This is a genomic window from Polynucleobacter sp. MWH-UH25E, assembly GCF_018687095.1.
Classification (GTDB): domain Bacteria; phylum Pseudomonadota; class Gammaproteobacteria; order Burkholderiales; family Burkholderiaceae; genus Polynucleobacter.
This window is the reverse complement of the sequence record NZ_CP061286.1, coordinates 288,358-346,028: the sequence shown is the minus strand read 5'-3', so window position 1 is coordinate 346,028 and position 57,671 is coordinate 288,358. Positions and strand designations below refer to the sequence as shown.

At 41.2% G+C, this 57,671-nt stretch carries 63 protein-coding genes (2 of these 63 only partly in view); 15 read left to right on the top strand and 48 right to left on the bottom strand.

The annotated features are described in order from the left end of the window. From ICV39_RS01850 to ICV39_RS01835, 4 genes are all read right to left on the bottom strand, one after another. Positions 1 to 360 carry the 5' end (the start) of a nucleotidyl transferase AbiEii/AbiGii toxin family protein gene (locus tag ICV39_RS01850; protein ID WP_215390215.1) on the bottom strand. 462 nt of this gene lie to the left of the window's left edge, so the window shows 360 of its 822 coding nt (coding positions 1-360); the start codon lies at positions 358 to 360; its stop codon lies beyond the left edge, outside the window. Continuing rightward, on the bottom strand, positions 353 to 835 hold the full coding sequence (locus ICV39_RS01845; protein WP_215390214.1) for a helix-turn-helix domain-containing protein: 483 nt from the start codon (positions 833 to 835) through the stop codon (positions 353 to 355). Before ICV39_RS01845 ends, ICV39_RS01850 begins: the two co-directional genes overlap by 8 nt. Positions 836 to 913: 78 nt before the next feature. After that, a complete protein-coding gene (locus tag ICV39_RS01840; protein ID WP_215390213.1) occupies positions 914 to 1,231 on the bottom strand; it encodes a hypothetical protein in 318 nt (105 codons plus the stop codon). A 196-nt stretch (positions 1,232 to 1,427) separates the two neighbouring features. After that, the gene (locus tag ICV39_RS01835; protein WP_215390212.1) at positions 1,428 to 2,717 is read right to left on the bottom strand and encodes a serine hydrolase; all 1,290 of its coding nucleotides are present in this window, start codon (positions 2,715 to 2,717) and stop codon (positions 1,428 to 1,430) included. A 250-nt stretch (positions 2,718 to 2,967) separates the two neighbouring features. Between ICV39_RS01835 and ICV39_RS01830 the strand changes: the two genes are divergently transcribed. The 3 genes from ICV39_RS01830 (at position 2,968) to cobA (ending at position 6,214) form a co-directional block, all read left to right on the top strand. Next, positions 2,968 to 4,713, top strand: coding sequence for a nitrite/sulfite reductase (locus ICV39_RS01830; RefSeq protein WP_215390211.1), 1,746 nt, complete (start codon positions 2,968 to 2,970; stop codon positions 4,711 to 4,713). Further along, positions 4,710 to 5,294 carry a DUF934 domain-containing protein gene (locus ICV39_RS01825; protein WP_251372703.1) on the top strand — a complete coding sequence of 195 codons (585 nt, stop codon included), beginning with the start codon at positions 4,710 to 4,712 and terminating at the stop codon, positions 5,292 to 5,294. The genes ICV39_RS01830 and ICV39_RS01825 overlap by 4 nt, the downstream gene beginning before the upstream one ends. 62 nt (positions 5,295 to 5,356) lie before the next feature. After that, positions 5,357 to 6,214 carry a uroporphyrinogen-III C-methyltransferase gene (cobA, locus tag ICV39_RS01820; protein ID WP_215390210.1) on the top strand — a complete coding sequence of 286 codons (858 nt, stop codon included), beginning with the start codon at positions 5,357 to 5,359 and terminating at the stop codon, positions 6,212 to 6,214. On the opposite strand, the gene ICV39_RS01815 is transcribed toward cobA, so the two are convergent. Then, positions 6,137 to 6,499 carry a sirohydrochlorin chelatase gene (locus ICV39_RS01815; RefSeq protein ID WP_215390209.1) on the bottom strand — a complete coding sequence of 121 codons (363 nt, stop codon included), beginning with the start codon at positions 6,497 to 6,499 and terminating at the stop codon, positions 6,137 to 6,139. The genes cobA and ICV39_RS01815 overlap by 78 nt on opposite strands. 122 nt (positions 6,500 to 6,621) lie before the next feature. On the opposite strand from ICV39_RS01815, the gene ICV39_RS01810 reads away from it, so the two are divergent. Both ICV39_RS01810 and ICV39_RS01805 read left to right on the top strand, forming a co-directional pair. Beyond that, positions 6,622 to 7,653 (top strand): calcium:proton antiporter, encoded by a 1,032-nt coding sequence (locus ICV39_RS01810; protein WP_215390208.1) that lies wholly within the window; start codon positions 6,622 to 6,624, stop codon positions 7,651 to 7,653. A gap of 207 nt (positions 7,654 to 7,860) precedes the next feature. Next, positions 7,861 to 8,940 carry a glycosyltransferase gene (locus ICV39_RS01805; RefSeq protein WP_215390207.1) on the top strand — a complete coding sequence of 360 codons (1,080 nt, stop codon included), beginning with the start codon at positions 7,861 to 7,863 and terminating at the stop codon, positions 8,938 to 8,940. 191 nt (positions 8,941 to 9,131) lie between these two features. Here the strand turns inward: ICV39_RS01805 and ICV39_RS01800 are convergent, their stop codons facing one another. From ICV39_RS01800 to ICV39_RS01790, 3 genes are all read right to left on the bottom strand, one after another. Continuing rightward, positions 9,132 to 9,284 (bottom strand): hypothetical protein, encoded by a 153-nt coding sequence (locus ICV39_RS01800; protein WP_215390206.1) that lies wholly within the window; start codon positions 9,282 to 9,284, stop codon positions 9,132 to 9,134. A gap of 147 nt (positions 9,285 to 9,431) precedes the next feature. Continuing rightward, a complete protein-coding gene (locus tag ICV39_RS01795; RefSeq protein WP_215390205.1) occupies positions 9,432 to 10,319 on the bottom strand; it encodes a hypothetical protein in 888 nt (295 codons plus the stop codon). 3 nt (positions 10,320 to 10,322) lie between these two features. Then, a complete protein-coding gene (locus tag ICV39_RS01790; protein WP_215390204.1) occupies positions 10,323 to 10,562 on the bottom strand; it encodes a helix-turn-helix transcriptional regulator in 240 nt (79 codons plus the stop codon). A gap of 72 nt (positions 10,563 to 10,634) precedes the next feature. On the opposite strand from ICV39_RS01790, the gene ICV39_RS01785 reads away from it, so the two are divergent. Then, on the top strand, positions 10,635 to 11,657 hold the full coding sequence (locus ICV39_RS01785) for a site-specific integrase (protein ID WP_215390203.1): 1,023 nt from the start codon (positions 10,635 to 10,637) through the stop codon (positions 11,655 to 11,657). A 17-nt stretch (positions 11,658 to 11,674) separates the two neighbouring features. Here the strand turns inward: ICV39_RS01785 and ICV39_RS01780 are convergent, their stop codons facing one another. From ICV39_RS01780 to ICV39_RS01730, 11 genes are all read right to left on the bottom strand, one after another. Continuing rightward, the gene (locus ICV39_RS01780) at positions 11,675 to 12,151 is read right to left on the bottom strand and encodes a WbuC family cupin fold metalloprotein (RefSeq protein WP_215390202.1); all 477 of its coding nucleotides are present in this window, start codon (positions 12,149 to 12,151) and stop codon (positions 11,675 to 11,677) included. A gap of 17 nt (positions 12,152 to 12,168) precedes the next feature. Next, on the bottom strand, positions 12,169 to 13,362 hold the full coding sequence (locus ICV39_RS01775; protein WP_215390201.1) for a glycosyltransferase family 4 protein: 1,194 nt from the start codon (positions 13,360 to 13,362) through the stop codon (positions 12,169 to 12,171). 7 nt (positions 13,363 to 13,369) lie between these two features. Further along, positions 13,370 to 14,494 carry a non-hydrolyzing UDP-N-acetylglucosamine 2-epimerase gene (wecB, locus tag ICV39_RS01770; protein ID WP_215390200.1) on the bottom strand — a complete coding sequence of 375 codons (1,125 nt, stop codon included), beginning with the start codon at positions 14,492 to 14,494 and terminating at the stop codon, positions 13,370 to 13,372. Continuing rightward, complete coding sequence (locus ICV39_RS01765; protein WP_215390199.1) at positions 14,487 to 15,497, bottom strand: polysaccharide biosynthesis protein; 1,011 nt, start codon at positions 15,495 to 15,497, stop codon at positions 14,487 to 14,489. Before ICV39_RS01765 ends, wecB begins: the two co-directional genes overlap by 8 nt. 13 nt (positions 15,498 to 15,510) lie before the next feature. Then, complete coding sequence (locus ICV39_RS01760) at positions 15,511 to 16,365, bottom strand: SDR family oxidoreductase (RefSeq protein WP_215390198.1); 855 nt, start codon at positions 16,363 to 16,365, stop codon at positions 15,511 to 15,513. Then, positions 16,362 to 17,294 (bottom strand): glycosyltransferase, encoded by a 933-nt coding sequence (locus ICV39_RS01755; RefSeq protein ID WP_215390197.1) that lies wholly within the window; start codon positions 17,292 to 17,294, stop codon positions 16,362 to 16,364. The genes ICV39_RS01760 and ICV39_RS01755 overlap by 4 nt, the downstream gene beginning before the upstream one ends. A 204-nt stretch (positions 17,295 to 17,498) precedes the next feature. Beyond that, positions 17,499 to 18,656 carry a glycosyltransferase gene (locus tag ICV39_RS01750; RefSeq protein ID WP_215390196.1) on the bottom strand — a complete coding sequence of 386 codons (1,158 nt, stop codon included), beginning with the start codon at positions 18,654 to 18,656 and terminating at the stop codon, positions 17,499 to 17,501. Between the two features lie 5 nt (positions 18,657 to 18,661). Then, on the bottom strand, positions 18,662 to 19,567 hold the full coding sequence (locus tag ICV39_RS01745) for a hypothetical protein (RefSeq protein ID WP_215390195.1): 906 nt from the start codon (positions 19,565 to 19,567) through the stop codon (positions 18,662 to 18,664). Positions 19,568 to 19,667: 100 nt separating this feature from the next. After that, positions 19,668 to 20,774 carry a glycosyltransferase family 9 protein gene (locus tag ICV39_RS01740; RefSeq protein ID WP_215390194.1) on the bottom strand — a complete coding sequence of 369 codons (1,107 nt, stop codon included), beginning with the start codon at positions 20,772 to 20,774 and terminating at the stop codon, positions 19,668 to 19,670. After that, positions 20,771 to 21,862 carry a hypothetical protein gene (locus ICV39_RS01735; protein WP_215390193.1) on the bottom strand — a complete coding sequence of 364 codons (1,092 nt, stop codon included), beginning with the start codon at positions 21,860 to 21,862 and terminating at the stop codon, positions 20,771 to 20,773. Before ICV39_RS01735 ends, ICV39_RS01740 begins: the two co-directional genes overlap by 4 nt. Then, entirely contained in the window at positions 21,855 to 22,511 is a 657-nt protein-coding gene (locus ICV39_RS01730) for a hypothetical protein (protein WP_215390192.1), read from the bottom strand. Before ICV39_RS01730 ends, ICV39_RS01735 begins: the two co-directional genes overlap by 8 nt. Before the next feature lie 154 nt (positions 22,512 to 22,665). Between ICV39_RS01730 and ICV39_RS01725 the strand changes: the two genes are divergently transcribed. Next, on the top strand, positions 22,666 to 23,985 hold the full coding sequence (locus ICV39_RS01725; protein ID WP_215390191.1) for a hypothetical protein: 1,320 nt from the start codon (positions 22,666 to 22,668) through the stop codon (positions 23,983 to 23,985). Between the two features lie 97 nt (positions 23,986 to 24,082). Here ICV39_RS01725 and ICV39_RS01720 read toward each other — a convergent pair whose 3' ends face one another. From ICV39_RS01720 to ICV39_RS01630, 19 genes are all read right to left on the bottom strand, one after another. Further along, entirely contained in the window at positions 24,083 to 24,934 is an 852-nt protein-coding gene (locus ICV39_RS01720; RefSeq protein ID WP_215390190.1) for a glycosyltransferase family 2 protein, read from the bottom strand. Next, the gene (locus ICV39_RS01715; protein WP_215390189.1) at positions 24,931 to 25,845 is read right to left on the bottom strand and encodes a class I SAM-dependent methyltransferase; all 915 of its coding nucleotides are present in this window, start codon (positions 25,843 to 25,845) and stop codon (positions 24,931 to 24,933) included. The genes ICV39_RS01720 and ICV39_RS01715 overlap by 4 nt, the downstream gene beginning before the upstream one ends. After that, positions 25,829 to 26,995, bottom strand: a complete 1,167-nt coding sequence (locus ICV39_RS01710; RefSeq protein WP_256437480.1) for a polysialyltransferase family glycosyltransferase — start codon at positions 26,993 to 26,995, stop codon at positions 25,829 to 25,831. Before ICV39_RS01710 ends, ICV39_RS01715 begins: the two co-directional genes overlap by 17 nt. Positions 26,996 to 27,090: 95 nt before the next feature. Beyond that, entirely contained in the window at positions 27,091 to 28,551 is a 1,461-nt protein-coding gene (locus ICV39_RS01705) for a lipopolysaccharide biosynthesis protein (protein WP_215390187.1), read from the bottom strand. Positions 28,552 to 28,579: 28 nt separating this feature from the next. Further along, positions 28,580 to 29,422, bottom strand: coding sequence for an SDR family oxidoreductase (locus tag ICV39_RS01700; protein ID WP_215390186.1), 843 nt, complete (start codon positions 29,420 to 29,422; stop codon positions 28,580 to 28,582). Between the two features lie 36 nt (positions 29,423 to 29,458). Further along, entirely contained in the window at positions 29,459 to 30,499 is a 1,041-nt protein-coding gene (locus tag ICV39_RS01695; protein ID WP_215390185.1) for a Gfo/Idh/MocA family protein, read from the bottom strand. After that, positions 30,496 to 31,329, bottom strand: a complete 834-nt coding sequence (locus tag ICV39_RS01690) for a sugar phosphate isomerase/epimerase (protein ID WP_215390184.1) — start codon at positions 31,327 to 31,329, stop codon at positions 30,496 to 30,498. Before ICV39_RS01690 ends, ICV39_RS01695 begins: the two co-directional genes overlap by 4 nt. An 8-nt stretch (positions 31,330 to 31,337) precedes the next feature. Next, positions 31,338 to 32,537: a DegT/DnrJ/EryC1/StrS aminotransferase family protein gene (locus ICV39_RS01685; RefSeq protein ID WP_215390183.1), complete on the bottom strand. Its 1,200-nt coding sequence runs from the start codon at positions 32,535 to 32,537 to the stop codon at positions 31,338 to 31,340. A gap of 30 nt (positions 32,538 to 32,567) precedes the next feature. After that, entirely contained in the window at positions 32,568 to 33,308 is a 741-nt protein-coding gene (locus ICV39_RS01680) for a cytidylyltransferase domain-containing protein (protein ID WP_215390182.1), read from the bottom strand. 22 nt (positions 33,309 to 33,330) lie between these two features. After that, positions 33,331 to 33,921 (bottom strand): SIS domain-containing protein, encoded by a 591-nt coding sequence (locus tag ICV39_RS01675; RefSeq protein ID WP_251372702.1) that lies wholly within the window; start codon positions 33,919 to 33,921, stop codon positions 33,331 to 33,333. Continuing rightward, entirely contained in the window at positions 33,918 to 35,810 is a 1,893-nt protein-coding gene (locus ICV39_RS01670; RefSeq protein WP_215390181.1) for an N-acetylneuraminate synthase family protein, read from the bottom strand. The genes ICV39_RS01675 and ICV39_RS01670 overlap by 4 nt, the downstream gene beginning before the upstream one ends. Further along, positions 35,807 to 37,189, bottom strand: coding sequence for a CBS domain-containing protein (locus ICV39_RS01665; RefSeq protein ID WP_215390180.1), 1,383 nt, complete (start codon positions 37,187 to 37,189; stop codon positions 35,807 to 35,809). Before ICV39_RS01665 ends, ICV39_RS01670 begins: the two co-directional genes overlap by 4 nt. Positions 37,190 to 37,192: 3 nt before the next feature. Next, entirely contained in the window at positions 37,193 to 37,885 is a 693-nt protein-coding gene (locus ICV39_RS01660) for a sugar phosphate nucleotidyltransferase (protein WP_215390179.1), read from the bottom strand. Positions 37,886 to 38,006: 121 nt separating this feature from the next. Next, entirely contained in the window at positions 38,007 to 38,885 is an 879-nt protein-coding gene (locus ICV39_RS01655) for a Wzz/FepE/Etk N-terminal domain-containing protein (protein WP_215390178.1), read from the bottom strand. 83 nt (positions 38,886 to 38,968) lie between these two features. Further along, on the bottom strand, positions 38,969 to 39,958 hold the full coding sequence (locus ICV39_RS01650) for a GDP-L-fucose synthase (RefSeq protein ID WP_256437479.1): 990 nt from the start codon (positions 39,956 to 39,958) through the stop codon (positions 38,969 to 38,971). Between the two features lie 19 nt (positions 39,959 to 39,977). Continuing rightward, positions 39,978 to 41,108, bottom strand: coding sequence for a GDP-mannose 4,6-dehydratase (gene gmd, locus ICV39_RS01645; RefSeq protein ID WP_215390177.1), 1,131 nt, complete (start codon positions 41,106 to 41,108; stop codon positions 39,978 to 39,980). A gap of 135 nt (positions 41,109 to 41,243) precedes the next feature. Then, on the bottom strand, positions 41,244 to 42,593 hold the full coding sequence (locus ICV39_RS01640) for an O-antigen ligase family protein (RefSeq protein ID WP_215390176.1): 1,350 nt from the start codon (positions 42,591 to 42,593) through the stop codon (positions 41,244 to 41,246). 183 nt (positions 42,594 to 42,776) lie between these two features. Further along, entirely contained in the window at positions 42,777 to 43,754 is a 978-nt protein-coding gene (locus ICV39_RS01635; protein WP_215390175.1) for a glycosyltransferase, read from the bottom strand. Next, positions 43,754 to 45,256: a mannose-1-phosphate guanylyltransferase/mannose-6-phosphate isomerase gene (locus ICV39_RS01630; RefSeq protein WP_215390174.1), complete on the bottom strand. Its 1,503-nt coding sequence runs from the start codon at positions 45,254 to 45,256 to the stop codon at positions 43,754 to 43,756. The genes ICV39_RS01635 and ICV39_RS01630 overlap by 1 nt, the downstream gene beginning before the upstream one ends. 177 nt (positions 45,257 to 45,433) lie before the next feature. Here ICV39_RS01630 and ICV39_RS01625 point away from each other — a divergent pair, with 177 nt between their 5' ends. After that, positions 45,434 to 45,580, top strand: a complete 147-nt coding sequence (locus ICV39_RS01625) for a hypothetical protein (protein ID WP_215390173.1) — start codon at positions 45,434 to 45,436, stop codon at positions 45,578 to 45,580. Between the two features lie 40 nt (positions 45,581 to 45,620). Here the strand turns inward: ICV39_RS01625 and ICV39_RS01620 are convergent, their stop codons facing one another. The 8 genes from ICV39_RS01620 to ICV39_RS01585 form a co-directional block, all read right to left on the bottom strand. Continuing rightward, on the bottom strand, positions 45,621 to 46,043 hold the full coding sequence (locus ICV39_RS01620) for an HPP family protein (protein ID WP_251372747.1): 423 nt from the start codon (positions 46,041 to 46,043) through the stop codon (positions 45,621 to 45,623). Between the two features lie 225 nt (positions 46,044 to 46,268). Continuing rightward, on the bottom strand, positions 46,269 to 46,577 hold the full coding sequence (locus ICV39_RS01615; protein ID WP_215390171.1) for a high-potential iron-sulfur protein: 309 nt from the start codon (positions 46,575 to 46,577) through the stop codon (positions 46,269 to 46,271). A gap of 203 nt (positions 46,578 to 46,780) precedes the next feature. Continuing rightward, a complete protein-coding gene (locus tag ICV39_RS01610) occupies positions 46,781 to 46,996 on the bottom strand; it encodes a hypothetical protein (protein WP_215390170.1) in 216 nt (71 codons plus the stop codon). Between the two features lie 4 nt (positions 46,997 to 47,000). After that, a complete protein-coding gene (folE, locus tag ICV39_RS01605; RefSeq protein ID WP_215390169.1) occupies positions 47,001 to 47,768 on the bottom strand; it encodes a GTP cyclohydrolase I in 768 nt (255 codons plus the stop codon). A 17-nt stretch (positions 47,769 to 47,785) separates the two neighbouring features. After that, positions 47,786 to 48,157, bottom strand: coding sequence for an MAPEG family protein (locus ICV39_RS01600; protein ID WP_215390168.1), 372 nt, complete (start codon positions 48,155 to 48,157; stop codon positions 47,786 to 47,788). Between the two features lie 48 nt (positions 48,158 to 48,205). Next, positions 48,206 to 48,838: a glycerol-3-phosphate 1-O-acyltransferase PlsY gene (plsY, locus tag ICV39_RS01595; protein ID WP_215390167.1), complete on the bottom strand. Its 633-nt coding sequence runs from the start codon at positions 48,836 to 48,838 to the stop codon at positions 48,206 to 48,208. A gap of 63 nt (positions 48,839 to 48,901) precedes the next feature. Beyond that, the gene (gene xerD, locus ICV39_RS01590; protein WP_215390166.1) at positions 48,902 to 49,837 is read right to left on the bottom strand and encodes a site-specific tyrosine recombinase XerD; all 936 of its coding nucleotides are present in this window, start codon (positions 49,835 to 49,837) and stop codon (positions 48,902 to 48,904) included. Next, entirely contained in the window at positions 49,830 to 50,315 is a 486-nt protein-coding gene (locus ICV39_RS01585) for a YajQ family cyclic di-GMP-binding protein (RefSeq protein ID WP_215390165.1), read from the bottom strand. Before ICV39_RS01585 ends, xerD begins: the two co-directional genes overlap by 8 nt. Positions 50,316 to 50,394: 79 nt before the next feature. Between ICV39_RS01585 and murB the strand changes: the two genes are divergently transcribed. Further along, entirely contained in the window at positions 50,395 to 51,432 is a 1,038-nt protein-coding gene (murB, locus tag ICV39_RS01580) for a UDP-N-acetylmuramate dehydrogenase (protein WP_215390164.1), read from the top strand. A 21-nt stretch (positions 51,433 to 51,453) separates the two neighbouring features. Here the strand turns inward: murB and ICV39_RS01575 are convergent, their stop codons facing one another. Both ICV39_RS01575 and xseA read right to left on the bottom strand, forming a co-directional pair. Further along, on the bottom strand, positions 51,454 to 52,503 hold the full coding sequence (locus ICV39_RS01575; RefSeq protein ID WP_215390163.1) for a GSU2403 family nucleotidyltransferase fold protein: 1,050 nt from the start codon (positions 52,501 to 52,503) through the stop codon (positions 51,454 to 51,456). 102 nt (positions 52,504 to 52,605) lie between these two features. Further along, on the bottom strand, positions 52,606 to 53,820 hold the full coding sequence (gene xseA, locus ICV39_RS01570; RefSeq protein WP_215390162.1) for an exodeoxyribonuclease VII large subunit: 1,215 nt from the start codon (positions 53,818 to 53,820) through the stop codon (positions 52,606 to 52,608). Positions 53,821 to 54,134: 314 nt separating this feature from the next. Between xseA and ICV39_RS01565 the strand changes: the two genes are divergently transcribed. The 6 genes from ICV39_RS01565 to adk form a co-directional block, all read left to right on the top strand. Then, complete coding sequence (locus tag ICV39_RS01565; protein WP_215390161.1) at positions 54,135 to 54,770, top strand: MotA/TolQ/ExbB proton channel family protein; 636 nt, start codon at positions 54,135 to 54,137, stop codon at positions 54,768 to 54,770. Beyond that, positions 54,767 to 55,213 carry a biopolymer transporter ExbD gene (locus tag ICV39_RS01560; RefSeq protein ID WP_215390160.1) on the top strand — a complete coding sequence of 149 codons (447 nt, stop codon included), beginning with the start codon at positions 54,767 to 54,769 and terminating at the stop codon, positions 55,211 to 55,213. Before ICV39_RS01565 ends, ICV39_RS01560 begins: the two co-directional genes overlap by 4 nt. A gap of 2 nt (positions 55,214 to 55,215) precedes the next feature. Continuing rightward, the gene (lpxK, locus tag ICV39_RS01555) at positions 55,216 to 56,301 is read left to right on the top strand and encodes a tetraacyldisaccharide 4'-kinase (RefSeq protein ID WP_215390159.1); all 1,086 of its coding nucleotides are present in this window, start codon (positions 55,216 to 55,218) and stop codon (positions 56,299 to 56,301) included. 36 nt (positions 56,302 to 56,337) lie between these two features. Further along, positions 56,338 to 56,517 (top strand): Trm112 family protein, encoded by a 180-nt coding sequence (locus tag ICV39_RS01550; RefSeq protein WP_215390158.1) that lies wholly within the window; start codon positions 56,338 to 56,340, stop codon positions 56,515 to 56,517. Between the two features lie 10 nt (positions 56,518 to 56,527). Beyond that, entirely contained in the window at positions 56,528 to 57,298 is a 771-nt protein-coding gene (kdsB, locus tag ICV39_RS01545; RefSeq protein WP_215390157.1) for a 3-deoxy-manno-octulosonate cytidylyltransferase, read from the top strand. A gap of 120 nt (positions 57,299 to 57,418) precedes the next feature. Beyond that, a protein-coding gene (gene adk / locus ICV39_RS01540) for an adenylate kinase (RefSeq protein ID WP_215390156.1) crosses the window boundary here: on the top strand, positions 57,419 to 57,671 show its 5' end (the start). It continues 413 nt past the right edge of the window; 253 of the gene's 666 nt are visible here — the first part of the coding sequence; its start codon is at positions 57,419 to 57,421; its stop codon lies off the right edge, out of view.

Here is a 57,671-nt window from a genome sequence, read left to right as displayed (position 1 = left end):
CTGCTCATCGAATACGATGCGACCCTCTAAGACAATTTCAAATTTGACACTCGTATCCCCTGATTGAATCGCCGTGCGAATACCATACTGATCAGCTTTGATCTCGCGCGCTAAAACCAACTTAGCACCCTCTTTGGCAATTGAATAAATACCCGTTGAATCAGTCAATAAATTTCGTAGTTCCCGATAATGCTCTTTATCAGATATCAGAAAATCAATATCAACAGATTCTCTGTATTCATCCTGCAAGAGTGCTATGGCAGTCCCGCCTCCAAAATAGCAATGATGTTCTCTCAATAGATCTCCATTCAATTGCTGGAGGATCCTTCCGATAGCTTGGTGATGTCTACGTCTAAACAAGGATTCGCTCCATTCCTCTTGTATCAATCAATCTTTGCATTAAGATCCTCTCGTGCTCCTCAAGATGTTTCAAATCTAAAAAGCGTTTATTTCGCTCATATATTGACTTCGCTTCAGCGTCAGTTAAATATTCATCATCCTTTAACTGCCAGGACAATGCCTTTAATTGAGGGTAGTCTTTAATGCGTATATGTGGCATTTCAGGATCAGGGAAATCAGTATCTGCAGCTTGTTCAACCCCAGGCAATAAAGTCAAATACAAACCCAATGCTTCGCATACTTGCAAATAAGCGCCAATACTTACTGTTGGCTCGCCCTTTTCAATACGATGCAGTGTCACCCTTGAAATACCAGCAACCTCTGCACAAACTTGAGCACGAACCTTCAAAATCTTTCTTCTAGCGGTAATTTGAGAGCCCAGGCGAGCCAATAATGGCTCGTCTTTGCTTAAAGGTAAGTTCTTTTTTACTGTCATAATGTTTCTTATTATATACAATTTAAATTATTTGTAAATTATAAGAAACATTATTACAAAAAGCTAGTAAAAAGCTCCTTACCACCAAGCCCAATTAGCATCATGCCTGTGTCTGCACTCAAAAACAGGGTCAAAACTTGGGTTATTAAGCCACTTTCTCATTTCCCGGTTATTTCTCGTACGCCTTTGCCGCTCAAATATCTTGCGATACCAGTGTGGTGCGCTACTTCCCATGGTGACTTCTTTATCCGAGTGAAAAATGGCAATTGCTTTTCTTCCGGCTGGCGAATGTTGATCATGACGAACGTTTGGCCTTCCGCTGAAAAATAACTCCCAGTCTTTTAAAACCCATACATATTCATATCTTTGATGTTTACGTCTAATAGTTCGTGACATCACAAATCCTTCTCATTTGTTAATTAGTTACATCACGGTAAGCTCCAGAAATAAATAAGTAAGGTAAAAAATTAGCGCAAGCATTGTTAGTGCTTGCGCTAATTTTAAAGAGGGAGGAAAACCACTCTTTTAAAGTGGCTTGATTTGATTTTTCTTTCTACGCACCACTCACTTGAGAGATGTTTATTTTCAGCGTTTACTTTTCCAATGCGCCATAAATCAAAGCATTCACTTGTTCACGATGCACCTTACGAATCTCTCCGGGTGCAGCCGCCATCATCACAACGACCATTTGCTCCTTAGGATCCACCCAGAAGATAGTGCCATTGGCTCCATTCCATGTGAAATCACCTACATTGCCATTGATTGCTGACAAGCCACGCTCTGTTCTCACGGCAACCCCAAGACCAAAGCCATAACCCACACGTCCAGGTTCGGTGCCGCCCACATTATTTTTAATGTCTTTGTTTAGATGATTGGATGTCATGAAAGCAACAGTCTGTGGGCCGAGCACTCTCTTGCCCTCAATGCTTCCGCCATTGAGAAGCATTTGTCCAAAACGAATGTAGTCGCCTGCAGTTGAGTATGCACATGAACCACCACAATCAAATTTCACCTTTTGTTCGTATATTTCTACTTTTTGTGGCTTGCCAGCCAAAGGATCCATCGGGAGAGGTTGCGCCAATCGCGCACGATCTTTTTCACTAACTTGAAAGCCTGTGTTGGGCATGCCAACTTTGCTCCAAACACGGTCTTGCAACACGCCACCCAGAGGTTTGCCAGCGATCTTTTCTTCAATAATGCCCAGCACATCGATACCGAAACCGTAGTCCCAAACCGTGCCGGGCTCATAGAGCAATGGTGTGCTCGCTAATTTATCGATAAATTCTGCAGAGTTGTATTGAGCGGCTGCGCCAACAGAGCTGGGTGGGAACATTTTATGTACTGGAGTAGCACCGCGCCCGCCATAAGTTAAGCCGTTGGTGTGACGCATTAGATCTTGAATGGTAATTGGGTTTTTAGCCGGCACAGTGGTGAGATTGCCATCAGCATCCACCTTGCCTACCTTCATCTCTTTAAATTGAGGCAACCAATTTGCAATCGGCGCATTAAGTGACAACTTGCCTTCTTCATAAAAGGTGAGCGCCCCAACCGATGCCATTACTTTTGTCATGGACGCTAAATTAAATATCGCATCCGTCGTCATAGGCTTGTTATTGACCTTATCGAGATATCCGTATGGCTTAAAAATGACTAATTTGCCATTTTTGGCTACTGCAAGCACAGCACCAGGCAATTGGTTATTGGCAATTTGATCTGCGAAAAATGCATCGATCTTTTTTAAGCCTTCTTGGCTAAAGCCCTGCCCTGGATTGCTACTTACAGGCAGAGGTGATTTTGAGTTGTCCGCAGCAAGTGAATCGGTAGCACCCACCAATCCCACTGCAAAAGCCAAAGCTAAGCAAATTGCCTTCAATCTGATCATGTTGTCTCCGTTTTTAATATTTACAGTCAGATCACTTTGTCTAAGTTATCTAAGCTATCTAACTTATCCTCATCTTACAGAGAGTTGACCAATGATTGAGGGATGACTAAATAGACTAAGCAATAACCTACTCTTTATTGAAACAGGCTATTAGGAACCTAGCGGGTCAAACTCTATATATCTATAAGTTATATAAAAGAGATTTTTGAGTATTTGAAGGAATATTGAAAATCCTCGACAATCATGCACTATGTATAAATATGACCATATTGATCAAACCCTTGTAAATCAGAGGGTTGCACAATTTCGAGACCAAGTTGCAAGACGCCTAAATGGCACTCTCGCTGAAGAAGAGTTTCGCCCATTACGTTTACAAAACGGCCTGTACCATCAGCGGCACGCTTACATGTTGCGCGTTGCCATCCCCTATGGCTTGTTTAATTCCAAGCAATTGCGCACGATGGCGCTTATCGCTGAGAAATACGATCGCGGCTACGGCCACTTCACTTCCCGTCAAAACATTCAGTACAACTGGGTCACACTAGAAGACACACCAGATATTTTGGCTGAGTTAGCCAAAGTAGAAATGCATGCCATTCAAACTTCAGGTAACTGCATACGCAACATTACAAGCGATGCATTTGCTGGTGTTGCTGCGGATGAATATGTAGACCCTCGTCCCGTTTGCGAATTACTCCGACAATGGTCAACATTACATCCTGAGTTTGCGCATTTGCCACGTAAGTTTAAGTTTGCGATCAACGGTGCTAAAGAAGATCGCACCATCTTGCTTTGCCATGATGTCGGCATTGAACTCAAGAAGAACAAAGATATCAACAATGGCGAACTAACAGCGGATATCTATGCCGGCGGCGGGATGGGTCGTACCCCCATTTTAGGCTCGCTCATCAAACAGAATCTGCCATGGCATCTCTTGCCAAGCTATCTGACTGCGCTACTGCGTGTCTACAACCGCTTTGGTAGACGAGACAACCTCTACAAGGCCCGTATCAAGATTTTGGTAAAGGCTCTAAGCCCCGAAGAGTTTGCTCGCCAAGTTGAAGGTGAGTGGCTACACATTAAAGATGGTGATGACAATTTCACGCAAGCGGAGTGGGATCGTGTAGCGAAGCACTTCACTAAACCTGCTTACAAGAGTCTTCCAGCCCTGACAAATGAGCAAGTACTAAACTTAGCAAACGAGTCCGACAAAGCAACTCAACAATCTTTTGCAAGATGGCTAGAGCGCAATGTAAAACCACATCAAGTTCCTGGCTATGCTAGCGTTATCCTGTCACTCAAGCCTCATGGCACAGTCGCCCCAGGTGATGCCACTACTGCACAAATGTTAGCGATAGCAGATTTAGCAGATCAATATAGCTTTGGTGAATTGCGTGCTACCCATGAGCAAAACTTAGTATTGGCCGATGTGGAGCAATCAAAGTTATTTGAACTCTGGCAAGAAGCTAAAAAACAAAAAGTAGCATTGCCTAATGTGGGCCTACTGACCGACATCATTGCCTGCCCAGGCGGCGACTTCTGCTCACTAGCCAATGCCAAATCATTACCAATCGCCAAAGCCATTCAGGAACGCTTTGACGATTTAGATTACTTATTTGATCTAGGCGATATTAGCCTCAATATTTCAGGTTGCATTAACTCGTGTGGTCACCACCATGTTGGCAATATCGGTGTTTTGGGAGTCGATAAGGATGGTGAAGAATGGTATCAAGTTACTCTGGGTGGTGAGCAAGGCAATGATGCTGCCATTGGCAAAGTCATTGGTCCTTCTTTCTATGCCGATGAAATCCCTGATGTGATGAGCAACATCATCAATACTTATGTTGCACAACGCACCGAGGGTGAATCTTTTATTCAGGCTTACCAACGATTAGGCGTAACACCTTTTAAAGAAGCGGCCTATAAGGATAAAAACGAGAAGGCGAAGAAAAAAGAATTGCCTGAAAATCAAGCGGCGGTAGGAGATGCATCATGAGCAACAATACAAGCTCTATCGATACACATGATCAAATTTTGCATTTTCCGAAAGATGAAAAGCCTTACTTGGCAGCTAATGAGTGGATCATTTGGGGTGGCAGTCAAGATGAAGGTGGTCTACCGGATATTGAACCAGGCCACTCCAGCCTTCGCAAAATACTAGTGCCATTTAGCTGGTGGATTGAACACCATCATGAAGCTGACATTCAAGCAAAGGCAGAAAATGGTCAGATTGCTGTCTGGTTTGCAGCTGATGATGACATTCTGAAACATGCTGACATCATTGAAGAAGGTAAAAAAGTTTGGCCTCTAGTGGCAGCTCACTTTCCTATTTTTAGAGATGGCAGAAGCTTTAGCACGGCAGCCCTTTTACGAGATCGCTTGCAGTGGGCAGGTGAAATCCGCGCAATTGGTGATGTGTTGATTGATCAGCTCTTACAAGGTGCTCGCGTTGGTTTTGATAGCTTTGCATTGCGTCCAGATCAAAACTTAGATGTCGCTCTCAAGCAGTTTGATTTGTTTTCAGTAACAACCCAAAATAGTTGGCGAGGTAAGAGAGCCTCACTGCAAGCTCATTGATATCGATATTGATAAAACAAAGACATAGTCATCAATATCAATACGAACACAAATAAAGCAATATGAATCAGCCACCAAGCAATCTCGGAAAAGTATATTTAGTGGGCGCCGGCCCCGGCGCTGCTGATCTCATTACCGTCCGCGGCGCTAACCTTTTAGCCAAAGCTAACATTGTGTTGCATGATGCTTTAGTCGACCCTGAGATGCTCAATCTTTGCCCACAAGCAGAAAAGGTAGCAGTAGGTAAGCGCTGTGAAAGGCTATCTTCAGCTCAAGCATTTATTAATAAGCGCCTAATTGATGCGGCTCAGAAACACCAAGTGGTTATTCGCCTTAAAGGTGGCGATCCTATGCTATTCGGTAGAGCCGATGAAGAGATCCAAGCATTAAGAGACGCTGGTATCGAAGTTGAAGTAGTGCCTGGCATTACCGCCGCTCTCGCAGGTGCAGCGAGCTTACAGCAGTCACTGACCCTGAGAGGCTTATCGAGAAGTGTTGCCTTCGTAACATTGGCACAAGCAGCTTCAGAAAGCTCAACGAACACTAGCAATAGTAGCCATCAAGAACCCCTGAAACCGATCAGCAATCCTAGCGCTGATACTATGGTGTATTACATGGGCCGCAAAGATGCCGCCCGAATCGCAAACCAACTGATAGCGCAAAATCCTCACTTCAACAAGACTACACCAGTGCATATACTTGAAGCAGTCAGCACTAAACGAGAGCGTTTGTGGAGTAGTACCTTAGGTGAGTTAGCGAATGGCAAAGCAGATCAATGGTTTGATAGCAGCTCACCAGCGCTGATTATGATTGGTGAAGCCTTAAGAGATAAAGACGATCAATCAGAGAGCTCGAGTCCCGAAATCAATGATGGCTTGAAGAACACCCAAGTCCTCACCAACAGCAGGCGTAGCGCTTAAAGCAATCGCTGGAAATTTTTTCTGGCAATCTTCGAGCAGCAGGGGGAAATCATTGCGCAAATGACCACCCTGTCCAAAAAAGACGGGGATAACCGTAATTTTGCTAGCGCCTTTACTTGCTAAGTTAGTTACAGCATCCTCAAGAGAGGGTTGCATCATTTCTAAAAAGGCTAACTCAGCCATCACATCTGGATAATCAGACTTCCATAAACCAAGCAAACGATCAAAAGGCTCGCGCCAACGAATATCACGCGCACCGTGGCCAAAGAGGATAATTGCTTTCATGAGATAAATTGTAGTTCGGTCATGCAATCATTGCATAATCTAGATGAAATCTTGATAAACATTGATTTAATAGCAATTAAAGTGTCTCAATAATATTTAGCTAATAGCCAGCGCACATAAATATGATCGATACCCTCCACCATTTAGCCAGCCAGACTTGGTTTATTGTCATTATGGCAATTGCATTAATCGGAGGCGTGCTCTCTGCCGTTCACCATGCAGAGGTGATTGCCCATAAAACGGGTGAGCCCTATGGCGCTCTAGTGCTAGCGATTAGCGTCACGATTATTGAAGTATCGTTGATCATTTCGATGATGCTCTCGGGTCATGATGGCTCGCAATTTATTGCACGTGATGCAGTCTTCGCCACTGTCATGATTGTGCTCAATGGGGTCATTGGTCTCTGCATATTCGTGGGTGGTCTACATCACCATGAAATGAATTTTCGTAATGAAGGCATGAACTCTGCTTTAGCGGTACTTACAGCATTAGCCACCTTTATTTTGGTCATGCCGATTGTGACTACGAGCACGCCGGGTCCAGACTTTACTAAGAGCCAGTTAGCCTTTGCGGGCATTGCCTCGTTTGTTTTGTATGCTGCCTTTCTGTTTTTTCAGACAGTTACCCATCGTGATTACTACTTACCTAAAGCCGCCAATCAAAAGAAAGATAACAATATTCACGCCGAGAAACCCAGCAACATCAAAACAGGCATCAGCGTAGTCTTACTTATTATTTCTTTGGTGGTAGTAGTTGGCCTTGCTGAATTACTCAGCCCAGCAATTGAAGCTGGAGTCAAGGCGGCTGGTGCGCCCAAGACGATTGTGGGCATAGCAATTGCGATGCTGGTGTTATTACCCGAAGGGTATGCGGCAGTCAGAGCAGCCAAAGCCAATCGCCTGCAAAGTAGCTTGAACTTAGCCCTAGGATCAGCGTTAGCGAGTATCGGACTTTCTATTCCAACGATTGCGGCGATAGCAATTTATTTCCAGCTTCCTCTAAGTCTAGGTATTAGTAGCCTGAATATGACCCTAATGTACCTAACCTTCTTTATTGGAGGTTTGACACTGGCAATTGGTAGAACCACCCTACTGCAAGGAGTAGTGCACCTCATTATCTTCTTTGAGTACTTGTTCTTAAGTTTGGTGCCCTAGTAAACTTCAATGGGGCTGGCAAATCTCGATAAGACTGAAAGAGGTATTGAGATTCTCAGTCTGTGAACTGTAAGTGCCAATTAACTCCCACAATAGCTCATCAAGGCTTAGAGACCCCAAGACTTTGAGGGCTTGATTGAGAATTAATTCATCAAAAAAAGTGATTTTTATACAATTTTTGATCTTAATAAATTCTATAATTGTTAAATGTCAAGCCTGATTCTCGCCTTCTTTACATCATTTATTGTGACTGTGCTGATTATTCGCACTCAAAAGCTTCATGAAAGCTTAAGTGGCGACTCAGATTTAAGTGGTCCACAAAAATTCCACTCACAGATTGTTCCTAGAGTGGGTGGTGTCGGCATTGCCCTAGCACTTGTAGTGGGCACTCTGTTTCATTCATCTGGAATATTCGAGACAAAGCAAGAATGGCTACTATTGGTATCGGCTATTCCGGTTTTTTTCATTGGTATCGTGGAAGATATCAGCAAAAAAGTCAGTGTGCGAATGCGCCTAATTTTTACTGCAATTGGCGCCCTCATTTTTATCCTACTACTGGATGCCAATATTAACCGCTTAGATATTATGGGCATTGACCATCTCATGGCAATGTCAGTCATTTCAATTCTCTTTACGGTCTTTGCCATTACTGGACTTGCTAATGCGTACAACATCATTGATGGCTTTAATGGTTTATCCAGTATGGTTGGCATGATTACCTTAGTGGGTCTTGGTTATATGGGCATGCAGATGAATGATCCCTTAATCACCTTCTTAAGCTTTACGATGATCAGTGCAATCTTGGGATTTTTTATCTGGAACTACCCTAGAGGCTTAATCTTCTTGGGCGATGGGGGCGCCTATCTCATTGGTTTTTGGGTGGCCTCAATCACCGTCCTCATAGTGAGCCGGCACCCTGAGATCTCGCCTTGGTTTGCCGTCATGATCAATGCTTATCCCATTTTAGAAACGCTCTTTACGATCTATCGCAGAAAGTTTCACCAAGGCAAGAGCCCAGGACACCCTGACGGCATTCATTTTCACTCTCTGATTTTTAGAAGAATTCTCAACTCAACGCAGATCCATAATGAGGCGGAATGGTTTAGCGCCAATGCTAAGACATCGCCCTATCTCTGGGTGCTGAGTACTCTGGCAGTGATTCCGGCAATTTTGTTTTGGAAATCGACCGCAATTTTGCTCGGATTTTTATTGATTTTTACTATAAGTTATATTTGGCTTTACAAGAGCATTGTCAACTTTAAAACACCCAAGTGGTTACACCTTTAGAAAGGGTCAAGCCAGGAAAATGTTCAAATTGAAGTGCTTGAATCTTATTTGAAGACCATCAGCACACGCAATATCTGCCATATAAAAAAGATCACTACTAAACAAGCGACAACTGCTAAGCTTAGTTCAATTCGAAATACTTTAGAGCGTTTGTGAACGTATTCAATTGATAACATGAACATCTCCCAGAGTTAGTTGAGAATGAAATGGCGATAGATCAAGCCTAATTGAAAAACATCAAGATAGCGGTAAGCATTTTCTGATCCAGCAGTAAGAATATCTGCAAATTGATATCCAATTAAAGAGCGATAGATGGCATTAGCGGGCGCTTCTGTGTCACTCATCCCAATAAAGTAACGAGATTTAGGGGATAGCCTCCCCTATAACAAATGAGAATGAGTCCGTTTTGTAAATTTCCCTCCAAGGAATAGCTTTCTTTATAAATCTAAATACGTCTTATTTAGATTTCGTGGTAAAAAATAAATCCTCTATCAACCTGCGGATTTTTTGCCTTCATCAGAATCAATTACATTATTCGTAGGCACATCGACCACCTGTATTTTGCGTTTCCATTCTTGATGTTTGCGTAACTCACTTAAGGCGCGATAAAAGTTCCGACGCAAATCATCAAATGCCCTACTAGGTTTTTCACTTTGCATCATCTCCATCAAGCGCTTATCTTTAACGGCTTGCAACTCTTGCTGAATTTGAATTTGGTTTTTACAAAGCAAAATTACCTCTTCAAGCTCCTTAGTGGCAACTTGCATAAAATAATTCCAAAAGAGCTCTGTTCTTCCTGCATCAGTTTTGTACTCATAATGAAGAACATTTTCTGAAGTTGGATTAATAAATCCAAAACTCTCAATCTGCTTAATCAATATTTTACTTAACAGTGGGTGCTCATTTTCTAGACTCTCTAAATCGTAAACCGTTGCACCTTTGCCGCGAAGATAATTAATATGGTCTTTAGCCAACCCTGCGGACTTTCTAAGATCATCTGTATAAATATGTATCTGATGCAAATTTGATTCAACTAGTGGGGATGATAAAAATTTAGTTTCATTCTTATCAAAATATCCCAATGGAGCATTAAGACGTGAAAGTGTAAATCGTAGCTCTAAGTTTTCAAGGCGAATCTTCTTCCAAGCCAAAACAGCAAGATCATGCACCATCGCAATCTCTGCCATATCTTCTGGACAAAAGTCTCTGACAAATTGATCCTCGATTTGACGAAACTGAGATTCATCTTCGCCCGGCAAAATTAGTGTGTTGGAATATGCCCCAGTCTTTAAAGCATTTTGTGATGCAATCTTTTTACCCTCATCACTTCTTGGCCCACCTGAGCGATTTGATTTGGTTGCAGATGAGGGCTTAGCCATGATTTAGCCCTTATCAAATAGTCGAACACCAGGACCCTCATCGGGGGTACCAATGAACTCGATGCCAGCGCTCTCAAGGGTACGCTTAACAGAATCAAGCGTCTTGATGTTGGCAGACGGCACACCTTCAAAGGACTCTAGACGCACAAGGGTTGTAAATCCAATTCCAGATAATTCAGCCAATTTCGCAGTTGTAAGCCCAAGCAAAGCACGCGCCGCCTTAATTTGACCACTTGTAATCAAGATTAAAATAACCTATAATGATATTAATTATTGTATTTAAGTAATATTTGATATCTTATTGGAGATAAAAAAATGCTTATTAATCAAGATTTTGCACAATCCGAGCCTAAAAGTCCAGCTAAAAGAAAGCTGGAGTTAGTGGGCAACGCCGATCAAAGAACAGATAAGATAAGTAACCCCTCAGACTTCAATAAATCTGTCAAACTTCTACAAGCAACTATCGTAAAAATTGAAGGTGCTTATGCACCGGCTACGATCAGAGCCTATCGCACTGACTTTAATGATTTCATTCATTTTTGCCATGACAGAAATGCAAATGGCTTACCTGCAGAGCCAAACTTGGTTGTTCAATATATTTGTGAGCTAACAAATAGCGGTAGATCTTCGGCGAGCATTAGACGAGCTCTTTGTGGGCTGTCTGCTATACATAAACTAAATCGCTTTGATGATCCGACCAAAGATCCTGATGTTGCTTTAGAGATGCGTAGAATGCATCGCAAGTTAGGTCGCTCTTCTAGTCAGGCCGGAAGCATCAATGCAGACACCCTAGAAAAAATGCTATTAGCTACAGATGACTCTATCAGAGGCATACGTGATAGAGCAATCTTATTAGTAGCCTATGACACCCTATGCAGGCGCAGCGAATTAGTATCGTTACAAATTAAGGACGTCAAATTCTCAATCAAAAATGGCGTTGAGAGCTCCTCCATTCTTTTGAGAAAAAGTAAAACTGATCAAGACTCTACAGGGAAATGGCTACACCTAGGTCAAAGAGCTCATTTAGCCATAGTGTCGTGGATGAACTATCTTTCTGAGAAGCAGGAATACCTTATCGTTGGAATTGATCGCGTAGGTCGAATTTCAGACAGAAACCTTGGTTCTGGTCAGGTCAATCGAATCTATAAAAGAATTGCCAGAAATGCTGGGCTTGATGAATTAGTTATTCAAGGAATCAGCGGCCACTCTATGAGAGTAGGTGCCGCACAAGATTTACTCAAGTCGGGAGCAAGCATGCCAATAATCATGCAGCGCGGAAGATGGTCAAAGACGGATACAGTTATGAGATATCTAGAGCACAGTTACTGCACGGTGTAAAAACTAAAACATCAAATTTATTTTGTAGTTACCAACTTCTTCAAGTTATTAAAATAATGCGCCGCCTCAGATGAATCCTCGGGCGGAGCCCATGGAGCCATTTCCTTTGCAGCACTTGCAATAAATGGGCCGGATTTAACCTCTAAAAGGATTGAATCCTCTACTAGAGCCAATACGGTATGCCAAACCACGGGCGTTAATTCGACTCCAACATTAGCTATACCTTGAGTAAGAAATTTTTCAGTACCAAATTTGGAGATTCGTTTAATTTCTCCGGCCTCATCGAAAACTATCAGGGCAAATAACCCCTTAACTGCTATCAAAGTTTCATCTTTTTGATCCTGCAAATGCCTATGGGGAGGAATGTAACTATCAACACCTATAGCATTAAATAATCTTTGGCAGGGCTCAGTGTAATCAAGGTGTAAATTAAAGTTTTTCCTGCCTCTAGGCGAATTGAAAGCGAATAAGGATAAATTATCCAAGAATTCCATAGAGAATTCTCTAGCACTCATGGCGCAAGAGCCTTCATTATTTGCTTAACCGCAACCTCAGTTGAAAAAAGTTCTTTTGCCAAATTTTTACAACGCAAACTCATTTCATCGTCAGTCATTATCTTATCAACCAAGGCCTCCGCAATATCTCTTAATTCGCCCACAGAGGATCCTGTATAGGTAGAGCCCACTTGCGTTTCATTGATTAACTCCACTAAATCATTTCCTCGATTAATTTTTGCAAGCACCGGCAATCCGGACTGCATATAAGACAGAAATTTTCCAGGTATATTATGTGTCTTGTGGCGCGGGTCTAGAATCACCAATCCAATACTGCATTGTCTATATAAAGCAGGAATCTCCGCAGAATCAATCTCATCAAAAAATAAAATGTTATTGAGACTGCGATTTAAAGCCTCCCGCTTTAAATTTCCATATTCACTACCTCTACCAACCATCAGAAAACCAATATCCCCTCTGTTGACTAGGGACTCAGCTAAATCAAGTACGACCCCCATGCCTTGGGCAACCCCCATATTTCCAGCATAAACAAATATTTTTCTGCCAGCCAAAAAAGTATTGCCAACAGATATGCTGCAAAGACTGGGTGTGGTCTCTGATAACCAGTTTTGCAACACCTCAATATTCTTTGAATTAAATTTAGGCCAGCTTTTAAAGTACTCAATATTTTTACTAGCCTGGACTCCAATAGTGTCTGCAATCTTGTATTGACTAGCCTCAATCCACTTGAAAAATCTATATGCAATGCCCTTTCCTATAAGGCCAAGGTCGAGAGCCCACTCTGGAAAAATATCACGAAGAATCAGGTAGCTTCCACATGAGGATTTCTTTTTAAGCCTTTTAACAAATGGCGCCCAAAAAATTGTAGGGGAGTACCAAATTACGCCATCTAATTTTTCACTAGAAAGTGGCGACATTAAATAACGCATCCACATGAAATATGGCATAAAAAATTCGGCCAACGTTCTTCTTATGTAAACCACATCCTTAGTTTTTGGTGATTTCAGTCTGAGCACCCGAACCCCATTCAACAGCTCCAACTTCCAAGCTTGATCTAAATCGGAATCCGGAACAATAACCAGAGAAGAAATTCCATATTTATTAAACTCAATGACCAGGTCCTTAAGCTGCGCTGCAGCGGATGTTCGTGCAGGGTAATAAGAATCGGTAATAACCGCAATACTTCTCATATACAAACTATTTTGACCAAACTGTTCTATTCACGTAATCAACATAACTCATCACTACACGAAGTAACTGCTTAGAAACAGGGCCGCCCTCATAGTCTGCAACTGTCGCCATTACTCTCCTAGCCTTGTCGTGCTGGGCAATAATTACTCTTATCGCATCCAATACCCTATCTTTTTTTAGACCACTCATAATCAATGTGCCTTCATCCATGCCCTCGGGACGCTCATGAGCATTCCGAATGGTAATGGCAGGAAGATTTAATAGGGATCCTTCTTCAGAAATTGTTCCACTATCAGACACTACGCAAAGAGCTTCCATTTGGAGTTTGATGTAGTCACAAAAACCAAATGGCTTCATAAACTGAATATGTTTATTTAGCCCACCTAACTCCATTGTGTCCAATCGCTTTTTTGTTCGAGGATGTGTGGAAAAAATAACCGGCATATTGTAAGTGTCGGCAATAGCATTGAGCGCCTCAACCATATCGCGCATATTTTCCTTGCTATCTATGTTCTCCTCCCTATGAGCACTAACAATGAAAAATTTATTCGACTCTAGTCCCATTTGCTTAATCACGTTAGAACTAGTGATTTTTGGCATATAAAAATCAAGAACCTCTTGCATGTGTGAACCAGTTTTAATAATTGTCTCGGCAGGAATTCCCTCGGCAATTAGATATCGACGCGCATGCTCCGTTAAGACTAAATTAATGTCACTTAAATGATCCAAAACTTTACGATTTAACTCCTCCGGAACACGCTGATCAAAACATCGATTCCCAGCCTCCATATGGAAAACAGGTATTTTTCTACGCTTAGCAGCAATGACGGCTAAGCATGAATTTGTATCCCCGTATAGCAAGACGGCGTCAGGTTTTACCACCTCCATTACCTCATCTGACTTCTCAATCACCCTAGCTATAGTTTGGGCCGCATTACTTCCAACTGCCTCTAGGAAATAATCTGGCTTACGTATACCCAAATCCTCAAAGAAAAGCTGATTTAACTCGTAGTCATAATTCTGGCCCGTGTGAACAAGCACATGATTAGTGTGCAAATCAAACTCAGCAATCGCTCGACTCATCTTAATTAACTCAGGCCGAGTACCAACGATAGTCATAACTTTAAGCATTTAATGCATCCTTAATATAATCCAACTTTAAAAGCGTATTTTTTATCTGGTCAATATTTAAGCGATCAGTATTATGGGACGTGTAATCTTCCTGGTGAGAAATTTCTTCCTCGCCCTCCGTAAAGTATTGGGCGTAATTCAAGTCCCTATTATCTGCCGGTATACGGTAATACCTCCCCATATCAAATGCCTTTGCCATTTCTTCACGCGAGATCAAAGATTCATACAACTTCTCGCCATGGCGAGTACCAATTATGCGAATATCTCCATTCTTTTTAAAAAGCTCCTGAATCGCTTGTGCTAAGTCAGCGACTGTAGAAGCCGGAGCCTTTTGCACAAAAATATCGCCCTGCTGACCATGCTCAAATGCATATAAAACTAAGTCTACAGAGTCCTCAAGCGACATTAAAAATCGTGTCATTTTTGGGTCGGTCACAGTAATAGGTTTGCCTTCCTTAATCTGGGTTACAAAAAGCGGAATGACCGACCCACGGGATGCCATCACATTTCCGTAGCGGGTGGCGCAAAAAATCGTTTCGCTTTTTGTCTGTAAGCGCGCCTTAGCGATCATAAGTTTTTCTGCCATCGCCTTTGAAATGCCCATCGAGTTTATTGGATAAACAGCCTTATCAGTACTCAAAACAACTAAACGGCTTACATTATTTGCCGTTGCAGCATTTAAAACATTTTCAGTGCCAATTACATTGGTTCGAACAGCCTCCATAGGATAAAACTCGCAAGATGGGACCTGCTTGAGTGCTGCAGCATGAAAAACAAAATCAACCCCTTTAAGGGCCTCATAAATACTTCCATAATCACGGATATCCCCAATGCAAAACTTAAGTTTTGGGTTATTAAAAGCAATACGCATGTCCTCTTGCTTCTTTTCATCGCGACTAAAAATACGAATCTCTCGTACTTCGGTGGACAAAAATCTTTTAAGTACAGTATTTCCAAAGGAGCCAGTACCGCCAGTAATTAAAAGCACTTTATTTTTAAACATACTTAGTCCTAAATTATTGATATGCGTGCATTAACTTAATTAATTCTGGCCATTCAGGGGGTTCATATCCAGTTGCCAATCTAAATCGGTCAGAATTTAAAGAACGGTCAATCCTAAATGAATCATCCCGAATAATTTCAATATCTTTTTGATAACATCTGGCAATCATGCCTAGCAACTCAAATTTGTTGATTGGCTTTGCCGCGACATGGTATAAACCAGTTAATTCATCATGCGGAATTACTACATCACGTATTATTTGTGCAAATACTACAGTGGGTAGCCCCGAGAAAATTGCCTTTGCAAAACCTTTGCAACTCTCGCCCTGAGATAGAAACCAGTCAAGCAATCCATACCTAGTCTGTATCTCATGTCCTATAGTAGAGGTACGGAGAGTGATTGTATTGGGATAATCCACTTCTCCCAAAGCTTTAGATCTTCCATATATATCCGAAGCATCAGCATGGTCGCCTTCACTGTAATCACCTCTTTCTCCAGAAAATACGCAATCGGTACTAATATGGATTAGACGTGCGCCAACCAGCTTACATAGGTGCGCTAAACGATGAGGAAATAAGGAATTAATAGGTAGCGAGACTAACGGATTCTCACTCCCATGCTTGTGCTTAGTGAGACCAATGCAATTGATAATTACATTGGGTTTAGTCTGCTCAAATAAGCCAATAAGATCATCCGAGCTCATAACATCGACATCATTTATTATTCGCCCTTGAATAGATTGACTAAAATAAGACTTCCAACCAATGTCGCGTATACTTCCAAAAACTTGGTTTTTAGCATCCTCTGAAAGAATCTTAAATACGGCGCTACCAATCATGCCGCTGGTGCCTAGTACCAATATTCTCATAAAGAATCTCCTGAGCGCATTAAAGCGAGAAACTGTGCTGCATCCAGCATTGTTAGCGAAGCGCGCTCTAACCCGATAAATCTCTTAACCGCCCTAGCAATTGAGACTGAAGAATTTGGATCAAAAACCTCTACGGGATCAAGAATATCGCGAACATAGTCTAATTCAGGCGCCAAAACTGGCAGACCAGCTTGCTTAGCCTCGATTAATGGAATCCCAAACGATTCAAATTTGGAGGGATAAATTAGAGCTTTAGATTTTTTATATAACGCAAGTACCTCCTTATGATCAAGGCTGCCAGCATTATTAATAATCAAATTCTCTTTATCACACAAACTAGCTATATGACTACACAGAGGGGTAAAGTTGCCCACATCTATGGTCAGGCATAAGGATGGAAATATTCCTTCTTTACCCAGCAAACTCCAGGCTTCAAGAAGATTTTGATGGTTTTTATGAGGCTCTCCAGAAGCAACATAGATGAAATCATATAGGCAATCCAAGCCTGCACAGCAATCGTGGGGATCAGGGGGAAACCCAAAAGCATTATCAACAAAAGGTAGTACGCGTATAGGAATCTTGCCAAATGTTTTTAACTCTAGATATTTTTTCATTGTTGGCGTTTGAACCAAGAACTCATCTACATTCTTTAGCCTGCAGGACAACCATAGCCGCTCAATTAAAAGTCGCACCCTACTTTTAAATGGGAGCTTATGTAGCGATACAGGATCTATTAAATATCTATTTTGCAAAAATACAACCACGCGCCCCTTTAACTTAAAAAGTGGAGGCAAATTTCCAAAACGCAAAACAAAATCACCTGGCAACACTTTCCTGGCCTGAAGAATCTCAAAAAATAACCGATGAAAAATAGTTGGATTGACTGTATTGATTTGAATATCCTTTCTAATACCCTCCGATAAAGTCATGCGCTGATCTATTGACAAATAAACTGGGATTTCCATGGATCTTAAGAGCGCATTAAGCAAGACTGATCCGCCGCCCTGGTGCACGTTAGCTGCATGGATATGAAATCTACCTTCCATAGCCTTAGGTTGCCGCCATGAAATCATAATTATGCGAAATAAAATACATTAAATTTTTCTATTTAAAGAATTGTATTAATTCTATTACTAAAGCTCATGAGTATTTAAGACTTGCAATAAATTACCAATAATATTATTCAGATTTTCTTGACCAAAATTATCATGGGCAATTTCTGCAACTCTATTTATTGTATTTTTTTTATTTTTATAGATATCAGCTGCACTATTGATCATAAAAACTAAATTACTATAACTGCCATCGTAAAATTGAATGGCTTCAACATAACTTTCATAACCGTGCATGGGCAATTTGGTGGATATGAGCAATCTTCCACTCCCCAATGCCTCAATTATCTTGAATGGGAATATGCCGTCATTCGCAACGTGTGGATTAATTATTACATCTACCTGTGCAATTGCGGCAATAAGATCCCACTCTGAAACTGCGCCCAGATATTTAAGTCGGTCAGGCATCTTTTTTGCCAATAACTTAAATACACCTTGTAACTCTCCAGTTCCAGTAACGATAAAGTTTGCATTAACATCCAAATCCTCTACTAACCTCAATATCTTATCTGCCCCTTTTTCAGAACTCAAACCTCCGAAATAACCAACAATAGTATTTTTGTTTTTAAAGGGTGGAAATTTATTGGGGAGAACAGAAACATGTGGCGAAACAATACCGGGAAGCATAACTGATTTAATATTATGGTTAGCTAGCTTGTCGGCTAATTTTCCATTAACAACAATACCATAATCTAGTTGTCTTATAGCAAGACGCCAGAAAATCCAATCTAAATATGGCTTAGGGTTAAATAATCTTCTGCGAGCAAAATGCCAGTCTTCAAATTCTAATATCGTTTTTACGCGATATTTTTTTCGTAAATAAGCAGCTACCCGCATTTCAAATGCATATCCGTTGTAACACCATACTACATTTGGAATCCCATGTATTGAAACAACATCGTCTATTATTTTTTTGCTATTAATTAAATTTACAAGTAACTTAAGGCGAGAATTATTTCTAGCGGAAGGGGTTATAATTTTTACAGCACCTACTCCATCAAAATCCACTATTTCTTGCATTAATTGATTATTATCATGACTATAGCCACTATTTAGAAGTACGACATTATCATCAAATGATTTTAGAATTTTTATAATCGTCCTTATTTTTTTTGCGCCAGCAAGAAAAGGACTATTTTCAGGCAAAGTCCCAGAATAAGGGGCCACTATTAAAATCATAATTATTAATTAAAACCTTGTCCAGTATTAATGACATCTTCAATAAAAAATAAGCCCTTTACTGAAAAATAGAGCATCAGAAAATATACTAGCAGGTTATTCATTTTTCTTTCTTTTACAAGGAAATAAATTGCTATTGTAAATGCAATCATATTAATCCTCGTGCCACCAATTATTATTACGATGGGTAAAAGCGGTAAAATTGCAATAGCCATCTGATAAGGCCTAGAGCTTATATAAAGTGGTATACCTATTAGAAGAATAAGTTTCAAAACTTCCAATGGATCACCAGAGCCTAGATATGCATTAATTTTTATTATTAAATAATCATATATATAAAATACAAGTCCTATAACTGTAATGACAATCAATAAATTCAATCTTGGACTTTTTAGCTCGAGGGATATTAATGATTTTCTTATATTTTTGCAAAAGTATAAGAAACTAAAACAGAATAGAATAATTATTGACTGGAAATGCGAGAGAGACGAAAAAAATAGAAGCAAGATTCGCAACTTACCCCCAGTTAATTCTGATAAAACTAAAAATAAATATGCAATTTTTAATCTTTCAGCAAAACTTATTAATACAACAATATAAAAGTTAGAAAGCAATAAAAAAATCATTGGCACAGCAACTCTATTCTTGCGCAAAAAAATGTAAAGGCCAATAATTAAAAGGGTATTTATTATTGACAAATACACATCTTTGGGAATACCGAGATACGCCCCCACCCATAAGATAATAGCACTTAGCGGTTCCGCACCCCCGGTGTGTGCAATTGAAATATCGATTGCACTAAACAAATTAGCATCGCTCAGAGCTTCATATAGTTTTCTATACCATATTTGATCGCCTTCAATGCAATACCCTAAAAAAATGTATGAAAGAAGAAACGCAACGGGCGCCAAAAATACTGGAATGAAGTAATTGATATATGCTGGTCGATACTTCAATTGATTTGCGCCTGAATCATTTTTTTCAATTTCAAGTCACAACAACCCATTAAAGCTAATCATGACGCTGAAGAAATGGAAGCTCATAACTTAGATACGATGTTTGCGTGCAGTATGCAGAGTCGTTGCAGGGCTTAACAAAGTATTTATGAGTACAAGGGCTGCACTGTAATCCGGCAGTTAATGGATATGTAGTATCTCTTAAGTCAACTCCAATAGGTGAGGTTGGCCCATAAAATGCAATCGCAGGAACCTTAAATAACTGCGCAACATGAAGAGCTTGGGAATCAAGTGTAACAACTAGGCCAGCGTTTTTTATCATATAAATAAATTCCTCATACCCAGTGAGTGCTATTTTAATTCCGCCAATCGATGCTGCTAAATTGTGAAAAAAACTATACTGAGGATCATTCTTGCTTGGAAAGATAATTGTTATTTTTTCATAGAATGAATTATGAATCCTACCAAAGAATAACTTCCAAAAGCTATTAGGCATGCGCCTTAACTCATCTACTTCACTACATGTTGGCGCGATAATGATGTCATTGGGGATATAGTTTTCAAACTTAGATTTGAATACTTCTTGGTGGCTATTAACAATAGTCAAAAAGTTTGTATTTCTTTTTGGATGGAAATGTACAATTTGAGATATTGAATCTTTGCGAGACAATACATAGGGAGATACCATGTATTCGTCATAGACTATTCTATCGATAACAGATCTATAAATATTTGTTATACCAACAACTCTTTTGGAGGGTACTGTTATTGATATTAATTTAGCAAAAGCAGATTCTGACTCCATATTGATAATGCAATCATATTGTCCCCGCCAATATAGCCTCAATAAATATAGCGTGGAAAATGCCAACCCTAAAAATCTATTTGTGTCAATGAAAACATTTCCAGCTGATGCAGAAAATATCTTTAATATCTCAGAATTACTTTTGGCCGTTAAAATATCGCATGACTCCCATGGAAGGACATCAATCCATGAAATAAGATTCCCACCACCCATGATCTTAATGAGAAGATATCTACCATTCGAGCTCGATATCCTTCTACCTTTAAACAGTAATTTAAATAGAAATACCAAGAAAATAACAGGGTAAATAATGCCCTTACTAAAACCATCTAACAATAACAAGATATTTTTATTCATAGCTCACATACCTTACGATGAGCTTTTACCAAATTAACTGCCTGCAAAACTATGTCATTTGAGATTGGTCCAGGCTTCGTTTGCACTACGGAAGCCATGCCAAGAATAAAAGTATTTGGTAAATGCTTTGCGATGTACTCATTTAGAGGTGTGCCATTAATTCTTAAATTAAAGTAATGTATGGATTTTCCAAACCCCCCCCCTCCAAGCTCCTTTAGCAAGACTCCATTAGTAATAGTAAATCTGGAAGTAACAATTTCGGACAAGTACACTTGGTCCAAAAAAAATCCAAACACATTTAGAAATCTTAACTTACGTGGTGCTTTTTGCAAGCCGATCGCATGAGATAGGGCTGCCGAAGGAAAATATCTAATTATTGTATTTTTATCGTCAACTTTCATGGGGCTCTTGTTACTGTATGCCCATCCTAAAACCCATTTCATTTTATACTCATCAAATTCAAGCCGATCGCCCTCAGACAAGATCTCAGAATTGTAGAGAATATCAATCAGCTGACACACTCCAGGCGCCAAGTATAAGATTGAGTCAGAATTTAAAACTATCTCCGAGTCTGAACTTATCGACCCCTCACAATCTATCAACTTTAGATGCCGATGGCCCTTTTCGACTTTGATACTCCTGAGATATGAATTTCGAACTGGCTCAAGAAATAAACTTGTATCAAGTATTCTCCCAAAACTGTCATGCAATTGTCTATATGATGACCTGTTGGAGCTTACTCCAATTTCCTTAGGAGTAAGTCGAGAAAAAAATAACCCAACCTGCGATAATTCTTCAACTATCGCCGGATCAAGCCGTGAAATATCTATAAACCCGCCCCATATAGAGGAATTACCCCCAATTATCAGACGATCATGAAGCCCAGTATTTTTAGCAAATTTTAAGAATCCAAATGATTTTGATTTCTTGGCGCATATTTTATTGATATCAAGGGCGTGACGCTGCTGCATGCCCGATGATAAAGTCGGGGTAGGAAAATGTATCGGCGTAATTATTGTTGCATTTGGAATTAGGGTCTTTAGAATAAACCCTGAAAATCCCCCACCAACAATAAATGCATCATCCATATATTAATCTTAGCAATCTATCAGCAAACCTTGGTCGCGGAAAATGAAGCATGTATGGACTTGGGCATAGTGGGAACCCTTCCAGTCCATGCATGCTGGACTTCTTTGCCATATCAATAATTTGCTCGGAGGAATGAAGTTTAATTCTTCCGAGCGTAGCTAGCCATCGAAAGATCATGCACTCAATAACCCCACCATTAATTGAGATGGCTCCATCATGAATTATTGTGTCTAAACTTATAATTCTCAGTTTTCCTGTCTCAGAAATTCTATAGAGCTCTTGGGCTAACTTTTTCTTCGCAAAAACATATCTTGACATTGTATTTTTTGCAATACTTTGTGCAGTATCAATGTAAATCAATTGAGATTTTTTTGAAAATTGAGAAGCAATTTTCACAGGATCTTCGACATTAACTCTAAAATAGGTCTTGTAATTATAAATGTATGATTTGTAGTCGTATCCACAAAACACAATAATATCGAAGGTTTTATGCGAATTTATAACATGGGCATATTCAGAAATACAATTTCGCCAAGATATGACTTGAATATTTGCATTCGGATATGCTCTCAAAAATATTTGATGAAATTTTACGCTGTTACCAACAAGTAAAATCGATAATACCTTGATTTCTTCGGTTATTTTCAAAGTTGTTTTAAGGTTTATTTTTGGGAGCTTAATTTATTAATAGAAATTCTATCACCTTATCCATACATTTCTATGGTGAGTAAATTAAAATTTCTCCTAATATTAGGGTGGCCTATTTAGATGCAACTGAAAAATAATTATAGAGGTGCTCAACATGGCTAGAGTTTTACAAACCAACAAATGGCTCGCATTTGCTCTTCTTGTTTTGGGATTTGGTTTTTTATTCACTGCTTTCTATCCAGGATTTATGTCTTCAGACTCGTTGCAGCAATACGACCAGTCGCATACTTTAGAATTTTCGGATGCGCTCCCACCCATCATGTCTTGGGCTTGGTCAAAACTTAATAGATTACGAGATGGCCCTGAAGTTCTCTTGTTTGCGCATCTGTCATTATTGTGGAGTGCACTATGGATTTATATGAAAAATTCTCGTGGCTACCGCTGGTCTAGCCTGTATCTAGCAGTAGGATTTCTTCCTTGGATTGCCTGTATTGCTGGCGTCTTATGGAAGGATGTGGGAATGGCATTTTGCCTGTTAATAGTAATGGCAACCCTTAGTGGACGCCACTTAACTGGAAAGAGTCTAATACTCACAATCCTCCTGCTGCTGTATGCATTTATGGTTAGGCACAATTCAATATTTGCGATTGCCCCGATAGTCTTCTTATTGGCATACAGACTTCATCCACTAGCATCAAAAATAAATCTGATTGCACTTAGCGCGGCTGCGATCATCCTATTATTTTTTTCTTCCAACTTGATCAATACTCATATTCTGCACGCAAAACCCATGCATCTTCAAAGGTATGTAATGACAGATGATCTATTTGCCATTTCATTAAATTCCAATAAAAGTTTAATCCCTTACCTAGATGATATAAATGAAATTAAGCGATGTTCAAGCGTAAATCTCATGGAAACCACATTAGTGGGAAGAGGGTTTTGCCTAAAATACTCATATCCCAATGACTACGATCTTCTATATCAGAAATCTAAGGAAGCGTGGATTCCCGCTGTCAGGGAAAACTTTTATGAATATTTAAAATTTCGAATATCAGTGTTTTTATATCTCCTGAGATCGCCCAACTTGCGCCCTTATTTTTTTTGGCAAAATGGGATTGAAAGCAATTCAATGGGCTTAATACAGAAAGACAATTTAGCTACTCAGATGCTAAAACGATATGTCTTTAGCGTTGCCGATATATTACCCTTTCTATTCAAGCCTTACTGGTGGCTTGCATCATCAATACTACTCCTTGTCGCCACATTTTTTCTTCAAGGAGACAGGATGGCATTAATACAAATACGCACCCTACTTCTTTCGTCAACACTTTACATCTTAGGCTATTTACCCATAACCACAGCAGCTGATTTCAGGTATGTTTATTGGAGTGCTCTTGCGACAAGTATTGCCGTAATTAATTACCTCTGCTCGGATCTCAAATTACGCAATCTCAATCAAATGAAGAAGTGATTCTTCTTGCCAGCCATCAAGGCATTAATGGCCGAGGTACGAGAGAAATTACTCGGCCCAAGAATAGCATGCACCATTACAACCATCTGATTTGATGTCAATACATGCCAACAATATTTTTTAATCCAAAGCCGTAACTCATAAATAATTTTGGATGTAAAAAATAAAATGCTACCCTTCCGAATCTCCACCCGTACTTACTCCTCAGATCTCTGATTTCCTCAGCGAAAGGGAGAACGGCAGCGAAGATTCCAAGTTTATCTGTGGGTCCATATTTTTTTACTATTGCATGAATTTCTTCCGCCCGCCTAACTCCGCCATTGCCCGTCTTATGATCCTTGTGAATTCGATATTTAGAAAAATTGATGGGCAAATAATGCAAAGGATAAAATGATGCCACACGCACGAACCAATCCCAGTCCATTGTAAAAAAGAGGTCTTCATCTAGGTAACCTAATTTACTATGAATTTCTCTTCTCCAAAAAGTTGATGGCTGTTGAATGGGGTCGCAATAACCTAACATCTTTCGATCTACTCTTCCTGGTTGACAATTAACTTCTTTTTTCGAACAGTCATCATGGAATACAACACCATTCCCATAAATAAATTGAGCATCTGAATTTTCTTGAAAGTAATGAGCAATTGTTTTGAGGGTATTTGGCATAAGAAGATCATCAGAATTTAACCAGCATACAATATCCCCCGTAGCCAGTCTGAGACCTTTATTAATCGCCTCAGACTGACCACCATCTCTTTCGGATACCCAGTGGTAAATATTATTTTGATATTTTTTGATGATATCTACTGAACCATCATCACTTCCACCATCTATGATGATGTACTCTAAATATGGATAATTTTGACTGAGTACCGATTGAATGGTTTCCTCAAGAAAGTCAGCCTGGTTATAGGATGGGGTAATAACACTAATAGTGAGATTTGCTTTCACACTACCGCCCTCTTCTTAAGAACCACCCTCAAATGATCGGATGAATTTATATACATCGGGTTCTTAACATTCGAGATCCCATTCTTAACAAAGCTCTTGCACATAGATTTGACCCTACTAAAACTGCTGGTCAGAGAATGTCCAAGGTTCTTTACCAGAATAGGATCATACCCATACCTATCGCAAATAAATTTAATTGAATCGCGTGTCAAGAACGAAAAATGCTCAATCCAGAAAAGATTCATATTGTTGTAATCAATCTTTTTATTAAAAGAGTACGCTCCATCCGGCGTCTCTATAAAAACATAACCGCCTTCTTTTTTTAGAAAAAAATTGATGGCACTAAATGCCTTATCTAAGTGAGGTAGGTGCTCAAAAACGTCAACAGCACTAAATAAATCAACCGAATTGGCCTCAAGGGGTAACTCAAAGTCAAATAAGGCTTTAATTATCTTGATGTCGTCTTTTTGAAAATTCATTTCAAATGATGGTTCTATTCCAATCAGCAATACAGACTGATTGAGAGCGCGAACAGCCTTTAATAACTCACCCTTGCAGGCGCCTATATCCACAAGCGTTCCATCTGTCGGCAATAGACGATTTAAAGTTTCCGCTTTTTTTTGCAACGCCCTAGACTCATTAAAACCATAATCAAGTATTTCATGCTGATATGAAGGCAATGCCTCAAGTTTTGGAATCAGCCCCCAATAAACCAATCCACAGTCAAGACAGCTGAATAACTCCCTGCTTGCAAAGGAGGGTGGAACCTCAAGACTATATTTGGGGTAGATTTTGGTATAGATATCAATACTATTTTGCAATCTTAATACCTTTCGGGCACCCCCTCCACACAATGGGCAAACTTTAATCCCCCTAAAGTCTGCCTCAGTTAGCTTAAATATTTTTTTCATGTGTCTCCGAATCCATCAATACAGTCTTTACATCCAATGATTCATTGGGTATACCGACAATTAATCCAGAAATCTTAAGTAGTCTTTTAAAACCCTTATCACGTTCAGTCAGCATGCTCTCATCATAATCATTGTAGATAAACACCTTAATTTCAGGCATCCAAGATCTTAAATAGAATAATGTGGAAGATACTGATCCTATAACACTATTTAACCCAAGAATAATGGGCAAGAACTCGGCTGGAGTATAGCAATTAAGCTCTTCTTTAATAAGGATACAGTTATAAGTAGAATTTAATATCTCCCAATCCCTTCGACCAATATTGCTAGGATGATTCTTAATTATTAATGTTGATCCAGGCTTAATCCCGAGAAATTTCATTTGTGCATTAATGAAATCACCCTGCCTTTCACTCCTAATTTCATCACTTGGCAAGTACAAATACGTATTCTCAGGGAATTCCCTAACAATAGAAGCAATTTTATTTAGCTCAGATGCAGAATCTGGATAAAGCGCTTGATAATCGGCCCAAAATTTATTTGCATAAACGCTAAACTGCCTGGAGAAATTATGCACAATAATTTTATCGGTTTGCGTAATGCTAGGCAGAGCATGACTGCATAGCCAAGTTGAATCACTAATAGATAAATTGGGATACCAAAAAATTCGATCCAAAAAACTAGAAAGCCTAATTTTCCAACTAACGCTTTGAGCTAGCAATACTGAGATATACTCTCCTAGTCCGTGCTCAATTACATTTATGCGAATATTTCTTTTTTTAAAAAATTGCCACAATCTAGAAGTGGTTGGCGCCCATAATACATAATCATATTCAATGCTTTCGAGCTCAAGTTGTGACTTGATCCGTCTTGAAATGCTTCTATAGTAAAGAATATTTTTAAAAAACTGATAGAGATTTCTTTTGGTTACAACCCTAAACTCAACATTCGCGCGAATTATTTTTTTAAATCTGGTATTTTGCGAAACAATTAGATCAACTATTTCATAGTACGCTGAAGAAACATGACTACCCTGCTCGATACAGAGGATAAATTGATTGTCTAACTTCTCTCGATATAAATAGTCGGAAATTAAACAACTAGAAAAAGCGGACATTGGCCCGTTGCAAAAAAAAATGTTTACTGTCATTGCCTACATTGCGGTTGATAAAAAATGTAGAAGTTATGGTTAGCTGCGAGAAAATAATTCCCCTATCTTCAACCAATGAATAAAATTTATACTAATCATTTCAATTCCTGGATAATTTTTTTAAAATAATTTTGATTGGACTTCTGGCCAAAAAATACGATAAAGAATGTAATCCCGCCAAGAATTATTAAAAATAAATTGGTAAATTTATTTTCAAATTTTGTAAAAAATAAAAAACAATATATTGTTATCAACATAATGGTAGAAGATAATATTATATTAAATAGTAAATTTTTACTTATAACAAAATCAATTTGATCTAGATTAATTTTTCTACATAGTAAATAATAACTTAGAACATATGTTATGAGGGTTGCCACCGCTGCGTAAACAACATTGTTAAGAATCCATAGCAAGATAACATTAAGAAAAATATTTAATATTGAACAAACCAAATTAACCTTAAATAATGTTCCCGTTCTTAGTCGTACTAGTAGGATGTTATTTTTAATGACTACAAGTCCATAGAAAATTGATGCTAGGGCTACTATCGGAATAACTTGCCACGTAGCCTCAGAAATATCTGAACTTGTATATATCTCCAATAAAGTCCTTCCCAAAACTATTGCACCAAATGTATATGGAATTGCTATTAATAGAAATAGTGATGCAGCACTTTCTGATAAGGTCTTAGCCTGAATTAAATCGCCTGAGTCCATATGTTTAGATATAAGAGGCGGTATAACAACACCAAAAACTTTTGGCACTATCATTATGAAAGATCCAAGCATGTATGCAGGTACGTAATACCCTACATCCTTTACAGACATCATAGCGGCTATGACATACCTATCCCCAACAGATAAAGTAAAGTCAACCAAAAAAACCATCACCAGCGGGAATCCTATAACCATCTCATTTTTTAAGTTTCTTGTTTTGGGGATATCAACCCTAAAGCCTATTTCTGACTTCATTTTGAAAAACATCCCTAAACCTACAAATAAACAAGCAATTGTTAGCGAAACTATGAGCGTATTTGGGCTTATCACACCAATCTGCCAATAAATACCAAGCGCTATAACCACGAAAATATAGGGCTGAGCAACTATAGCGGCATTAAAAAAACCGACTCGGTGCGTATAGCGAAAATAATCACTAGTTTGACCATATAGAGTGTAGGCAACTAAATAAACTGGAATGAGCCAACCGCAGAAACCAGCAAACTGTAATTGCATTGCCTCAATATTTATTTGAAAAAATAGTGCCGATCCCAAGCCTAGGAGTGCAACAGCTAGCATTTGAAAATTAAATTGCGGGTAAAAAAGCTTTGATCGCTCAATCAAGTCATTAGTGCTTGGTAAAAACCGTTTGGCTGTGACTCCAACACCCAGACTGGATATTCCAAATATAAGACCCATATATGACAGCAATAAGATATAAGCGCCATACACCGTTGGTCCTGAGGTCTTTATAAAAATTGGAGTTAAAGCAATACTCTGAACAAAAATAAATATTTGTCCAATTAAAGTCTGAATTGATTTTCGAGATGCGCTCAAAAATTATCCATATCTTTAAACATAGAATTTACCAAACACTTCTTCCACCATCCATAACGATATTCTGTCCGTTCATGTATTTTGAAGCATCAGAACATAAAAATTGAATTGCAGAACAATATTCATCCTTCTGAGCCATACGGCCTAAGGGGATCAAGGATGATAGTCGCCGTACGAAGACTTCGGATTGCCCATTAAATACCCCGCCAGGAGAAAGCGCATTGCAGCGTACATTTTGTTCGGCCCAGTATGTAGCCAAATAACGGGTCAAACCAATTAAGCCGGTCTTTATAACAGAATATGTAACTGGCTTTACAGGTTGCATATTCTCAGGAAGATCATCCTTGCGATAAAGGCGCTGATCCGGAGAGAACACCGACAGGTCTGAGGCAATATTTAATATCACACCACCCCGCCCATCTTCAGCCATGGCGCTACCAAAAATCTTGCTACATAAAAAAGCGCCATTTAACCCAACTGCTATCTCCAAATTCCACTGCTCAAGAGAAAAATTTTCTAGTCGCGAGGTTTCTAAAAGGGCAATACTCTCTTTTACCTTGGGATCAATTGCAGCATTATTGATTAATATATCAATACGCAAACCATCGCCCCACAAATTTTTTGCCACTGAAATTATCGCTTCAGGGCTAGTCACATCCATAACCTTTGTAATAATTTGCTTTCGTGAAAACTTTTTAAAAAGCAGTTGGGTTGTTTCTTCAAGATTTTCCCTGTTTACATCCGTGAGTATTACCCGTGCACCAACCTCAAGCAAAGCAGCTGCGTGTTCCGCCCCCAACAAACCAGCCGAACCAGTTATAAGCGCGGTTTTACCATTTAAGTTAAATTTTTTATAGTAAGGGTCATTCATATTTTATTTTTGCTCACATAGAACATAAATTCAAAGTTAGCTATTCATGTATTCACAAGGTTCAGGTTTGCCACTTTTCATTGATCGTTTGGCTGCATCAACAATTGCAAGCGAACCAAAAGCGTTACTAAGGGACTCTTTTGTGTCGCCAATTGTCCAAGAATTTAGAAAATATTTCGCCTGCTCCTCAAACATCTCCTCATTAGAAACTAATTGAATAGAATTAATTTCAGATTGGGCGCTAAAGGAAGATATATCAAGTCTATTATTGCCCTCGCTCCAATAAATTTCACCCTCAGTACCAACTATATGAAAACTTCTAGAGGGCTTCCTGTGCATAAAATATAGAGTAATTTGTACTGAATAATTGGTATAGAGCAAAAGTAATTGCACCGCGTCCTCCACCTCCAACTTGTGCGGGCCACGATTTCCACCAGTACAAAACACCGCACCTGGTAACCCAAAAAACCAGTTTGCAAGATCAATTTCGTGAATTTCAGTTAATAAAACTCCTCCGCCAAGATCAGATCGAACAGCATAGAGACCCCGCCAATCTTCATAGTCATGCCAAGAGGGGACATTGGAATATACGGAAAAAGTTGCTGCCACTGGCATACCTATCACACCTGAAATAAGCGCCTGTTTAACTTTTTTAATTTGGGGATGAAATCGTCGTTGAAATGAAATGTGGAATGGCAGTTTTTTTGACAGCACTTGACTTTCAAAGTCTGAAAAGCCTCGAAGATTTTCTGCCCAAGGCTTTTCAACCAAAATTCCACTGGCTGATTCTATTGCCATCATCATAACCTCGCGATGATATGATGTAGGCGTTGAAATGACAGTCAAGTCCGGTTTGCTTTTAAAGGCTGCCGTCAATTCATCGAATAAATGGAGGTTATATACAGATTCAATTGTATTGTCGGCATCCACTGTAAAATCAGGCCTCAATAGCGGGGTGCTAGCGACCCTTCTAAAAGCACTAAATTTAGTTTTTTTAGGCATCAATTTATTCAAGATTCTCAAATGCCTTTGTCCCGCACCGCCCAAACCAACAAATAAAACATTTGAGAAGTTCACTTTGAATAGCCCTCAGAGTAGAAAAATTTTACGAGCTCCATATTAAATAATGCAGTTGTTATGGGATTTTTTCCCCTCTGAGTTTCAAGGGTGTAGGGGCCCTTATACTGAATATCCCCAAGCGCCTCGAAAACCTCAAGAAAATTTACAAGCCCAGTTCCAAGAAGAACATTTTGATTTTTATTGTTTTTATCTTTGATGTGAACATGTTTAATTTGATCACCTAGAAGCCTTATATCGCTGGCTAGATTGTGTCCAAAAGCCACACGATTTCCGGTATCAAACACAACACCAACCGATGAATTGTTAATTTTAGATAATAAATTTACCAATTCCGAACCATTTAAGATGGTCTCTAAACATAAAATCATTCCATTCTCAGCACATTTCTCGGCTATGACTTGCAACGCATAAATATATTTTGTTGAATTATTTGCCGATATCTCAGATGCCTCAAAAAGTGGCAGAATGTACTTTTCACATCCAAGCAAAGCTCCCCTTTCAATTAAAAGAAGGCATTGTGCTAAGACTTCCGGATCCTCAATGAGGTCATGTTCAACTACGTAGTCATTGCAAAACGCATGCAATGAGAGCCTATTTCTCTGAGCTAATTCTTTAATTTTAAAAATTCCGTCATCGGTCCATAGTGGATTCCCAGGGTTGAATTGTCGTTCGGCAATCAACTCAATGTAATCAATTCCCAGAGAGCTTGCGAGAAAGAATTCTGATTCCCAGTATTGCTGCGGAAACCACTGAAGTTCTCCTGGTGGCGCTTGTATTAATCTTCCCTGAACAATCCCATAACGAAGCTTCAATAGTTTAGGCATCATCAAAAACTCTATCTGCCAATTTTATCAATTAATGAAGACAGAATATTGGCCTGCTGTCTTGCCTCACCCAGATTTCGGTAATTGGTTTTAAATGCCATTATCTTTGATTGATAATCTTCGGCAACTGGGCAAAGTCCAGCGTCAAACTTTTGCCCACCCATTTCAAGCCCTCTTAGTGATGGCTCAAGATACGGATTTTTCCAACATGCATAAAATCCATGTCCCCCAGCTTTCCTGTAGCTATCATAAAAATTCTTCCAAGTAATCCCTCTTTTATCGTGGCCAAGATAAAGAATGCCGAAGGTAAAGTATCCATGATCCGAATGGTCTGGGACTTCTTGAGTCTCTATCCACTCGCACCCCGATACCGCATCTAAAAACATTGCACCTATTGCTTTACGGCGCTCTACCAGGTGATCTACTCGCTCAAACTGTCCCAATCCAACTGCGGCAGTTATTGCATTCATACGGTAATTCAGACCAATGAGATCAAACCGCTCATACCCAGGATCTTGATAAACTGATGATGCTAGACTTGTTCTTCCAGCCTTGGCAGTCAGTCCTTTGTACCCTATACCCGCAAATTTTCTAGCCAAAACTGCCAACTTTTCATCAGAGGTGATAATCATGCCACCTTCGCTGCCAGAAGTTATATGTTTAGACTTCTCAAAACTGTATACTCCAAAATGTGCATGTGTTCCAGCCACGCCACCTTTGTAACGACTCATTAAGGTTTCCGCAGAGTCATCAATGACTACCAAATTATATTTTTTTGCAATCTCCATAATTGGATCAATGTCGACGGGAAGGCCATAAAGAGAGACCACTATTATCGCTTTAGTTTTTTTTGTAATTTTTTCTTCAATTTTTTTTGAATCAATGTTCCAAGTTTTTGGATCAATATCAACAAATACAGGCACTGCACCCAAGTGTAAAGTTACGTAAGCATCCATCACCACAGTAGTGGCAGGCTGAATAACCTCATCACCAATACTAACGCCGGCTGCAAATAATGCAGCGTGCAAGCCAGAAGTGCCGGAATTCACGGCAATAGCATATTTCGATCCAACCTTTTCTGAGAACGCTTCCTCAAAACGCTGTACCCAAGGAAATGATTTATTTTCTATGTTTTCAGTGTCAAGAGCACGCAAAACATATTCAGCCTCGTTACCATTAAATTTTCCAAAGGGGTGTTTTGTATTATTCATATTTTATTCATTCTATGTATAACTTAAGTATTAAAATTTTTTTGCCACTTGCCCTAACTTCCAATCTTCATTGCGAAACCAATTAACTTTGTATAAGTCTGGATTATCAATAAATAACCTATCTATGCAATCTCGTGTTGCATAATTTCCAACGATTCTTCGCACCGATTCAAGCAACCAATAATCCTCTTGATAGTCAAGGGTTAGTCTTAAATTTTTAGGAGTTAAGGGATTATCCAAAAGTGTTATGGATCTAATGTTGCTTATTTTCTCCAAATAAAACCACATCATTTCAGTGTCTTCATCCTGCGCAAGATCGCTAACTGCTCGACTTATAAGTTCTGTAGCTAATGAGAACCCAACGCTGCCACCACCCGAGGAGGAAACCTTTGATGGAGAAACCATTTCATATGATCCATTGCGCAACAATGCCATACTGCTTTTAATTTCCACTCCATCAAAGAAAGGATCATCTGCATCAATAGTATGGAATGATGTGAGATCAAAAAATGTAGCGCAGTCGGCCCAGCGCTTTAATTTATTTCTCAATTCTCCACGAAAAAATTTTACACCCTCATTTTTTGCAATCTCCACAATAATGTCATCACTTTTATCTGTACTAGTGCAAACTATCGGCTCAATTTCATAATGCTTTGCCCTTCTAATGACATGCTCGAGGACATTTCCATCCCCGAAAGGTAATAGGCATTTATTTGGTAGTCGCGAAGAGGAAGTTCTTACAGTTATAAAACCAGATACATTGGTCGGCATCTTCAAATATTCCACATTAAGATTACTTATTTTTAAAATACTCTGACTCTATTAATCCACACAATATATGTCCAATCAGAATATGACATTCTTGAACACGAGCAGTATTATCAGATGGAATACAAATACACTCGCACAACTCTTTTAAATTTCCGCCGGCTTTTCCAGTCAATGCTACCGTTGATATGTCGCGCTCAATTGCTGCTCTTACGGCCGCTAAAATATTTAAGCTATTGCCGCTAGTAGAAATTGGTATAAAAACATCACCTTTTTTTGCAATTCCAACCAACTCGCGTGCAAATACTTGCTCATAGCCATAATCATTTCCTATTGCACTAAACGCTGAATTATTTGTACCCAATGTAATAGAAGCAAGTGGAGCGCGATCAAACATAAATCTAGATATAAATTCTGCAGATAAATGCTGGGCATCAGCAAAGCTACCTCCATTACCTGCAAAAATCACCTTACCCCCTGCGCGTAACGATGCAAGACAGGTCTCTGCCAATAATTGAATTTTCTTGACTATCTTTTGGTCCGCCAAAACATCTTTTTTAATAGCTACAGATTGCTCAATTTCCTTAATAATCTGGATCTGCATACGATCAATCATAATAATTTTTCTAATCGCTCCAAGGCAATCCAAAAACCTTCACCCCCATTTTTATGGCCTTGCCAAATCTCAGGGATAAATGATGCGACTGGACATCCAGTCTTCAGAATTTTTCCAAGCCGCTCAAAATCAATGTTGCCATCACCAATCTGAAGGCCCTCACCATTTAATCCTTTGGCATCCCCAAGATGCAAATGGGCAGTAAATGGCGCAATTTTTTTGGCAAAGTCATAAAAATCTAAACTAAAGTGATTGCAAGTTAACTTCGTATGAGAAATATCAAAACACATACGCAAATTTAACTTGTTACACCACTCAACAATCTCGTCAATCTTGACAAAGATATTTTGATAGCGTTGACCTCCAAAATGCCAGGGAAAGGGTGCCATTGTTTGTGGAATTAATTCCACCCCCTCTATATCAAGCTCACCTAAACTTATTGCAAAACGCTCATAATAAGAATTCAAAACCTCCAAAGGCAACGGCTCGTCCATAGTAAAGCCGCCAACATTAGCAACAATCATTGGACGAATAGTCTTAGGAAAAAATTGCTTTAAGGAACGAGTAATATTAATAACGCGCTGCGTTTCTAGAACTGAAAACTTTCTATAACCCTCATCTGGAGAGGCTAAATCCATTAACTTGCTATTTGCAAACAATTCAGGTGCATGAACAACAAATCCGCAATCATATGTTCCTTTTAGAAACTCACCTGGATTTAACTCCATGTCAGAGTATGAGAGATGAAATTCAAAAATGTCAGGCTGAATGCGGGAATAGTATTCACCAAAGTCATGATAGCGAACTGGCACCCCCCATGGACGCGAAAATGTATAGGGACGAGGCTCAATTCTGAGATCTGCAAGATCAGACGGATAGAAAAAATCCTCCTCCATCATGTCATGACTTAGCACTCGGCCTAATAAGGCTTCATAGTTTTGTGGGGATAATCCTTGCCCCGGACTTCTGACCTTGATATGTTCGGCAGAAAGAATGGTTCCCTTGCTAAGTTTTTTTGTAGCAACTAAACTTTTTGCTAAATTTTCACGATTGATCATTTCCCCCTGCGACAGTTGGCGCTCTCCACCAAAACCCAAGGCTACCTCTATCTCACGAACCCCCTCAATCATCTTTTTAAATTCAGAGTAAGTTAGGCTAGCAGCATGATCAGGGCCTTCCATATCTCGATCTAACGTGAAATGACGCTCAATAATACAAGCATCGAGTGCGGTAGCTGCAAGCGAGACATTAATCCCGCGCTCATGACCAGAGTAGCCCACCAATGGATGAATTTTTCGCAACTGATGCATCCACCTCAGATTAATATCATGCAAAGGTGCGGGATAAGTGCTATTGCAATGGAGCAGAATAAATGCGGCATTCCTGCGATTTAGAAAATCGACGGTGCGCTGCACTTCGTCTGGCTTACTCATCCCAGTGGAAAGAATTAAGGGCTTTCCGGTGCCAACTAATCTGTCCAATAAAGGTAAGTTGGTCAAATCTGCCGAGGCGACCTTATAAGCTGGAACATCAAATTTCTCAAGAACATCAACACTGAGGGCATCCCAAGGAGTGCAAAGGTACAAAATACCTTTACGGGAGCAATACTCAGAAAGTCTTTTGTGTTCATCTACACCCAACTCAAAGCGATGCAAGAGATCTAAAATATATTCTGTGCCTAAATCCTCGCCATCCCTCCTTAGAGAGCGCTTACGATACACCCCCTCCAAATGGCGCATCTGAAACTTAACACAATCAACCCCCATTTCAGCGGCGCGATCAATCATCTCGATCGCACGATCAAAGCTTCCGTTGTGATTGTTTCCAATTTCAGCAATGATGAAAGTGCGACCAGCGCCTATCTCAAAGTTTCCAATTTGGATCTTCATAAATTAATTACTTCCCGATGATGTTTGCTCTCTCGCGCAGACCAAGCCCTTAGACCTTCCGGATCGAAGCGAAATGGATGGATTTTTAAACCTTTAGATTCTAGCCATTTAACTAACTGATGCCTTTGAAAAGGGGGCGCATAGAAAAGAAAAAAGCCACCGCCGCCAGCACCCAATAACTTGCCTCCAATGGCGCCTTGCTGCAAAGCTCCATCATAAATCTGATCAATAAAAGGACTAGAAATTTTTTCGCTAAATTGGCGCTTTAGTTGCCAGGCTTCGTTTAACGATTGCCCAAACTGAAATAATCTGCCACGCAATAAATGATTTCGAATTGCATACGTTAAATCCACATTTGACTGAACTTTTTTCTGCACGTCATCTTGTTGCATATGTCGCTGCTGATCTTCATGGATATTCCCAGAATTATGAGCGTTTCCAGTATCACAAAGGACTAAGCTTTCTTCTAACTCCAGCAAAATATCTGCTGGAATACGCAAAGGATGAACAATATTTTGCTCCATCCTAAATTCCATAAAGTTTATCCCGCCAAATACGGTGGCATATTGATCTTGCCATCCACCCGCCACCCCAAAATATAGCCGTTCGGCCTGATAAGCAAGCTCTGCCAGCTCATGAAGATCCCACTTATCCTGCCTGAATTGATTAAAGCAACCCAATATAGCCGCTGATACTACTGCAGAACCACCAAGCCCAGAACTCATTGGAAAATCAGAATGCAAATACAATTCAAATCCAAATTCAGGCTGCACAACTTTTAAGATTGCCTGGATAAGGCCAAAATTACACTTGCGCACCAACGCATCTTGTAAATTCTCAGCAATTAATGACTCATTCAAATCTCGAGAATAGACCTCAATATGCTCATCATCACGAACCCTAAGCGTGGCATGACTGTAGAGAGAAATAGTTGCGTTGATGACTGCACCAGATTCCGTTGCAAAGTAGTGCGTTAAGTCTGACCCACCCCCACCGAAACTAATTCTCACTGGAGAACGTGCACGTGCATAAGTGCGCTCTTCATCCAAAACTGGTAAGTGATTTCGACTAACAATACTGATGAGTTGCTTTTTGGCGTTTAAAATTGGAATTGCTTTAATCCGATGGTCAAGCTGCTTGAGGAGAGCTTCACGAGGGGTACTTAAATCAGCCCAAACAAAATTTGCGTTAGCGCAAGAGCCAACTGAATCCTCTAATGATCCGTTTTGAAGCAATTTACGGCGTATGTCACCATCAGTAGCAACACCAAAAACTACCCCGACTTCATCTACCACAAAAATCACCCCATGATGATTGCTCTCTATGCGCGCTAGAGCCTCTTTTAGGGTCGCTTTTCCAAGTATCTGAAATTTATCCATAACTTACAATTTAATCATTTTTTCAGATTCAATCCAGCAACAAAATCTCAAATAATCTTCTGGAATACCAATATCTATAAAATCCGCATCCAGAGTAATTGCAGCCAACACTTTTTTTTCAACTAACTGTGGATAAGTGCTTTTTTCCAATGAAAATGGTTGACCGTCCCAACCCTTAAATAAATCTGCATTCAGACGAGAAATTCCAGCATTAATCCAACCGACATTAGGGTTCTCTCTTTTCTCGACAAATGCAGTAACTAGTCGATAATTATCGAAAACAACCTCCCCATAGCGCCCGACATCCTCAACTTTGACAACCAAAATTGATGGCGAAGAGGCCTTCATCATTTCATCAACTCCTATACCAAGCCAGGTATCGGCATTAGTTAGTAAAAAATCGCCCTCATAGGCTAGCTGCTCAATCGCATAAGCTATTGCACCACCCGTTCCCATAGGCTTTGACTCTACGACATACTGAACATTACAATCTTTTAGCAGCTTACTTTCTTCACTTTTTAAAAACTCAATGATCAGATCCGCACGGTGGTGCAATAAAAAAACAAATGAATCCACTCCCTGACTAAGCCAGTGCTCGATTTGCAACGATAAAAATGGTTTGTTATTTACTGGAGCAAGTGCTTTTGGAGATCCATCAAGAACAGATTGAAGTCTTGTTCCAAATCCACCAGCCAATACAAATAAAGGTATCGTAGCGGAATTAGTATTTATCATTCAACTGAGAACAAAGTAAGACTTCAATGACTCAAGCCCGCTAATGCCCGATCTCGCACTACTCCTTTGCCTTGAGAAAGCATCAGAGCGCCCCTCTATCTTGCGTTGTTAGCGCCGATTTGAATGTTGCCCACATTTTACGGCCTAAGGCGACTAGCACTCCCAAGAACAAACCCGCAAATAATCCCGCTGCAAGAGCCACCCCTTTTTTAGGGCTAACGGGTTTGTCATTAGCATAAATTGGGGCGATCAAATGGGTAGCTCTATTTTGATTGGCCGTGGCAATATTTTTTAAAGAAGTAATATCGTCCAGCAGGTAGCGAATCTCATCTCGCGTTGAGAGGTAGGCAGCGCTCATTGCCTGGCCTGATTTATCGGATTTAGCAACCAAATCTTTAGCCTTTTGCAAACGCTCTTGATCATCGGCTAATTTGATTTTTGCTTCTTCGATATACGGCGAAAGAATTTGCGCCTGAGTGCTTTGAATTAGCTCAAAAATGGCATTGGCACACGATAGAGCGCTCTCTGAACTCGTGCCGGTGGTTTTTAAATCCACCACATTCCCTACCCCTTTGGGGATGGTAAGCTTGATTGTTTTGCTTAGCAGCAGACTGGCATCTGCCTCGTTTTGCAAGCCACACGCCCCAATCACGACAGGTGTAAAGCTCGTTGGACTTGATAGGCGAGAAATTAATAGGGCTGGCTCTTCAATATTGACTCCCAACGGATTTAAGTTTTTCTCGCCACCAGTCCCTATTTGTGCCATGGCAATTTGCGCGCTGGCCTCATACTTATTTGGCGCTATCCATAGATAGGTAAGGGCCACTATCAATCCGAGCGCGCCAAAAAATAAGGCTGGCTTATAAGCACTCTTTAAGAAGAGAATGATATCGATGAGGGAGATTTCTTCCTCATGGTTACATTCTTGGGGATTATCTTGCCGTGACTGATTAGGATGCATATTGATGGCTAATGACTCATATCGACATACATTATTATCTCATGATAAAAATTAGAAATATCAGAAGTAAAAGTCAAAATTGCTTAATTTGTGGGTATCTCTCTAGCCTGCATTTCTTGGTAGGCTAGTCCTAGGCCCTGCATTAAATCAACTTTAGGCTGCCATCCCAGCCGATTTAATTTGCTTGAGTCCATCCACTTTCTGGGCGCTCCATCAGGCTTACTGGGGTCAAAGGTGATTTTTCCCTGGTAATCGGTTGTTTTGGCAATAGCCTGCGCCAATTGGGCAATTGTGATGTCAGAACCAGACCCAACATTGATGTGACTATTCATGGGATCGGTATTGTGATCGTAAATGGATTTATCTAAATTCATAACAAAAACAGACGCTGAGGCCATATCGTCGACAAAGAGGAATTCTCGCCTTGGAGTGCCGCTGCCCCAAATCACCACCTCTGGAGCATTAGTCAGTTTTGCCTCATGAAATCTTCTTACCAGTGCCGGGATGACGTGACTATTTTCTGGGTGGTAGTTATCACCGGGTCCATACAGATTGGTCGGCATCACTGAACGATAGTCAATCCCATGCGATTGCCCATACTGACGGTTATAGCTCTCGCATAATTTAATCCCGGCAATCTTGGCAATCGCATAAGGCTCATTCGTTGGCTCGAGTGTGCCCGTAAGTAAAGCATCTTCCGCCATGGGCTGCTGTGCATGCTTGGGATAAATACAGCTTGAACCTAAAAAGAGAAGTTTTTTAACACCACTCTCAAAAGCCTGATGAATGATATTGGCTTCGATCATCAGGTTTTGATAGATAAACTCTGCAGGATAGGTGTTATTAGCATGAATACCACCCACCTTGGCTGCTGCCAGATAGACTTGATCGGGCTTTTTTTTGGCAAAGAATGCTTGTACTGCCGCTTGATTGGTTAAATCAAGTTCAGCGTGTGTTCTGGTGATGATGTTGGTAAAGCCTTGGCTTTGCAGAATGCGCACAATAGCAGAGCCGACCATGCCGCGATGCCCAGCGACATAAATTTTTTGATTTAAGTGCGCATTTGAATTCACAAGGATGCTCGTTGGTTGATTAATTCTCTTTACCGACTGCTACTGTATATCCATGCCTGAGAAGTAGCGCATGCTGCTTGGCCCCCTCTAAATCATGAGACACCATCTCCGCAATCATTTGATCAAGAGTAATCTCGGGAACCCAACCCAATTTCTCTTTTGCTTTACTTGGGTCGCCCAAGAGAGTCTCCACTTCAGTAGGACGATAGTAACGAGGATCAATCTGCACAATCACATCGCCAACTTTAAGCGCTGGCGCTTTATCTCCGTCAATGGCAGAGACAATCGCTTTTTCATTTTCAGCAGATCCCTCAAACTTCAGAGTGATACCAAGCTGCTTCGCACTGCGAATAATAAAGTCCCGAACAGAATATTGGATACCCGTAGCAATCACAAAATCTTCAGGCTTATCTTGCTGCAGCATCAACCATTGCATTCTCACATAGTCTTTTGCATGACCCCAATCTCGTAAGGCGTCAATATTGCCCATAAACAAGCATTTTTCTAGACCTTGCGCAATATTGGCCAAGCCACGCGTCACTTTACGCGTCACAAAGGTTTCACCGCGGCGCTCAGATTCGTGATTAAACAAAATTCCATTGCAAGCGTAGATCCCGTAAGCCTCTCGATAATTGACTGTGATCCAGTAGGCATAAAGCTTTGCAACCGCATAGGGACTTCTGGGGTAAAACGGCGTGGTTTCTTTTTGCGGAATCTCTTGCACTAAACCATAGAGCTCTGAGGTGGAAGCTTGATAAAAGCGTGTTTTCTTTTCTAAACCGAGAATACGAATGGCCTCTAACATGCGAAGCGGCCCGATTGCATCCACATCCGCCGTGTACTCAGGGGACTCAAAAGAAACAGCAACGTGAGACTGTGCACCTAAGTTATAGATTTCATCAGGCTGCGTTTGCTGAATAACACGCACGAGATTACTGGTATCAGTTAAATCTCCATAATGCAAAATTAAGTTGGGATGATTAACATGGGGATCTTGATATAAGTGGTCTATACGCTCTGTATTAAAAGAGGAGGCACGTCTTTTAATACCATGAACAATGTAGCCTTTTTCTAACAAGAACTCAGCTAGGTACGAGCCATCTTGGCCAGTAATACCTGTTATTAATGCTACTTTTTGTTTACTTTGCATAGCTCATGATGATTCGTTAATGAAACCCATATTCAGTTCATTATTATCAATATTTACCAAGAAAATCTATATTGTGTTTACTGATAAAGAATTGGATGATTATCTCACGCCAATATTGATACTTTTTGACTCTATTTAAGCGTTTTTGGTTGCTCTTGATTTATTTAGGCCAATTCCGGCTACCCACAAAAGCATAAATACAAAAGTTTCAAAGTAGGGTGAGTGAGAAACCTCAGTTGTCACCATCAATGCGGCGATACTTAATAACAACCAGATAGACACCTGACTCCAAGGCGAAGAATCTGCTGATAGGGCATTCTTTATGGCCAGTAATCCTGCCAAGATCAATAAAAATACCCCTGGAATACCAATTCCAAGCGTTAGATCAAGCCAAGCGCTATGACTTTGCACTACGGTAGAAATAGGCCACTTCTCTTTGGCCAGCTGACCAAACGATGTATATACTAATCCATAGCCTTGTGGCAGTTCGGCAATCATTCCTAGTGCAACACGAGCCCAGGCCGCCCGGGTGTAATTTGTCTCTGAAACCACAGTACCCAACTCATTTTTTGGGTAGCCACGAGCTCCATAATCTTTCCATGCGTCACTTTGATCTAGATTGGCAACTTTAATATCGGCAATCAATGTTGTCCACTCACGACTACGCTCGATATGCCGTTGAAGAATAAATGCAATTGCCAAAAGGGATATAACAATCACAAAGCCCTCACGCCAACTCCACGCAGTCTTTTTCTTCTTGGCAATACAAATCAACATTATCCCAAGCAGCAAGATCGAGTAAGCCATGCCATTTTTAGCGTTCTCTAAATAAAAAACGGCCAATATCGCTGCAATACTTCCAGCGTATATCAAGCCAAGAATCCAATTTTTACTCGACTTATACCCTACCAGTTGAACACATTGACTGCAGGCAACTGCAAGCGCGGGAATACAATAAAAGACCGCTGCCATTTTTGGAATATGCCATGTTGAATCCATTGGCATGTGTTTAGCAACATCGGGCAAGTGCCAACCCCACTGCTGAGCCAGCAGCATCAATAGTGATCTCCCCAAGTAGCTTATGGCTGGAGTCATCATGCCAATATAAAAAATCCACCAGGCCAATGAATAGCCTAAAAAAACGCGTGATTTATTACCATTACTTTCAGGGTTTGCAGATTGTCCCAACAAATATCCCAAACCCATTGCAAATGGGGCAGCCCAGACAATACGTTTCCAGATTGTGAGGAGCTCTTGTAACTGCAGTTGATATTGGTGACTTAAAAAGAAAAGGTGAAATGTAATCCAGGCTAGCAAAATACCAACTAAGTAGATTGGCCAAGCAGATCGAGAACGCAAGACATCTCCACTCTGAAAAAACACATAAAGACCCATGAGAGATCCGACTGTTATTAAGCCATTGCGCAAGGCTATCGTATGTGGCTGACTCCATACAGCCCACAAAACCGCAAAGAGGGTCGTCATGAATAACCCTAGCATATGAGATTTTGGAGTTGAATATGGTGAAAATTGTTTGATCATATCTTCAGTCTAAAAGTAAGAGACCACTCGTTCTTTTGTCCCTCTAAATCCCTGCTACTCTTTATCCCTCTTGGTCATTATTGTTGCATCATTTATAAAGCACTGTTTTTAATGTAAATTACCCACTCAATCCCTAATAAGTCGCAATATGTCTCTGATGCCATGAGTAATTGCTAATCCAGGATAAAAGAGAAAATATTTGGAGTAACGAACCTTATCTTTAAGCGGGACATCTGAGGATTTCCAAAAAGTGATGAGTGATTTTATCGAGCGTGGATTTTGAAATAACTCCAAAATTGAAGCGCAATATTTTTTTCTCTGCAAAATAATTAAATCTAACGCTGATGACATATTTAAAAGAGCAGCATCTTTTGAAAACTGCTTTAACTCTTCGACCTCTCTCGTAAAGTCTCGAATAATCTCTTTTTTTCTATACGCAAATTTGAAGTTATCAGGTTGTTGAGTCATACCGCCTCTCCGGTGATATACAAGAGGAATTGGAAGGCGGACAATACCCCCCATCAGCATGGCCCTGAATACCAGGCACTGATCTTCATACGGCAGTTGGTTACTCAAGGGTGCTAGATCAAGTAAACGTCTGGTAACCATGTGACTAGCGCCAAAAAAATAGGGTCTTTCATCAAACCACTTATCGATGTCCCAATCCTCAATTTGGTCATTCTCTTTAATACCTAAAACAGTACCGTCATAGGCCATATCGATGGCATCTGCAGCCACTAAATCATATTTCTCTTTGCTATCAAGCCAAAATTGAATGCACTTAGAACATCGGTCTGGCGCTGAAATATCATCGCCGGCTGCCATAAAAATTAAATTAGCCGACGATCTTTGATAAGCAACATGATAGTTATCTACTATTCCCAAATTTGTCTTATTTTGAGATAGGATCACTCTTTTAGAACCACCATACTGACTCACTACTGTATTAATACGGTCCCAAGTTTTATCGTGAGAGCAATCATCACTGACGATGATCTCAATATCATCCCGGTCCTGATTTAAGAGACTTAAGAGTGCCTCTTCAACAAACTGCTCTTGGTTATAAGTCAGCAATACAATTGCGGCCACTGGAGCACCTATCATTACTTGCTCCTGCCGTATTGATCCTCAAAGCGCACAATATCGTCCTCACCTAAATAGCTGCCAGACTGGACCTCAATAATCTCTAATGGCTCTTTCCCAGGATTTGCCAGTCGGTGCGTTTGTCCTTTAGGTATATACGTACTTTGGTTTTCTATAAGAGTAATGACTTGATCACCATTGGTAATTTCTGCAGTGCCTTTAACCACAATCCAATGTTCTGCTCGGTGATGGTGCATTTGTAGTGAAAGACTAGCGCCAGGCTTTACCTGAATACGCTTAACCTTAAAACGATCACCCTCATCAACACTGTCATACCAACCCCATGGTCTGGCAACCTTACGATGCAAATTCTTTTCTTCGCGTTTTTGCGACTCTAAGTGCGTCACAATATTTTTAACATCTTGACTATTTTTTCTGTCAGCGACTAAAACCGCATCAGCCGTTTCTACGATGATGAGATTTTCAACACCAACTGCACTTACTAGTCTACTACTGGAGTGAACAAGTGAATTTTTTGAATTGCTGAGCACTGCATCACCAGTTTTCACATTTCCATGTTTATCTCGCTGACCCACCTGCCAAACAGCATCCCAAGCACCCAAGTCATTCCAACCTGCATCAAGCTCAACCATCTTCACTTGATATTTACTTCCAGGGCACTTTTCAATCACCGCATAGTCAATCGATTCACTTGGAATAGCTTTAAAGGCTTCCTTATCGGGACGAACAAAGCTTGCTTCAATATCTTTACCTCCCGCCTGATCTGTTGTTCTCGAGATCCATGCAGCCTCTGAGGCTGCAAAAATATCAGGGCGAAATTCTTGTAAAGCGGATAACCAAGTGCTAGCTCGCAACACAAACATGCCGCTATTCCACAGATAATTTCCATTCATTAAATATGCTTTGGCTGTTGTTAAGTCAGGCTTCTCAACGAACTTCTCTACAACAAAATCATTGTGAGCACCCTGTGCAGTGCTGCGTTTGATATAGCCATAACCCGTCTCGGGTGATGTCGGAGTAATACCCAAAATGGCAATCGTCTGATTGCTTTTATCACTCTCAACAACTGCAACGCAGTCTTGCAAAGCTTTTACAAAGGTTTCGTTATTTTGGATAGTCTGATCTGCTGGAGTAATTACTAAGATTGGGTCTTCTGTGACTTTTTCATCATTACCTGCCGCCTGTAAAGCAGCTAAGCTGAGCGCAGGGGCTGTATTGCGACCAATAGGTTCTAGCAAAAGCACAGTGGATATATCTTTTAGCTCACGCAATTGATCCAAAGCTAAAAAACGATGTTCTTCATTGGTCACAATCAAGGTGTCGCCCAAGGTGATTGTTTGGCTTGCAATTTGGTGAATACGTCCGATAGCCTGCTGAAAGAGACTTTGATTTGTGCCGTCACCTGCAAGCACTAAAAACTGCTTCGGAAAGCCTGAGCGCGAGAGGGGCCAAAGACGGGTACCAGAACCCCCACAAAGAATTACGGGCAATACATGCGTCATATATGAATGGCTTACTCTCTCAAGACCACAGAATTTAAAAGGTCACTAATTGAGCTCTATTTTATCGCCCTGTAAGAGTTAAAAAGAGCTAAAAATCTCTTAAAATGCCGCTTGCAGTAAGCAAAAAAGCGCAAGATAGCGCTGATTTCAGAAATAAACCACCTTTAGGAGTCAAACATGACAACAGGCAATACCCCAAAAATTAATGTCCGGAACTCTGTCAGCGAGTGCGCACAATCACTCAAAAAAGAAAACGCCGGCAAGTATCACAACTACGGCATTAAAGACTGCATCGCTTCAATAGCAGCTACCAAAATCAAATAATTACTAAAAATAGACCTCGGTAGAGCTTGTTGAATCAGGTCTATTGAGGTCTATTAGGGTAGCGCTTACCTGTCATATTGCTATATATTGCACCAGCCAAGACAAGCAAGATAGAGTCAATCATTACAGGGAAAAACGCATAACGAAAATGCGTCACATGGCCCAGCACCACGATCAAGGCCACCGCAGCGGCAGGTGGATGCAAGCAGCGCATTACGAACATTCCCAAAATTGCGAAACTAGCTGCGATGGGCATCGCTAATAGCGGTTCTTTTACAAGACCAATCACCGCAATACCAATTACTGCTGAAATAGTATTGCCTGCAATGACCGCCCATGGCTGAGCCATGGGACTGCCTGGCAGCACAAACACCAGCAGAGCGCTAGCGCCTAAGGATGCCATCAACCATTCCTCTACCCCAACCAATTCCCCTACTACTTTTGCCAAAGTGATGACGAGCATCAAGCCCACAAGGGTGCCAATACACGACCGAAAACGTTCTGCCCAGCTTACCGGGGGCTGATCGCCACCCAGGTAAAACGAATAATGTTTGATAAGGTATCTAGCGGTGTGTCTCATTTGGCTTTTATGTTGTCTCAGTTATTTTTTGTGATTTCTTATTGAGAGTCTACTAACGAAAAAGCCACCCGAGGGTGGCTTTGACTTTTTTCTACATTAAAAAGCGCATTACGCTTTCTTAGCATAAGCAGAGCACCAGCCTTTAGCTGCAACTTGTTTGCCTGCAAACAAAGAGCAGCCACCAGCAGCAGAACCTGCTTTGCCTTGATAGAGAGCACAGTTATCACACTCTTGACCAGCAGCGTATTTTGCGTACTTTGCTTTATCAACTTTAGTTGCATCAGATTTGTAACCCAAAGCAGCTGCTTGTGGATCAGTCTCGGCAACCATTGCTTGAGCTTGAACTTTACCGTTCAATGCCAAAGTGCAAGCACCAGCAGCTGACAAAATCATAAATTGGCGACGACTATTTTTCATGGATTCTCCAAAATTTATTTATAAGGGTTTAAACAAATACGCAGACTATTCACTGCAGCTTCTAACAATCTTGGGGTGATCATAGTGGAGTTGTTTTATCACTGCTAGGATCTGACTAACTTATTGTTTTATATAGTCTTTTAGTTGAGAATTGTTCTCATAACAATTTAACCAACCAATTGCTACCCATTCAAGAGAGCAATCTATTGCCAGCCCTTGAGATTCATGCATCCGATCCATTGACGAATATGCGTGCCCGAGTTTTGGGGTGGATAGTCATCCTGGCACTCTTTCAAATCTTTGCGATAAGTTGCTGGGTTATTTTTGACTGGATCTTGATTTTGATTAGGAATATCAGTAGCACTACATGCGCTTAGGGCCAAAATGAATGGGAATAAATAAATTACTAATTTCTTCAAAGCATCACTTTCGATCAATCAGCGCCAAGAACTCTCGCCTCAAATTAGAGTCCTTGAGGAATGCACCGCGCATCACACTGTTGATCATTTTGGAATCACGGTCTTTCACACCGCGCCATTGCATACAAAAGTGATCTGCATCCATCACTACCGCAACGCCAATTGGTTTGATTTTTTTCTCGAGCATATCGGCTAATTCAACCACCGCCTCTTCCTGAATTTGTGGTCTACACATAACCCATTCAGTCAATCGGGAGTATTTAGATAAACCGATAAGTGCCGAGCCCTTATTTGGTAATACACCAATCCAGATTCGGCCCATGATGGGGCAAAGATGGTGTGAGCAGGCGCTTCGTACAGTAATGGGGCCAATGATCATGAGCTCATTTAGCTTGCTCACATTAGGAAACTTTGTCAGGGTTGGCTGGTCCACATACCGACCACTGAAGACCTCTTGGACATACATCTTCGCCACGCGACGACTAGTATTCTGGGTGTTGTGATCATTTTTTGTATCAATGACCAAACTCTCCAAGACTGCCTGCATCTTTTCAGCTACTTCATCAACCAAGCCTTCCAACTCACCTGGTTGTATGAATTGTGAAATGTTGTCATTCGCATGAAAGCGAGCCTTCTGCGCCTCGATACGGCGTCTGATAACTACAGATAGTGGAGTGCCAGCATCATCTTTCTTCGACGTTACTCTCTTCGCTGTTACTTTTTTTGCAGTCGCTTTATTTTGCGAATCTGCTGATATTTTTTTCGTAGTCATTGTGATGAATATTTTTCCTAGATCTGAAAGAAGATGGCGATTACACAGATGAGGCCTAGCAACCACACTATGGATCGCGCTGTTGCCCAGTTTGCTACGTAGCAAATCAGATAGGCGATTCTGGCAACCACAAAACCAAGCGCCAATAGATCAAGTCTCGCTTGAGGTGCTTGATTTATAGATGCAATGATGACTGCGGCAAAAAAGAGAGGGAGCGATTCAAATAAATTGGCTTGTGCAGCATTGGCTCTCGCTCTAAAGCCTGTTTGCTTCGCTAGCCATTGTCTTGGCATGCTGTTGTCGTATTGCTCAAAACCTTTTTTAGCAATACCAGCGGCAACATAAGGAAATAAACCCATAAACAGGATACAGGCATAAGCAATTGTCATTTTTGTCTCTCTGATTTTTGTATTTTGATGTTTTGTCTTGTTAGTTTTTTAGGCTTTACTCTTTTTGGAGCCGATGCGACTCTCAGTGCCATTGAGTAAATTGTGAATATTGCTCTTGTGACGCCAAATCAAAAGCAAGCACACCACAACCAGAGCGACTGCCATTGGCTGCAAGCCAAATAAAAATACAAAATAGATGGGGCCAAATACTGCGGCAGCCAAAGCAGCTAGGGATGAGTATCTTAGAAACACTGCCACGATAATCCAGGTACTCAGTGTGGCGATACCTAGAATGGGATTTATGCCAAACAAAATACCGCAGGCAGTAGCCACGCCTTTGCCACCTTTAAAACCATGAAATACTGGAAATAGATGTCCTAAAAATACGGCGATCACTACACCACAAAGGGCCCAAGAATTTAAATAGGTTTCTAGAGGAGGGTCTCCCAAAATAGCTCTAGCCAGAACAACAGCTAGAAAACCTTTTAAGGCATCGCCCAAAAAAGTGAGGCCTGCAGCCACTTTATTACCAGTACGTAAAACATTCGTTGCACCAGGATTACCTGAACCATAGGAATGAGGGTCAGGCAGTCTCATGCACTTACTTACCACCACCGCGAATGAAATCGAGCCGATGAGATAGGCGATAGGCATTAATAACAGATCTATTGTGGCAGTCATAACGCCATCTTAAACACTTTTAGACATAAAGATGGCCAATGGGGATGCTTTTCTCGTTTTGAGCTAAGTGCCACGAGGGTGGTGTTGCTGGTGAATCGATTTGAGGCGCTCTCTAGCAACATGGGTGTATATCTGCGTAGTGGATATGTCCGCGTGACCCAGCAATAGCTGTACCACCCTTAAATCTGCACCATGATTGAGTAAATGGGTTGCAAAGGCATGCCTCAGCGTATGCGGGGAAAGAGAAACCGGAATATTGGCAAGCGTCGCATAACGCTTAATCAGAGCCCAGAAAGCTTGTCTTGTCAGTGCGGTGCCGGTGTGGCGCCCTACAAATACTGCATCACTCGTTTTACCCTCTAATAATGGAGTACGAGCCTCGGCAAAATAACGTCTTAACCATTGCCCTGCTTCTGCACCAAAGGGAACGAGCCGCTCTTTACCCCCCTTGCCATTGACCACTCGTACCACGCCTTCATTTAAACCCAAAGCTACCGTCTTGAGAGAAACGATTTCTGAAACTCGTAAGCCACTTGCATACATTAGCTCTAACATCGTGCGGTCTCGCAAACCTAAAGGGGTTTGAATATCGGGCGCATTCAGCAAGGCAGTGACCTGATCTTCACTGAGCGTTTTAGGAAAACGTAAAGCTTGCTTTGCCGCTCGCAACCCAATGCAAGGGTCGTTCTTTACCAAATTCATGCGTAATGCATGACGATAAAAACGCTTAAAAACGGTAAGGCGTCGATTGGCAGTAGTTGCCTTATCAGCGCGACGGTGGGCTATATATGCCGTGAGATCTTTTTCTTGAACCGAATATAAATCCGCGCCTGACTGCTGGTATAGCCATTGGGCTAAGAGCAATAGATCCCTTCGGTAAGCTGACAAACTATTTTTTGATAGTCCATCTTCTAACCAGCAAGCATCACAAAAGCGTTCTATCGCCTCTTGGCTTGCTGGCGCTACCTTGGAGGAATCCCCAACTACATCATTAGTCACGGAAATTATTAAAGCCCAATGGTGCTTCGGTAACTTCTTTTTTTAATAAAGCCATAGTTGCTTGCAAGTCATCTCGCTTAGCTCCGGTGACACGCACAGCATCACCCTGAATACTTGCCTGCACTTTCAGTTTGCTATCTTTAATGATGCGCACCACTTTCTTAGAAAGGTCGGATGTAATCCCTTTCTGAATCTTCATGGTTTGCTTGCGCTTGTCTCCACCAATGGTTTCGGTCTTGTCGTCTTTTAAATAACGGACATCTACGTTACGTTTAGCCATCTTATTGATCAAGACATCACGCACTTGACCTAGCTTAAATTCATCATCAGCAAAGATGATCAATGCCTCATCTTTTTGCTCCACACGGCTATCTGAGCCCTTAAAGTCAAATCGATTGGTAATTTCTTTATTGGACTGCTCAATGGCATTTTTGAGCTCAACCATATCTGGTTCACAAACAACGTCAAATGAAGGCATCTTTTACTCCCTATCTAGTCAATTTCTTAATATCTTGCATTATCTGCGCTCTTGGCAAACATTCGAATAAGATTGTGGCATGAACTCCGCCCAAATTGCGACCCCCAAGCCATCACCAATACCCAATCTGAGTCTCAAAGGGCGCAATACCTTTGGTTTCGAAGTGTGTGCCGAGTTGGCCTATGAAATTACTTCTGCAGAGCAAATTCCAGTAGTGATGCAGGAGGTTTTGCGTCATCAATTACCTTGGCGCGCCCTAGGTGGCGGCAGTAATGTCATTTTGCCCAAGCTTTTACCCGGGGCAACTCTACTCATGAACATCGCTGGCCAGGAAATCATCTCCTCGGATGACAGTTCGGTTTTGATTGCTGTTGGAGGTGGTGTCAATTGGCATGAGTTTGTTGCTTGGACCCTAGAGCAAAATTTACCCGGCCTAGAAAATCTTGCGCTGATTCCAGGAACTGTAGGGGCTGCACCCATTCAAAACATAGGCGCGTATGGGGTTGAGATAGGCGATTACATTGAATCTGTGCAAGCTTTTGATGCTCACACCCAAACTTTTACCACCCTCACAAAAGAACAATGTCAGTTTGCTTATCGCGATAGCTACTTTAAGAGAAATCCGCATCGCTTTATTGTCACAAAGGTTACTTTTAGAATTCCCAAGCAATGGAAGGCGCGTATTCACTACGCTGATTTGCTAAAAGAGTTTTCGGGTAATTCTTCTCCGAGTCCAGAAGAAATTTTTCTAGCAGTTTGTAAGATTCGCACTCATAAACTACCTGACCCTAAGGTGATTGGTAATGCAGGTAGCTTCTTTCAGAACCCAATTATTCCCAATGAGCAATTTGAGACCCTTTTGCATAAATACCCAGAATTAGTTTCATACCCCGATGCTGCAGGTAAACGTAAGCTTGCTGCGGGTTGGTTAATTGATCAATGTGGCTTCAAAGGCCAGCGGATGGGCAATGTGGGTGTTTATGAAAATCAAGCCTTGGTGTTAGTCAACCATGGCAATGGAACAGCTCAAGATATCCTCGGTCTTGCGAGATGTATTCAAGAGAAAGTACATGATGAGTTCGGCGTCAAGTTAGAGATTGAGCCTAACGTCTTTTAGTCATCACAAAACTTCAATGAACTATGCCCTCGCGATATCCATTAACTCTGGATACCGCTTTAAAAGCGCAGTTTTGCCTTGATTTAATCGCTTTACCCAGCCTGGACCACGCGAAGCTGCATCTGCCCATGCATTTCTGATCAGATCGACATTGCCATTATCGAAAAGCACTTTAAGTATTGCTGCAGCCTGCCCTAAATCCTTATTAGCTTTGACTCTTTCGCTTACCGGTCGCTCAGCATAAACAATTAATTTATGAACGGCATAACGCTCTGGGGCAGGAATATTTACAATGCATGCCCCCTCTTTTGAGAGCAATACAGCCTGAGTTGTGTCTACCAGAGAAAACTCCATAAACTTTAGACACTCCAGAGCTAAACCCAATTCTGGCAAAACGACAGGGCCACCACCACGCGTTTGAGATGTTACAAAATCCAAACGTAATTCGGGGTCTTTGGGGTTGCGATACTGCGCCCCTGTTTTTCCAGAAAACTGCGCAATTGGTAATAAACCCATCTCCAAAGAGTTCAGCGCATCATGAACTGAAATTTTGACATTTGCACCAAGCGCAATAGAGACATTTTTACCCGCATGGGCAAAATCGACATCCATCGTGAGGTTAGAAGATCGCCACTGAACACCCAGCATATTTCCCATGGCAAGAAATGCATGCGTACCAATCAAAATTCCACCGGCCCGAAAAAACCCGTATTGCTCTAGACGGTTTACCACTCGAAAATGTTTTGTTAAGGTAGCTGTGCAACCAAGCGCTTCGGCAGATTTAGCCTGTCTTTTAATTTTTTCTAATAAGTCACTTGACTTAAATTCCTGATGTTTTTTGATTAATTCAAGGACGCGTTGATCTTCTGGACCCACATAAGCCATACGGCCAATACCATCGAGATCACGATAACCATAATAAATGTAAGACTTACCTTTTTGCATTTGCTTATGAAAAGCGCCCGGGAGCACCCTTAGCGAATCAATATTCTGAATGCGCAATTGGTCTTGCAGCTCTGCATAAGCCGTTTGCGCACCTAATGAAAGAGGGGTATAGAGAATCTCGCTCATGGCGTTATTATACATAAAATTATTTGTATAATAACCTTTGATAGACCCTTAGTAACTGTAAGCTAGATGCAGCCAGCGATCTAACAGACAAAATTCAGCCTTTCAGATATCCAATTCGATTTTTGACAACTCAATTTGCGCAGACCCCTCAGCTAACTGCACTTGATACGCATGGTTAACATGTAGCTCTTTGGGATTGCGCACAGCATGCATTTGGTCCTTTTTCTTACTCAAAATGACTGCATAACCTCTCTCAAGCGTTCTCTGAGGATTGAGCATCTCTAGCTGCGATTGGTAGTGTGATTGATTACGTTTCCAGTTCTCCATACGGACTGACCAAGCCTGATTAATACGCTGCTGTAGATTCATCATTTGTTCGCGCATACGATCAGGATTAGGTAATGCATGACTTAATCTCAATGCCAATTGATCTAGAGATTGTGCTTCACGCTCAACCCGTTGATTGATACGCTGCAAAAGTGCTTGCATGATAGCGTCGAGCTCTTGCAGCATTTGATCTCTGCGAGGCGCAGCCAACTCTGCAGCCCCTGTGGGCGTTGGGGCTCGCAGATCAGCCACAAAGTCTGCAATTGTGAAATCCGTCTCATGGCCAACGCCACTTACTACAGGAATACTGGAGCTTGCGATTGCATATGCTAGTTGTTCGTCATTAAAAGCCCACAAGTCTTCGATACTGCCGCCACCACGCACCAGCAAAATGACATCAACAGCATTCTCTTTTTCAGCAGCTTTGAGCGCAGCAATGATTCCCGCTGGTGCATCCGGTCCTTGTACTAATGTTGGATAAATCACAATGGGTATGTGAGGTGCACGTCTTGCCAATGTGCTGAGCACATCTTTTAATGCTGCAGCTTGTGGTGAAGTCAGAATGCCAATAGATCTGGGGTGTGATGGGATCTCTCGTTTGCGATCTTCATCGAATAAACCCTCTTTTGCTAGCTTAGCTTTGAGCTTCAGAAATGCTTCATACAAACCGCCCATACCTGCGCGGCGCAGAGTTTGAATGGTCAGCTGTATGTCGCCTCTAGGAACGTACATACTGAGATTGGCGCTGACTTCAACCAAATCGCCAGACTGGGGCATAAAGCCTACCTGGCCATTGCGACCTCGGAACATCACGCATCGAATTTGACCTTCTTCATCTTTAAGAGAGAAGTACCAATGTCCGCTGTCATAAGCCTTGAAGTTGGAAATCTCCCCACTTACCCAAACCGTATCAAAGCGATCCTCCAAAGAGGCCGCAATGGCACGGTTGAGATCGCCAACAGAAAGGATTTCCCTAGATATATCCGACATTTTTTCTTTTAACTCCCTAAATCATCAGGCTTTGAGGGTAATAAATATCCACAGAAGCTGATTGGCTCTAGGTTGAATAATCATAAGTAAGCAGTTACTGACCCGAAACGTCTCATAAATACTACAGTTAATTTACAAGCCTTTGATTTATATAATAAAAATACTCAGCCATCATAAGGTGTTTTGATGAGGTTTACACCGCTTCCACCATCAATCAATGACTTAGCTTGCCCCCACGAAAAAGTTTTGCACAGAGTTATCCACAGGCAAGCTTTATAAGAAGGGTCCAATAATTCAGCTAAAGTACTGAGCTTATGTACTCCATCTTACTATCTGCTGGCTGGCCTATTTGGCCCCTTTTAATCCTCTCAATCATCGGTTTAGCCATTGTGATTGAGCGAACTTGGTATCTGAGACAAGTTCATATTTTTCCAACTGGCACACTAGAAACAGCGTTTTCCCTTTGCAATCAATTGCTTGGCCAAAAATCCATTGCCAATGAGCAAATTACGCAATTAACCCAACTCTCTCCTGCAAGCCCATTACTTGCTTGTGCTCTGCGGGAAAAATCCGCTGATAACAACGCACAGTCAGCTTTGGAAGAGCTGCAAGCGGTGGCACAAAGTACTTGGCTCAAATTTGATCGCTACCTCGGTGTGCTAGCGACAATCGCAACCATCGCGCCCTTGTTAGGCTTATTTGGCACCGTTGTCGGCATGATTGAGATCTTTGGCAGCCAAGGTGCTGTCAATGGAGCAGGCAGCCCTCAACAACTTGCTCATGGCATTTCTGTTGCGCTATACAACACTGCATTTGGTTTGCTGATTGCTATTCCAGCATTAGCGAGCTGGCGCGCATTGCGTGCCATTGCCAACCAACGTCAACGTGAGTGTGAAGAATTCACACGCCAACTATTTAAAAAACTTTATCCCACTGAATCTAACTCATGAGTTGGTTGCAAACACACTCGAAATCTGGAAATTCATTTTCCTTAGGAACAAATTCTGTTTCTACTGAACCAGAAATTAATCTCATTCCATTTATCGATGTGTTGTTAGTGGTATTGATCTTTTTAATGATCTCCACAACCTTTACACGCTACCAAGAACTGGCTATTACCTTGCCAACAGCTAGTGGCAGCGAGTCACAAGCAGAAAGTAAACAAGTGCACATTGCTGTCAGCCGTGATGGGCGTTTTGCGATCAATGGCAAGGTAACAGACCCATCTCAGTTAAGTAACGCTCTAGCCCAACTGAGCAACAAAGACAGCAACCTTCAGGTCAATATCGATGCAGATGCAAAAGCACCTCATCAATCTGTGATGACAGCCCTAGAAGCAGCGCGCGATGCAAACCTTTCAAATGTCGTCTTTAGTAGTCAGACAAAAAAGTAGCTATGGCTTTCTCTTTTTTTCGTAAAGCCCCCAGTTTTTGGGAGAGGCGCGGCCCCACCGGCCTAATACTATGGCCCCTGTCCTGGCTCTTTGGCATGATTTTGCGTATTCGCAAAATCATTCACGATTTAGATATCGGCAACGCTAAACCTGCGCCAGTTCCCATCATTATCGTGGGCAATATTCGAGTTGGCGGAACTGGCAAAACTCCAATCGTGATTGCGCTGGCGCAACAGCTATCTGAGCTAGGCTGGAAACCCGGAATCATTAGTAGAGGCTATGGGTCATCTCTACAAACTTCGCCGCTTCAAGTAAACACTGATTCAGACCCGTTAGTTGTTGGTGATGAACCCGTTTTAATTGCAAAACGCACTCACAATCAATTTCCAATTTGGGTTTTTCCCAAGCGTAATGACAGCATTCAGGCTTTACTGAAACATTCTCCTGAGGTGAATGTGATTATTAGCGATGATGGCTTGCAACACCGCGGACTAGTTCGCTGGCCAGCCCGGGAAGGTGGGCGCGACGTAGAGTTAGTCGTTCGAGATAGTCGTGGTGAAGGCAATCGCTTTCTATTGCCTGCAGGCCCCCTGCGCGAACCCGCTACTCGTGAGCGTGATGCCACACTCTTTACCAGCCTAGCCAGAGACCTAAAAGCAGCACCTAGCGATGAATACTTCTTAGGTCGTCGAGCTTTTTATTTATCCAGTCAATTGGGTACACCATACCAATTGATCAACCCTGCAAATACTCAATCATTCGAACAGATTGCCGAGCAATTTTTACCAAAGAACATCACTGCAGTTGCGGGACTTGGAAATCCAAATCGCTTTTTTGATGACATAGCAAAACATGGCATCTCCAGCAAAAATATTCCGTTACCAGATCATGCTACTTTCACGCCCGAGTTTTTCAACGCCATCAAGGCACAATGCATTTTGATCACCGAAAAAGATGCGGTGAAGTGCTCTGGCATCTCTGATGAGCGGATTTGGGTTGCCCCAATGTCATTACGATTATCTGAAAATCTGATGGATTGGCTGCAATCCATTTTGCAAAGGCCCGACCCACGTCGCTATACTCTCTAATAGATCCCTACCTATTGACCCATTATTGAAATCATTATGGACAAGCGACTACTCGATATCCTGGTTTGCCCCCTGTGTAAAAGCCAATTGCATTTAGATCCTGAAAAACAGGAGCTGATTTGCAAAGCGGATCGCCTTGCCTACCCTATTCGTGATGACGTTCCGGTGATGCTAGTAGAAGAGGCGCGAAGTTTGAGCGCCGATGAAATTCTTTAAGTACTTACATATGAGCGCATCTGCAGCCCCAGATTTTTTGGTTGTCATACCAGCTAGACTCGCCTCTACACGACTACCTCGCAAGCCTCTTGCAAATATTGGTGGCAAACCCATGGTTGTGCGAGTTGCAGAGCAAGCCAAAAAATCCTTAGCGCAAAGCGTGGTGGTTGCAACAGATTCTCCTGAGATTCAAGCGGTATGCGATGAGTATCGTATTGAATGTTTACTCACTAGCGAAAATCACCCAACTGGTACAGACCGTCTTGCTGAAGTAGCCCATTTACTCAAATTACCGAATAATGCTTTAGTAGTAAATGTGCAAGGTGATGAACCACTCATTCCACCAGAACTTATTAATCAAGTTGCTCAAACTTTATCGGATCATGCAGAGTGCGCTATTTCAACGGTTGCCGTACGAATCGATGATGAAGCAGAAATCCAAAATCCGAATGTTGTTAAGGTAGTTTTGAATCGGTCTGGTGAAGCATTGTATTTTTCAAGAGCAGCCATTCCATTTGTTCGGGATGCTGATAAAGAGCATAAAAATAGCCCTGTCACACACTTACGCCATTTGGGTATCTATGCCTATCGTGCTGAATTTTTGCAGGCTTATACCCGTCTAGATCCAGCGCCGCCAGAACAAGCAGAAGCGCTAGAGCAACTCAGAGCGCTTTGGAATGGGTACCGTATTGCAGTTCACATATCAGATCAAGCCCCACCAGTTGGCGTTGATACACCAGAGGACCTAGAACGCGTTCGAATCGCATTTAATGCCTCCTAGACCCCGATTACCCCTCAGAATTTGGGGTTCTAGAGAGTTTCTCGGGGATAATCCTAAGAACCATATATCAATGATCCCGACAAAATACGGGACAATGTCAGCTCTTCTAAGGGGAAAACAATGCGGTTGATTCTGCTCGGTGCACCGGGTGCTGGTAAAGGCACACAAGCTCAATTTATTTGTGAAAAATTTGGTATTCCACAAATTTCTACTGGCGACATGTTGCGCGCTGCAGTGAAAGCGGGAACTGAGCTCGGCGTTGCCGCTAAAAAAATTATGGATGCTGGCGGCTTGGTTTCCGATGACATCATCATTGGCTTGGTGAAAGACCGTCTGACTCAACCTGATTGCGGCAAAGGTTATTTGTTTGATG

Coding starts and splice junctions, on each gene's coding strand:
- ICV39_RS01845 (WP_215390214.1), bottom strand. CDS start 835: ATGACAGTAAAAAAGAACTTACCTTTAAGCAAAGACGAGCCATTATTG.
- ICV39_RS01840 (WP_215390213.1), bottom strand. CDS start 1,231: ATGTCACGAACTATTAGACGTAAACATCAAAGATATGAATATGTATGG.
- ICV39_RS01835 (WP_215390212.1), bottom strand. CDS start 2,717: ATGATCAGATTGAAGGCAATTTGCTTAGCTTTGGCTTTTGCAGTGGGA.
- ICV39_RS01830 (WP_215390211.1), top strand. CDS start 2,968: ATGTATAAATATGACCATATTGATCAAACCCTTGTAAATCAGAGGGTT.
- ICV39_RS01825 (WP_251372703.1), top strand. CDS start 4,710: ATGAGCAACAATACAAGCTCTATCGATACACATGATCAAATTTTGCAT.
- cobA (WP_215390210.1), top strand. CDS start 5,357: ATGAATCAGCCACCAAGCAATCTCGGAAAAGTATATTTAGTGGGCGCC.
- ICV39_RS01815 (WP_215390209.1), bottom strand. CDS start 6,499: ATGAAAGCAATTATCCTCTTTGGCCACGGTGCGCGTGATATTCGTTGG.
- ICV39_RS01810 (WP_215390208.1), top strand. CDS start 6,622: ATGATCGATACCCTCCACCATTTAGCCAGCCAGACTTGGTTTATTGTC.
- ICV39_RS01805 (WP_215390207.1), top strand. CDS start 7,861: ATGTCAAGCCTGATTCTCGCCTTCTTTACATCATTTATTGTGACTGTG.
- ICV39_RS01800 (WP_215390206.1), bottom strand. CDS start 9,284: ATGAGTGACACAGAAGCGCCCGCTAATGCCATCTATCGCTCTTTAATT.
- ICV39_RS01795 (WP_215390205.1), bottom strand. CDS start 10,319: ATGGCTAAGCCCTCATCTGCAACCAAATCAAATCGCTCAGGTGGGCCA.
- ICV39_RS01785 (WP_215390203.1), top strand. CDS start 10,635: ATGCTTATTAATCAAGATTTTGCACAATCCGAGCCTAAAAGTCCAGCT.
- ICV39_RS01780 (WP_215390202.1), bottom strand. CDS start 12,151: ATGGAATTCTTGGATAATTTATCCTTATTCGCTTTCAATTCGCCTAGA.
- ICV39_RS01775 (WP_215390201.1), bottom strand. CDS start 13,362: ATGAGAAGTATTGCGGTTATTACCGATTCTTATTACCCTGCACGAACA.
- wecB (WP_215390200.1), bottom strand. CDS start 14,494: ATGCTTAAAGTTATGACTATCGTTGGTACTCGGCCTGAGTTAATTAAG.
- ICV39_RS01765 (WP_215390199.1), bottom strand. CDS start 15,497: ATGTTTAAAAATAAAGTGCTTTTAATTACTGGCGGTACTGGCTCCTTT.
- ICV39_RS01760 (WP_215390198.1), bottom strand. CDS start 16,365: ATGAGAATATTGGTACTAGGCACCAGCGGCATGATTGGTAGCGCCGTA.
- ICV39_RS01755 (WP_215390197.1), bottom strand. CDS start 17,294: ATGACTTTATCGGAGGGTATTAGAAAGGATATTCAAATCAATACAGTC.
- ICV39_RS01750 (WP_215390196.1), bottom strand. CDS start 18,656: ATGATTTTAATAGTGGCCCCTTATTCTGGGACTTTGCCTGAAAATAGT.
- ICV39_RS01740 (WP_215390194.1), bottom strand. CDS start 20,774: ATGAATAAAAATATCTTGTTATTGTTAGATGGTTTTAGTAAGGGCATT.
- ICV39_RS01735 (WP_215390193.1), bottom strand. CDS start 21,862: ATGGATGATGCATTTATTGTTGGTGGGGGATTTTCAGGGTTTATTCTA.
- ICV39_RS01725 (WP_215390191.1), top strand. CDS start 22,666: ATGGCTAGAGTTTTACAAACCAACAAATGGCTCGCATTTGCTCTTCTT.
- ICV39_RS01715 (WP_215390189.1), bottom strand. CDS start 25,845: ATGAAAAAAATATTTAAGCTAACTGAGGCAGACTTTAGGGGGATTAAA.
- ICV39_RS01710 (WP_256437480.1), bottom strand. CDS start 26,995: ATGACAGTAAACATTTTTTTTTGCAACGGGCCAATGTCCGCTTTTTCT.
- ICV39_RS01700 (WP_215390186.1), bottom strand. CDS start 29,422: ATGAATGACCCTTACTATAAAAAATTTAACTTAAATGGTAAAACCGCG.
- ICV39_RS01690 (WP_215390184.1), bottom strand. CDS start 31,329: ATGATGCCTAAACTATTGAAGCTTCGTTATGGGATTGTTCAGGGAAGA.
- ICV39_RS01685 (WP_215390183.1), bottom strand. CDS start 32,537: ATGAATAATACAAAACACCCCTTTGGAAAATTTAATGGTAACGAGGCT.
- ICV39_RS01680 (WP_215390182.1), bottom strand. CDS start 33,308: ATGCCGACCAATGTATCTGGTTTTATAACTGTAAGAACTTCCTCTTCG.
- ICV39_RS01675 (WP_251372702.1), bottom strand. CDS start 33,921: ATGATTGATCGTATGCAGATCCAGATTATTAAGGAAATTGAGCAATCT.
- ICV39_RS01670 (WP_215390181.1), bottom strand. CDS start 35,810: ATGAAGATCCAAATTGGAAACTTTGAGATAGGCGCTGGTCGCACTTTC.
- ICV39_RS01665 (WP_215390180.1), bottom strand. CDS start 37,189: ATGGATAAATTTCAGATACTTGGAAAAGCGACCCTAAAAGAGGCTCTA.
- ICV39_RS01655 (WP_215390178.1), bottom strand. CDS start 38,885: ATGCATCCTAATCAGTCACGGCAAGATAATCCCCAAGAATGTAACCAT.
- gmd (WP_215390177.1), bottom strand. CDS start 41,108: ATGCAAAGTAAACAAAAAGTAGCATTAATAACAGGTATTACTGGCCAA.
- ICV39_RS01640 (WP_215390176.1), bottom strand. CDS start 42,593: ATGACGACCCTCTTTGCGGTTTTGTGGGCTGTATGGAGTCAGCCACAT.
- ICV39_RS01635 (WP_215390175.1), bottom strand. CDS start 43,754: ATGATAGGTGCTCCAGTGGCCGCAATTGTATTGCTGACTTATAACCAA.
- ICV39_RS01630 (WP_215390174.1), bottom strand. CDS start 45,256: ATGACGCATGTATTGCCCGTAATTCTTTGTGGGGGTTCTGGTACCCGT.
- ICV39_RS01625 (WP_215390173.1), top strand. CDS start 45,434: ATGACAACAGGCAATACCCCAAAAATTAATGTCCGGAACTCTGTCAGC.
- ICV39_RS01620 (WP_251372747.1), bottom strand. CDS start 46,043: ATGCTCGTCATCACTTTGGCAAAAGTAGTAGGGGAATTGGTTGGGGTA.
- ICV39_RS01615 (WP_215390171.1), bottom strand. CDS start 46,577: ATGAAAAATAGTCGTCGCCAATTTATGATTTTGTCAGCTGCTGGTGCT.
- folE (WP_215390169.1), bottom strand. CDS start 47,768: ATGACTACGAAAAAAATATCAGCAGATTCGCAAAATAAAGCGACTGCA.
- ICV39_RS01600 (WP_215390168.1), bottom strand. CDS start 48,157: ATGACAATTGCTTATGCCTGTATCCTGTTTATGGGTTTATTTCCTTAT.
- plsY (WP_215390167.1), bottom strand. CDS start 48,838: ATGACTGCCACAATAGATCTGTTATTAATGCCTATCGCCTATCTCATC.
- ICV39_RS01585 (WP_215390165.1), bottom strand. CDS start 50,315: ATGCCTTCATTTGACGTTGTTTGTGAACCAGATATGGTTGAGCTCAAA.
- murB (WP_215390164.1), top strand. CDS start 50,395: ATGAACTCCGCCCAAATTGCGACCCCCAAGCCATCACCAATACCCAAT.
- ICV39_RS01575 (WP_215390163.1), bottom strand. CDS start 52,503: ATGAGCGAGATTCTCTATACCCCTCTTTCATTAGGTGCGCAAACGGCT.
- xseA (WP_215390162.1), bottom strand. CDS start 53,820: ATGTCGGATATATCTAGGGAAATCCTTTCTGTTGGCGATCTCAACCGT.
- ICV39_RS01565 (WP_215390161.1), top strand. CDS start 54,135: ATGTACTCCATCTTACTATCTGCTGGCTGGCCTATTTGGCCCCTTTTA.
- ICV39_RS01560 (WP_215390160.1), top strand. CDS start 54,767: ATGAGTTGGTTGCAAACACACTCGAAATCTGGAAATTCATTTTCCTTA.
- lpxK (WP_215390159.1), top strand. CDS start 55,216: ATGGCTTTCTCTTTTTTTCGTAAAGCCCCCAGTTTTTGGGAGAGGCGC.
- ICV39_RS01550 (WP_215390158.1), top strand. CDS start 56,338: ATGGACAAGCGACTACTCGATATCCTGGTTTGCCCCCTGTGTAAAAGC.
- kdsB (WP_215390157.1), top strand. CDS start 56,528: ATGAGCGCATCTGCAGCCCCAGATTTTTTGGTTGTCATACCAGCTAGA.